This window comes from Polynucleobacter cosmopolitanus, assembly GCF_002224225.1.
GTDB classification, from domain to species: Bacteria; Pseudomonadota; Gammaproteobacteria; order Burkholderiales; family Burkholderiaceae; genus Polynucleobacter; species Polynucleobacter cosmopolitanus.
Window position 1 is genome coordinate 399,097 of the sequence record NZ_NJGG01000002.1, and the last position, 50,780, is coordinate 449,876.

The following is a 50,780-nucleotide window of genomic DNA, read 5'->3' on the forward strand; positions in this document are numbered from 1 at the left end:
CAATTGACTTCAATCAATCATGAAAAAGATTTTTTGTAGGTATTTTGTAGGTGTTTTTTAGTGATTGTGTTTTGAGGCGCAGCTTGGGCTCTCATTTGAAGAATGCAGCAACTTGAATGAAAAAGGGCCTAGCTTTACACTAGGCCCTTCTGTTTTGGTGCGGCTGGCAGGAATTGAACCCACGACCCCTTGGTTCGTAGCCAAGTACTCTATCCAACTGAGCTACAGCCGCATTAAGACCGACATTATGCCATGGAAATCAAAAACTACATAACTCCTGCTGGTCACCAGCGCATGAAAGATGAACTTTTACATCTTCTGGATGAAGAACGGCCAGAAATCGTCAAAATTGTTTCATGGGCCGCATCAAATGGTGATCGCTCTGAAAATGGTGATTATCAGTACGGTAAAAAGCGTTTACGTGAAATCGACCGTCGCATTTATTTTTTAACCAAGCGCTTAGAAGATGTCTTGGTGGTTGATCCTGAGGCAAGAGAACAAACCGATCAAATCTTCTTTGGGGCAACCATCTGTTATGCAGATGAGACTGGGCAGGAAACCACCATCGCGATTGTGGGTGTTGACGAAGTCGACATGGAGAAAAATCATGTCAGTTGGATTTCACCGATTGCCAAAGCATTCATCAAAGCAAGAGAAGGCGACACAGTTAATTTACAAACCCCTGAGGGTTTGAAAGAACTTGATATCTTGAAGGTTACTTACCAAAAACTCGGGTGATTTTTAGAACGTCTTGATTCTGCCTTAAGCGACGCATGACTTTGGCCAAGTGATAACGGCTCTCCACCTGAATCACAAAGCGAATACCCACAGCAGACTCACTGAAGCGATCATCCATCGCTACGTGAGCAATATTGGCATCAGCAGAGGTCAATGTGCCAGCAATGCGAGCTAAAACACCTTTGGCATTTTTGACATCCACACGGATGGACACATCAAAACTTCTTTGAATATCTTCTGCCCAAATCACATCGACCCAATGATCTGGATCACGATGATGCAATCTTTGAGCTTGGCGACATTCATGGGTGTGAATTTGCAGCCCCTCGCCCTTACCAAGGTAGCCCAAGATGTTGTCGCCAGGGATTGCATGACAGCAAGCTGGGAAAGACACTGACTCACCACCCTTGCCATCAATCATGATCGCTTGCTTGTGCTCAGGCATGTCATCGCGAGCAGTCTCCCACTCAGCCGTATCCAAACGCATTTGTTCAGAATGACCCTTGCTCTCTCGAATGAGCATTTCAACTCTTTTGGCCATCACTGCAGGAACACGATGACCCATGGCAATATCTGCGCACAATTCTTCACGACCCTTGCTGCCCGTCCAGTGCAATAGCTTTTCCCAAATATCATCTGTGACGAGGGCTGCATCACCACCGTGCTGACGCAACGCTTGAGACAACAAGCGCTCACCCAGTTGAATCGCTTCTGAGTAACGTCTGGTTTTGAGGTAATGACGAATAGCAGCACGAGCTTTGCCAGTTTTAACAAATGTGAGCCAAACAGGATTGGGTTGCGAATTAGGCGTTGAACTGATTTCAATGATGTCGCCGTTCTTTAGCTCTGTTCTTAATGGCAACTGAACGCCGTTCACTTTGGCGCCCACACACTCATTTCCCAAGTCACTGTGCACAGCGTAGGCGAAGTCCAAGGCTGTGGCACCCCTTGGCAAGGCTCTGATTTGTCCTTTGGGGGTGAACACGTAAACCGCATCAGGGAATAAGTCGATTTTGACGTGCTCTAGGAATTCTTGAGAATCGCCACTGTTGTCTTGAATATCAACCAATGATTGCAACCATTGATGAGCTCTGGTTTGCATCTCAGTGAGATGGTCATCGCCATCCTTATAAGCCCAATGTGCAGCAACGCCCTCTTCCGCTACGCGGTGCATGTCTTGCGTACGAATCTGAAACTCCACCGGCATACCAAATGGACCCACCAAGGTGGTGTGCAGTGACTGATAACCATTGAGCTTAGGGATGGCAATGTAATCTTTGAACTTGCCAGGCATTGGCTTATAAAGGGCGTGCAAGACGCCCAGCGCTCGGTAACACTCATCAATTGATTTGACGGTGACACGGAAAGCGTAAACATCCAAGACCTGAGAGAAGCTCAAGTGCTTTTGGCGCATCTTCATGTAGATGCTGTACAAAGTTTTTTCTCTGCCGCGCAAGTCAGCCTCAAGACCTGATTTGGTCAAAGTCATGCGAGCCGCATCCAAAATTTTGACCACCATCTCTTTGCGATTGCCGCGAGCTTTTTTGATCGCCTTATCCAAAGTGGCATATCTGAACGGTGATGAATGTCTAAAGCTTAAATCTTGTAATTCTCTGTAAACCAAATTCAAACCAAGACGGTGCGCAATCGGTGAGTATATTTCTGCGGTTTCAAGAGCGACTCTTTTGCGCTTGGCCAAAGTGGTTGCATCGAGGGTGCGCATATTGTGCAAACGATCTGCCAATTTCACCAAAATCACTCGAACGTCTCTGGCCATGGCCATGAACATTTTTCTAAAACTCTCAGCTTGCGCCTCTGCCTGACTTTGGAATTCTAGTTTGTCTAGCTTGGTTAAACCTTCTACCAATTCAGCCACTTTGCCACCAAAGATCTCTATCAACTCTTGGCGAGTGCTGCCCGTGTCCTCAATCACATCATGCAGCAAGGCAGCCATGATCGATGGAGCATCTAAGCGCCAACTGGCACAAAGCTCAGCAACAGCCAACGGGTGAGTGATGTAAGGTTCGCCGCTTTGGCGATATTGACCTAGATGAGCTGAATCAGCATATTGAAATGCTTTTTTGACCAAAGCAATTTCATCAGGTTTTAAATGAGAGATTTTTTCAATTAAGCCAGCAAGAGAAACAACTTGTGGCTTTGGGGGGTGAGCCGGCTGGGACGTGGGTCCGAATAAGTGCCGGCTTGATTGCTCCAGGATGGCGGCTAGGATGCCTTGGGCATCTGGGTTTGGCGCCACCGTGTCACCTCTTATAGAGGTACTTTAACCAACATGTCTCGATCTGTAACGCCAGCAGCCACTTCACGCAAAGCAATCACGGTTGGCTTGTCTTTAGCGTTCACTCTAGGAGCATGACCTTGCGCTAATTGACGAGCACGATAGGTGGCAGCTAGAACCAATTCAAATCGATTGGGGATGGTTTTCAAACAATCTTCTACAGTAATACGGGCCATGTGTTTAACTCAAAAAGTACTAGGAATACCCAAAGGATAACTCACTTGGGCAAAAGTGGCAGAAAGTTCACTTTTGCTTGTTTGAGGCGCCAAGTTCTTGGGCTAATTTTTGATGTCTGGCTAACTGAGAATTCTTGCGTAAACGACTCGCCAAAACCACATGATTTAACTCAGCCAAGGCTGTATCAAAATCATCATTGATCACCAAATAATTAGCTTCAGCCACATGGGTCAACTCTTCTCTGGCAGCAGCCACCCGTTTTTGAATGGTGGCCTCATCATCTTGAGCACGGTGTCTCAAGCGATCTTCTAAAGTCTGTATCGAGGGTGGCAAAATAAAGATCCAAATGGCTTCTGGAATGATGGCTTGCACTTGGCGAGCTCCTTGCCAATCAATTTCTAAAATGACATCTCTGCCATTTTTCATTTGAGACTCAATCCAAGACTTGGATGTACCGTAGTAGTTGCCGTGCACTTTGGCCCACTCTAAAAAATCACCCGCTGCTTTGCGCTCTAAAAATTCTGCTTCACTGAGGAAGTTGTATTCACGACCATTCACTTCACCAGGTCTTGGTGAGCGCGTGGTGAACGATACCGACAAACCAATGTCTTTATCTTGCTTAAGAAGTGCATTGACCAAAGAGGATTTACCTGCACCTGAAGGAGCAACCACCATCAACATGCTACCGGTATAAGTCATGAGACATCCTCTAAAACCTCAGTTAGAACATTACTCAAGATTCTGCACCTGCTCACGCATTTGCTCAATCAATAATTTGACTTCAATCGATGCATTGCTGCTTTCTTGAGACACTGACTTGGATCCCAGCGTATTCGCTTCACGATTCAATTCTTGCATCAAGAAGTCCAAACGCTTGCCAACTGGGCCGCCTTTTTTAAGAGCTGCCTCAACAGCATCCAAATGTGTCTTGAGACGCTCAAGCTCTTCAGCAACATCAATGCGAACACCATACAAAACAACTTCTTGCTTGATACGTTCTGAAACGTCGTTTTTTGCCACAGCTTGACCTTGTGCATCGATGCCCGTGAGTATTTCAGTCAAGCGCTCAGTGAGCTTGGCTTGATGAGCTGCGATGATTTGCGGAATCAAGGGCTTTAATTGTTCAACAATCGCCCGAATGCCATTCACGCGCTCCATCAAGATCTCAAGCAAAGCCTTACCTTCGCCCTGACGACTAGTCTTAAGAGCTGTCAGAGCCTCTGTGGCAGCATCCAAAGTCAGTTTGCGCCAGAGTTCGTCATCCACATTCTTTTCATTGATCACACCAGGCCAACGCAAGATTTCACCCATGCGCATATTTCCTGCATTGGGCATTTCTTTCAAAACAGCCGCTTCTAGCGCTTTGAGACTTTTCAGACTGTCTAAATTCAACAAATCTGTGGATTGAGTGGAGGCTTCTGTTTCACGGTGCACATTGATGCGAAACTCCACCTTGCCACGGCCCAACTGTTTGGTGACCAGTTCGCGCAATGACATTTCTGCAGAACGGCACTCTTCAGGTGAACGTATGTTCAAATCTAGGAAACGACTATTTACTGAACGGCATTCAACCGCTACAGTTGCATAGACTCCGCCACCCAGGTCTAATTGTCTGGAGGCACTACCAAAACCGGTCATACTTTCTATCATTCTTCCATTGTAAAGTCCTAACATGACAATATCCAAACGCCCTAGTCATCGCCAAGCCGAAAATCTTCGCCCAATCGCCATCATCCGAGGCTTTACCAAGCACGCAGAAGGCTCTGTATTGGTGAAATTTGGTGACACACACGTGCTTTGCACCGCTTCAATCCTTGAAAAAGTACCCCCACACCAAAAAGGCAGTGGCGAGGGTTGGGTCACCGCGGAATACGGGATGTTGCCTAGGGCCACCCATACCAGGGGCGATCGTGAGGCTGCCAAGGGCAAGCAAAGTGGTAGAACTCAAGAAATTCAGCGTCTGATTGGCCGCTCGATGCGCAGCGTGTTTGATCTCAAATTACTGGGTGAAAGAACCATTCATTTGGATTGCGATGTGCTTCAAGCCGATGGTGGCACCAGAACAGCAGCAATCACGGGGGCTTTTGTGGCCGCTCGTGATGCCGTCAATCAATTACTAGAAAAGAAGTTAATTGCCCAAGATCCAATCAAAGATCATGTGGCGGCTATTTCAGTGGGCATTTATCAAGGCACCCCAGTGCTTGATTTGGACTATGCCGAAGATTCAGCGTGTGACACAGACATGAACGTTGTGATGACTGCTCAAGGCGGCATCATTGAGGTTCAAGGAACTGCCGAAGGTGCTGCATTCTCCAGAAAAGAACTGGATCAACTCTTGAACTTGGCTGAGAGTGGCATCAAAGAATTGGTGAAACTTCAAAAAGAAGCTTTGGCAAAAAAATAATGTCTTCAAAGAAAATTGTCTTAGCTTCCAACAATTCTGGAAAAGTTAGAGAATTTAACGCTTTACTCAGCCCTCTTGGTATTGAAGTAACACCACAAGGTTTGCTGGGTATTCCATCGTGCGAAGAACCCTTTCCAAGCTTTGTTGAAAATGCCATCGCCAAAGCCAGACATGCCAGCAAGCTAAGTGGCTTACCCGCCCTTGCAGATGACTCTGGTGTTTGCGTCGATGCACTCGGTGGCCTGCCAGGAGTCTTATCAGCCAGATTCGCTCTGAGTGATCAAAAGAAAGATCCTTCAGATGCTGATAACAATGCGCTCCTGATTAAAAAATTAAGTGGCGTCCAGCAACGAAGTGCTCACTTCACTTGCACCTTGGTGTTCCTCAGTTCAGCCGATGATCCAGAACCACTGATTGCTTTTGGTCACTGGCATGGAGAAATCCTTGACGCCCCACAAGGCGAGCATGGCTTTGGCTACGATCCTTTGTTCTTCATTCCAGCGCTTGGTAAAACAGCCGCTGAATTAAGCGCTGAAGAAAAAAATCAAATCAGCCATCGCGGCCAAGCACTGAACATCTTGGTTCAAGAGTTGCATAAAAAGTTAAACAAGAAAATCGATTTGTCACTCTGACACTACAAGATGCTGACATCATTGCCCCCTTTATCTCTTTATGTTCACATCCCTTGGTGCATTAAAAAATGCCCTTACTGTGACTTCAATTCTCATCAAATCAAAGATGTCAAAGAAGCTAAAGATGGCAAAGATGCAAAGACCAATGTCATTGACATTCATCCTAGCAATCAAGCCAATGAAGCCAATCAAGGGTTTGATGAAAAAAGATACCTTGAGGCTCTGCGCTTAGATTTACAGAGCACGCTGCCCAAAGTTTGGGGTCGCAGAATACATTCGATTTTCATCGGTGGTGGCACACCCAGCCTTCTATCCTCAGCCGGATTAGATCAACTGTTGTCAGATATACGCGCACTTCTGCCAGTGAATGCTGATGCTGAAATCACGATGGAAGCAAACCCAGGCACTTTTGAAATCGAAAAATTCAAAAGCTATGCTCAAAGTGGTATTAATCGTATTTCACTCGGTATCCAAAGCTTCAACGATGAGAAGCTCAAAGCATTAGGCCGCATCCATGACTCAGCTCAAGCCAAGGCCGCCATCCATGCAGCCATGGAACTCTTTGATCAGGTTAATCTTGATTTGATGTATGCCCTACCGAATCAAACACTGGATGAGGCCATTCAAGATTTAGAGCAAGCATTGGCATTTAAAACCCAGCACTTGTCTCTTTATCACCTAACGCTTGAGCCCAACACATTGTTCGCGAAATACCCACCAGCTATTCCTGATGATGACAGCGCGTTTGAGATGCTCGATGCGCTAATGGACAAGCTGAATACTGCCGGGTATGAGAGATATGAAATTTCTGCATATGCCAAAAATAGCAATCGTTGCCAACATAATATGAATTACTGGAAGTTTGGAGATTACATTGGTATTGGTGCTGGCGCACACGGTAAGATTTCTGCTCACAATCAAATCGCCAGGCAAACCAATGAGCGCCACCCAGACACTTATATGCAAAAGATATTTAATCAGGGTCACGCACTGATTGAAGAGCGTATCTTGGATAAAGATGATTTGCCATTTGAATACATGCTCAATACCTTGAGATTGATCGATGGCGTACCCACCCATGAGTTCAAAGAAAGAACTGGTTTAGAAATCAGCGCCATCAATGGACCGATTCAACAGGCCTTGAAAAAAGGCTTGTTAGATGAAGACCCAAGCACTTTGAAAGCATCAGACTTAGGTATTCAGTACCTGAATGATTTGCAGATGTTGTTTTTGAAGTAAACCTAAGATCAGCGATTGGTGAAGTAAATAACAGCCCAAACAACAAGGGCTTGAATCAATGAAATTGCGACAGCGGCACTTCCGACATCTTTCACAAATCCTGAAATATGATTGATGTCCATTGAGATTCGGTCGATTGCTTTTTCAAGCCCGGTATTCAATAACTCCACGATCAATACAATGAAAAGGCTCATGATCAGGAGGCAGATTTCAACAGCTGACTTTCCGATGAAAAATGCTGCTGGAAGCAAGACTAAGAGCAAGATCACCTCAATACGAAAGGCCTCCTCCGACTTCCACGCAGACAATAAGCCCTGAAGTGAGTACTTGGATGTTTTTAATATGCGGCGCGAAATAATATTTTTCATTATGAGTAAATTTTTTACTTTTTAATTCCTAAGGACTGAAGGTCTTTTTCTTTCTTGTAGATGCCAGTTTCAATTTCCAGAACACCCAGAATGGTATGGAAGACTTCGTCGTGAGATATGGGTTTATTGCGATGTCGTTTAAGCAAATCCATATCCAAATTTTGAGTCCTGATTAACTCTTTACCGAACCATAAAACCAAAGGCACGTTTGTCACAGCTTTGGATGAGAGCGCATAAGGCATGCCATGCAAATAAACTCCTGACTCCCCTAATGACTCACCATGGTCACTCACGTAAAACATCGAGGTCTCAAAACGGTCGTCATACTTTTTTAGAAATTTAATGACTTCACTTAAGAAGTAGTCGGTATACAAAATTGTATTGTCATACGCATTGTTAATTTCTTCCTTGGTGCATTTATCCAGTTGATTAGTTTTGCATACTGGTTTGAATTTTTGAAAAGCCTCGGGAACTCTTTCATGGTAGGAAGGGCCATGGCTTCCCATTTGATGCAAAACAATGACAATGTCACCCTTCTTTTGCTTGCTGATGTATTCGTCTAAGCCTTTAAGCATGCCAATATCACGGCACTCTGGATCGCAAACAGGGTTATTTTTTGGAGTTGTAAAATCCTCGTAAGCAAATCGATCAGCAACCCCCTTAGAGCTAGAGTTATTGTCACGCCACAAAATGCTAGCTCCTGTTTTAGCAATAACATCCAAGAGGTTTTCCTTGTACTTGGCCTTAGAAAGATCAAACTTTTCCTTACCTTCTATTGAAAACATACAGGGAACTGATAAAGCTGTACTTGTACCGCAGGAAGCGACATTGGTAAAGCTAACGATGCTTTCTTTGCTGAGCAAAGGATTGGTATCCCTACTGTATCCATTAAGAGAAAACCTATCACTTCGAGCAGTTTCACCAACCACTAAAATAACGAGTTCCCGATCATCAGCGGGAGGATAGATAACAGCATCTTCCCCAACCTTGGTAAATACTTGGGTCCCATTAAAAAAAGTACGGTTCGCAATTTGATAAGTCGCATACAGCGCGCTCAAAGGGCTTGAATAAACACGTATTTGCTTTTGTTCACGAAAAAATGAGGCTGAAAAAGCACTGCTAGCCAAAAACGTCACCAGGATCGCCACCAAGGCAAACAAGGCAAGCCCCAAATGGTACAAAATACGTTTAACCGCTGTTTGCGGAGCGATTTCAATTTTGTAAAGGAAAAAGACTGGGACTGCGAATAGGGCAGCGAAGTAAATTAAAGCGCGCCAAGACATTAACCCTATAGCTTCAGTAACATTGGTTTCTGCCGCATTGATTAACATGTCTTTATCGATAATCACCCCATAGCTATCAGCAAAATAGGCAGAAATGACGGCTAACAAAAAGAAAACAACCAACACATGTTTGTACCATTTGTGCATTGTTAGCAAAGCCATCAAGAACAATAACAACAAAAATTGATACAGCACCAAGGCCACCAGATAAAGTTGGCTCGTGCTTGTGCTCACCAACCATTCATTGGCTTTGGTAAACATCGTGAAGTTAGCGAAGATGGTTATAAAAAGAGCTGACGCAATAACCAAAAATACGCTTTTTGACCATGAAAATTTAAGCATTTATGGACTTTTCCCCAGAATAGAATCTTTGACTCTATTCCGCTTAAATTAACTGAAGATTAAGCTTTTTATAGGGTTTGCTATAAAACAGTGATCCAGACTTTCCAGCCTTGATGAAAAAACAAAGAGCCCCATGGGTAGGGGCTCTTCTTTTGTATTTGGCGGAAGCTGTGAGATTCGAACTCACGGAGGACTCGCATCCTCGGCAGTTTTCAAGACTGCTGCATTCAACCACTCTGCCAAGCTTCCAAAACAGCCGAGATTATAAGGTATCTGAAACCAATCGACATTTTTTTTCATTTTACGACCCCCAAAACTTGTTAAAATTCATAAATGTCTAAATTAATTAGTGCTGTAGACCTTGCTCTAGATACCGCCTACCAACAAATCACTGATGCCGAGTGGCAGCAATTATTTGAGTTGGCAGAAGCCCGTGGTGTTTTTGAAAAACGCAACGCGATCTTTTCAGGTAGTGCTGTTAATCAATCAGAGGGTCGATCAGCCCTTCATCCAGCCCTTAGGAATTTGTCAGGCCAGCCAATGATGGTGGATGGCGAAGATGTCATGCCCCAAGTCAAAGCAGTATGGCAAAGGATGGAAGGGTTTTGCAATCAGCTGATTGGTATCACCGATGTGATTTGCTTAGGCATTGGCGGCTCAGATTGGGGGCCCCGCTTGGTGTGTGACGCCCTTTATCAAGTCAATCCAAATATGGGCAAAGCGATTCGTTTGCATTTTGTGGCAAACGTCGACAGCGCTGAATTAGCCACCACTTTGGCAAAAGCTCAACCACGCAGCACCAGAGTTCTGATCACATCCAAAACATTCACAACCCTTGAGACCATGAGAAACGCTCAAACGGTCATCAATTGGTTAAAGCTTCATCAAGTCACCCCATCACAACTCAAAAAGTGTTTGATTGGCATTACTGCCAATCCAGAAGCTGCTGAAGCTTTTGGCATTACCCCTGAGAATATTTACCCGTTTTGGGATTGGGTGGGAGGTCGCTTCTCAGTATGGTCAGCTGTTGGCTTTCCGATTGCCATTAAATTTGGTTTTGCCACCTACAAACAATTTTTAGCTGGCGCTCATGCGATGGACCAGCATTTTGTGAATGCTCCCGCAAAAGAAAATATGCCACTGACTTTGGCATTGACTTTGATTCACAATCAGCGCAAACATAGCATCACTGCCAAAGCAATCGTGCCGTATGCACACGCCCTCAGATTTTTACCCGAGTGGCTACAGCAATTAGAAATGGAAAGTCACGGCAAGAGCGTGACTGTCAACGGTGAATCATGTGACCCAACATCACCCGTGGTGTTTGGTAGTGCTGGCAGCAATTCTCAGCACAGCTATTTCCAGATGCTTCACCAAGGAACACAAATCATCCCTGTGGACTTCATCGCTATCAAACAAGCGATGAGTGATTTACCTGAAGCGAAAGAACATCATCAGTCCTTAATCGCTAACTGCTTGGCTCAAGCGCAAGCTTTGGCCAATGGATCTGAAGAAGAATTCGCTTATGACTCTTGTCCTGGTGGTCGCCCAAGCAACTTGATTTGGCTACCCAAGCTCGATGCTTATTATTTAGGTGCCCTACTAGCTCTTTACGAACATCGTGCACTTTGTTTAGGCGCCATTTGGGGTCTTAATAGTTTTGACCAGCCAGGGGTTGAGCTAGGTAAAAAATTAGCCAAGCCAATTCAAGCGGCGCTCAAAGGTGACAATCCATCATTGGATGGTATCGATGAAATCACGGCTGCTCGCATCAAGTGGCTTAACAGTTAACTCTTAACTCCTCAGAGATCTCATGGAACTATCTGCTTCAATTTTCAAAGCGTATGACATTCGTGGCGTCATCGATAAAACATTAGATCCAAGCATTGCCAAACTCATTGGTCAATCTTTTGGTAGTGCCATGCGCGAAATTGGTGAAACAGTTTGCGTGGTCGGTCGTGATGGTCGTTTATCTGGTCCAACCCTGATGGCAGGGCTCACAGAAGGTCTTTTATCTGTTGGCGTGGACGTGATTGATTTAGGCGTTGTGGCAACCCCCATGGTTTACTTTGGTACCAATATCAAAATCAATGGTCATCAAGCCAAGTCTGGAATCATGATCACAGGTAGTCACAATCCACCGGACTACAACGGCTTCAAAATGGTTTTAGGCAGTTCTGCTATTTATGGTGAACAGATACAGGCCTTGCGTGAGCGCATCATTGCCAAGCAATTTGCAACTGGCTCAGGCAAACGCTCTGAATACGATATTTTTCCTGAGTACTTGGCGCGCATTGTTGGTGATGTGAAGCTTCAGAGAAAAATTAAAATTGCTGTTGATTGCGGCAATGGTGTTGGTGGTGCATTCGCCGGAAAACTATTCAGAGCCCTTGGCTGTGAAGTTGAAGAATTATTTTGTGAAGTTGACGGCACCTTCCCAAATCACCACCCTGATCCAGCCCATTTGGAAAACCTGCAAGATTTGATTAAAAATCTGAAAAACACCGATAACGAAATTGGTCTTGCCTTCGATGGTGATGCAGATCGTTTAGGGGTTGTGACAAAAAGTGGTGAGGTGATATTCCCTGATCGTCAAATGATGTTGTTTGCCAAAGATGTACTTGGTCGCAATCCTGGCGCACAAATTATTTACGATGTGAAGTGCACACGTAATCTAGCTACTTATATCAAGCAAGCTGGTGGCGAACCATTGATGTGGAAAACAGGTCACTCGCTCGTCAAAGCAAAGCTAAAAGAAACCGGCGCTCCTCTTGCAGGCGAAATGAGTGGTCACATTTTCTTCAAAGACCGCTGGTATGGTTTTGATGATGGTCTCTACACAGGTGCGCGCCTTTTAGAAATCTTGAGTGGCGAAAAAGATCTCAATGCCACCTTAGAAGGACTACCCAATGCAATCTGCACACCTGAGCTACAAATGCCTTGTGCAGAAGGTGAGCCTTTTGTCTTGCTCGACAAGATCAAGGAAAAAGTAGCCGAAGGTAAATCCTTGGGCACGAATACATTGTTCCCAAGCTCCGAATCCATCAATACCATTGATGGCGTCCGCGTAGAATATGCTGATGGCTTTGGTTTGGCTCGCCCTTCTAACACCACACCGATTGTGGTGATGCGTTTTGAAGCTGATAGTCAGACAGCCATTGAAAGAATCCAAGCTGAATTCAAACAAGTGTTCTTGGGCATCAAGTCAGATGTAAAGATGCCTTTTTAAACAGTTTTCACGGTTTCAATAAGTCAAAAGGCAGCCTTGGCTGCCTTTTTTATTACCAAACTACTTTTTATCACCGAAATTATTAAATGGTGATTTTCTTGATTTCTTTGATTTTGTTCTTGTCATCAACCAAGATAACTTTGGGGATAAACGTTTTTGCATCTGACTCGGACATTGGGCCATAAGTACAGATGATCAATAAGTCACCCACATGAGCCTTGCGTGCAGCAGCACCATTCAAAGAGATAGCGCCAGAGCCACGAGCTGCTTTAATGATGTATGTTGAGAAGCGCTCACCATTATTGATGTTGTATAGCTCAATACGCTCGAACTCACGCATATCAGCCGCGTCCAACAGATCCTCATCAATACCGCATGAACCTTCGTACTCTAAATCGGCCTCAGTCACCGTTACACGGTGTAATTTGGCACGCAACATCACTCTTTGCATAATTTTCCCTCCGGGTGCGGATTCTACCTTGATGGATGGCTATTCGCTGTAAAATTTAACAGGTATGATGATTAAATCAAATTTTTAGGGGTTTTTATGGCTGATAACAATCAAAATGGCTGCTTAACTGTGGGCGAAGGCGTTAAATTAACTGGTAATTTTGTTGTGCCTGACATTGCTTCTATTTCAGGAACCATCGAAGGTGAACTCACTGCTCGCGAGATTTTGGTTGGCAGCACAGGCATTCTCAAAGGCAAAGTGACTGCGGACGTGGTCGATGTTCGTGGTGAAATCCATGACAACCTCACAGCTAATAAGTCTTTGTTCATCCGCTCTACTGGCAAAGTGATTGGCACGGTTCAATACACTGAAATTGAGATTGAAAAAGGTGGTGATTTACAAGGTAATCTCTTGAAATCAGCCAATGGCAATAGCGCCTCTTAAAAAGTTTCAAGGATATGAATATGTTTGGTAAAAAAACAGATAACGAAAACTCTGAATTTTCATCAGAAGAACCTGTTTCAAATGAGGTGGTTGAAGAGAATGAGAATTTTGAATCCGCAACTCAAAATACAAGTGTTTCTCTAAAGCCATCCATCATCAGTGAAGGTTTTGAATTCACGGGTGACATGAAGTCAGGTGGCTCGATCACTGTTGATGGCACATTCAAAGGCAACCTGACAGTTCAAAATTTATTGATTGGGACTGGTGGCTTTGTGGATGGCACAGTCACTGCTGACAGCATCAACGTCAAAGGCAATCTCTCTGGAACAGTGAGCTGTCGTGATTTAGTGATCGGCGGACGCGCCACGGTTGATGGCGCACTCAGTTACTCCAGCATCACCATTCAACGAGGCGGCACAATCAAGGGCGATTTAAAGCGCAAGTGATTAGCACTTCAATAAGTAAAAAAGCTCACATCAGTGAGCTTTTTTTATTGGAGCTTTTGATCTGTATTTTTATAATTTTTATATTTAAGTTTTTATTTTATTTTTATTGTTTAACGACGCTCTTGTACCGCACGAATCACATCCGAAGCTTGATTGGCTGATTTTTTATCAACACCTTGGATCACCAGACCAATCACACGCGCACCGTGCTCAATCCCGATGGAGCCATAAGTCACATCACCACGCACATGAGCAGTTTGATGAAACTCAACACGCTCAGTTGCATAGATATTACCTTCTACCTTGCCAGCAATCATGACGCGATAAGCAAAAATATCACCAATCACTTCGCCGTCTTCGCCGACAGCCACAGTGACTTTTGAATTTTCTTCACTTTCAATATTACCAACCACTTTGCCATCGATGCGCAGGCTCTCACCCACAACCATGCGGCCATAGATTTCTGACGTTTTACCAATCAAAGTATCAAAACGCTCATTGGTAGGAAGCAATATTGATGTTTTACGTTTGCCGAACATGTTTATCTCCGTTATGTACTCATTCTAAATGTTTTTATACCCACAGGATGATTTTGAAACCTCGAATCAATCACTTTCAGGTTCGCTTCAGAAAATTGCCTTAATATTCATATATGAACAAAGAATTATTTGATTATCCAAAGCAAGACGGCTCTGGTGCCACTTGTATCGCTCAAGCATGGGCCAAAGTTCCTAGAGCATTGCCCGAGGAAGAAAAAGCGCAAATTATTCAAAAGATTAAGTCTGAGCTGATCAAGCAAGACGCTGTTCTGATTGCACACTACTACATTGATGGTGCTATCCAAGACCTTGCTTGGGAAACCGGTGGCTTTGTTGCAGACTCTTTGGAAATGGCACGTTTTGGAAAAAACCACTCGGCAAAAAAGTTGGTCGTGGCGGGTGTGAAGTTCATGGGTGAAAGCGCAAAGATTTTGAGCCCTGAAAAAACAGTGTTGATGCCAGATTTAGATGCCACCTGCTCTCTTGATTTAGGTTGTCCCGCAGAAGACTTTAATCAGTTTTGCGATGCTCACCCTGATCGTGAAGTGGTGGTGTACGCCAACACGAGCGCTGCAGTGAAAGCCAGAGCTGATTGGATGGTGACCAGCTCTTGTGCCCTAGCGATTGTTCATGAACTGCACCAGCAGGGTAAAAAGATATTGTGGGCTCCCGATCGTCACTTGGGTCGCTACATACAAGATCAAACGGGTGCAGACATGTTGCTTTGGGAAGGCCATTGCATCGTGCATGATGAATTCAAAGCAATTGAACTTGAAACCCTCATCAAGAAACATCCGAATGCCATGGTGTTAGTACACCCAGAATCACCAGCCCATGTGGTTGATTTGGCCGATGTGGTTGGATCCACCTCCGCCATGATCAAAGCAGTGGTCGAAGGCAGCGCCAAAGAATACATTGTTGCCACAGACAAAGGCATCCTTCATCGCATGCGTCAGTTAGCCCCTGAAAAAATCTTGATTGAAGCTCCCACGGCCGGTAATAGCGCCACTTGTAAGAGCTGCGCACACTGCCCTTGGATGGCCATGAATGGTCTTGAGGGCATTCTGAATTGCTTAACAAATCAGTCTGGAGAAATCTTGGTTGATGAGACCATCCGATCTGATGCTCAAATTTGTATTGAAAGAATGTTGTCTTTTACAACAAACCATCCAGAGTTATTAGCAAAAGCCCAGCATGGTTTTGTTAAAAATATCGGCGCAGCTTAATTAGTTTTTTCTTTTTTTTCATTTAGAATTTTTTTGATTCATCTTTTTAAAGATATTTTTTATGTTTAATCACAACGAATCACTCGAACAAGCTCGCGAACGCAATATCAATGATGCTCTCTTGGAAGATATTGGTACGGGTGATTGGACAGCGATGCTAGTTCCCGAGTCTGGTCTTGTGCATGCCACATTGATTGTTCGTCAGGAAGCCGTTCTTTGCGGTAGCGCTTGGTTTGAAGGATGTTTTAAAAAACTCGATCACTCAGCCATCATCGCCTGGAAATACGCAGAAGGTGATTTAATGAAAGCTGACACGACTGTTTGCGAAATCACTGCCAAGCCACGCGCTCTTTTATCAGCAGAGCGCCCAGCCATTAACTTTTTACAAACCCTTTCTTGGACTGCCTCCATCACCAGGCAACATGTGAAGGCGATTGAAGGTGCAAGTCCTAACAGCCATGGTTGTGCTGTTTTGGACACCAGAAAAACAATTCCTGGATTACGCCAAGCTCAAAAATATGCAGTGACAGTGGGTGGTGGAAAAAATCAACGCTTGGCTTTATGGCATGGCATCTTGATCAAAGAAAATCACATCGCTGCAGCCGGCGGCATCAGCGCTGCTATGAAAGCAGCGCAAGCCCTGAACTCAGGAGTTGATATCCAAGTTGAAGTTGAAAATATGGCAGAACTGCAAGAAGCATTATCAGCAGGGGCTAAAAGTATTTTGATTGATAACTTCAGCCTTGATCAAATGCGTGAAGCTGTGGCTTTCACCAAGGGCGCTGCTTTACTGGAGGCATCTGGTGGTGTGAGCCTGGATCAATTGAAAGCAATCGCCGCAACGGGCGTGGATCGCATCTCTATTGGTAAATTAACCAAAGACGTGATCGCTGTCGACTTCTCTTTGAGAGTTCAGTAGCTTTAGCTGGCACCAATCAATCTTTAGTACTGGCGCCAACCAACGCTTATGACTGTCTATTGATGGGTGTGAGGATGGTTGGATAAGAAACAGTCCAACTTTGCGGGTAATCACGGCTGTAATGCAAACCACGACTCTCTTTGCGCATCAAGGCAGAACGCACGATCAGTTCAGCACAACTCAATAGATTTCTCAGTTCTAATAAATCTCGGGTCACTCTGAAGTTGGCGTAATACTCTTGCACCTCACTTTGAAGCAATTCAATGCGATGCAACGCTCTTTCTAGGCGACGGTTGGTTCTAACAATACCGACATAGTTCCACATCAAAAGACGCAACTCATCCCAGTTGTGGGCAATGACCACTGTTTCATCGGCATCTTCGACTCGACTCTCATCCCAATCAGGAACTTCAGGTATTTCTTTGAGAGGATGCCGTTTGATTTCTGCGGCCGCTGACTTGCCAATCACCACACACTCTAATAAAGAATTGCTCGCAAGACGATTGGCGCCATGCAAGCCTGTGTATGTGGCCTCACCCACCGCGTACAAGCCCGGCAAATCAGTTTTACCTTGTAAGTCAGTGACAACGCCACCACAGGTGTAATGAGCAGCAGGAACCACAGGAATGGCTTGCTTAGCAATATCAATGCCCAATGCAGCACAGCGAGCATAGATCGTTGGGAAATGCTCTTTCAGAAATGCTTCGCCCAAATGAGTGGCATCCAATAAAACATAATCCAAGCCCAAGCGTTTCATTTCAAAGTCAATCGCTCGAGCCACAATGTCTCTTGGTGCAAGTTCAGCACGCTCGTCATGATTAGGCATGAAACGAGTACCGTCCGGAAGTTTTAATTGAGCACCCTCACCTCGCAGAGCCTCAGTGATCAAAAAGGTCCTGTCTTGCGGGTGATACAAACAAGTTGGGTGGAACTGCACAAATTCCATATTGCCCACGCGACAACCTGCGCGCCAAGCCATGGCAATGCCATCACCCGTCGCTGTTTCTGGATTGCTGGTGTAACGATAAACTTTACCCACACCACCAGTGGCCAAAACCACAGCAGAAGCCGGAATTGCTTCAATTTTTCCAGTGGAGATATTCAGGGCATAAACACCGTAACAACGCTCAGATTTTTTTAATTGCTTATCTTTAAGATGGCGATTGGTGATCAAGTCCAAAGCCATCCAACGCTCTAACAATTGGATATTGGGATGTGCTCTCGCTTTATCCAACAAGACCTCGTGAATCGCTTTACCTGTGGCATCTGCAGCGTGAGCAATGCGACGATGACTATGGCCGCCCTCTCGGGTCAAATGAAGGCCTTTAGGACCCTGTGGATCGGTTGTAAAGGGAACGCCTTGATCTACCAGCCAATCAATTGCATCAGCACTTCTCTCAGCAATGTATCTCGCGGTGGATTCAACCACCAAACCAGCGCCGGCCTCGACTGTGTCTTTCACATGAGCATCCACGCTGTCTTGCTGATCTAAAACACCAACAATCCCACCCTGCGCCCAAGCAGTCGCTGATTCAGACAAACCTCGTTTGGCCATGATGATGACCTGATGCGTCTCAGCCAACTCAAGAGCCACCGTTAAGCCAGCCAATCCCGCGCCAATGATGACGACAGGCAAAGAATCAGTGGCAGGTGTTTTAGGCATGAGCAATGTTAACTTGAATAATTATTGTGTGCTGATGAAATAGTTTTCAGGGGCCATTAAGAAAGCTTACTGGCATGCTCCCTGGTTTCATGAAAAACAATTTGAGGCCAACGCTCTTGAGTGACCCTTAAATTAACTGCGGAGTTGGCCAAATAAGCCAAATTATCTGCAGCATCTAAAGCCAGTTGATGACCTGCTGATGAATTTTGAAAATCACTCATCATTTTTTTATCTTCACAAGTCACCCAACGTGCACAGTTAATGCTGGCCGTATCAAAAACAGCGTCCACGCCATATTCATTCATTAAACGACTGGCCACCACTTCAAACTGCAAGGCGCCCACAGCACCAAGAATCAGATCGCTGCTGTTCAATGGCTTGAATACCTGCACAGCACCTTCTTCACCCAATTGCTGAAGACCTTTTTGAAGCTGCTTGATCTTCATTGGATTACGAATGCGGGCAACCCTGAAAAAGTCAGGGGCAAAGTATGGAATACCGGTGTACTGCAAAACTTCACCTTCAGAAAAGCTGTCGCCAATTTGCATGTTGCCATGGTTGGGCAAGCCAATGATGTCACCAGCATAAGCTTCTTCCACCTGCTCACGACTGGAGGCCATGAAAGTCACCACATTCGAGACTTTCACCTCACGGTTGATGCGCAGATGATTGATTTTCATGCCGCGCTCAAACTTGCCTGAACAAACGCGTAAAAATGCGATGCGGTCTCGATGAGCAGGGTCCATATTGGCCTGAATCTTGAACACAAAGCCACTGAACTTGTCTTCTCTTGGATCAACAGATCGCACAGTTGCACTGCGTTCTCTAGGGCCTGGAGCCCAATCTAAAAGAGCATTGAGGATTTCTCGAACGCCAAAGTTGTTGATGGCTGAACCAAAGAATACGGGGGTCTGTAAACCACCCAAGAAACGCTCTAAATCAAATGGATGGGATGCACCTTGCACTAACTCCACTTCCATTTTGAGTTGTGCCATTTCATCAGGGAACATCTCATGAAGCTTTGGATTATCAATGCCCTTCATCACCTGGAATTCTTGATCAGCGCGATCATTGCCAGCAGCAAACAACAGAATTTCATCATTGATCAAGTGATACACACCGCGGAAATTTTTACCCATACCGATCGGCCATGTCACTGGTGCACACTCAATTTTCAAGACAGATTCAAGTTCATCCAGTAATTCCATAGGATCTCTGGTTTCGCGGTCCATCTTGTTCACAAACGTGATGATCGGAGTGTTTCTCATGCGGCAAACATTCAATAATTTGATCGTTTGCTCTTCAACACCCTTGGCCGCATCGATCACCATCAATGCAGAGTCCACAGCGGTTAAAACGCGATAAGTATCTTCAGAAAAATCTTGGTGACCTGGGGTATCCAAAAGATTGACCACATGGTCACGATATTCAAACTGCATCACCGAGCTGGCCACAGAAATACCGCGTTGCTTTTCAATCTCCATCCAGTCAGAAGTGGCGTGTCTGCCACTTTTACGAGCTTTAACAGTTCCTGCCAATTGGATAGCACCAGAGAACATCAAGAGTTTCTCTGTCAGGGTTGTTTTACCGGCATCAGGGTGAGAAATAATGCCAAAAGTCCTGCGCCTTGCGACTTCGCGGACAATATCGTTACTGTAATTCATAGGCTTTTCAATCAAATAGCCCTATAGTTTAGTTTACAGCGCCAAAACTGGCATTAATTGAATATCAACAAGGATTTACAACGGTTTAAAAACCGCCAAGACGCCATGATTGACCCATCATCAAAAAAAGATGTTTCTGCACAAAAACATGAGATCAGACCGACTCAATCTATTGAACTTCTTAAAGAATTGCACATCCTCACCCGTGATGGCAAGCTCAATCAAGATACCCGCAGAAAACTAAAGCAGGTATATCACTTGGTTCAATTCATTGAACCCTTGCTCCAAGAGGTCTTGAACCGAAAAGATCACTTGAGCATTGTTGATCACGGTGCTGGTAAGTCCTACCTGGGTTTTATTCTGAATGATCTCTTTTGCAAGTTACAAGAGAAACCATCAACGATCTACGGTATTGAAGTTCGTGAAGAATTGGTCAAGAAATCTCAAGACTTGGCCAGTCGCTTGAACTTCTCAAACATGCAGTTTCTGCACTTAAGCGCTGAAGAATCCCTGGACTCAGCACTTCTTCCTGATGAAATTGATGTGGTCACAGCTCTGCATGCCTGCAATACAGCCACTGATGATGCCATTCGCTTCGCCTTTGCCAAGAAGGCCAAGCACGTTGTCTTGGTACCCTGTTGCCAGGCTGAACTGGCAGCAGCCTTGAGAAAGACCAAAGCTCAATCGCTTAAAAATGAATTATCAGAAATGTGGCGCCACCCGATTCATACCCGTGAATTCGGCAGTCACATCACCAATGTTTTGCGCTGCCTGCAATTAGAGTCTCATGGCTATGATGTGACAGTAACTGAATTGGTGGGATGGGAACATTCCATGAAAAATGAGCTGATCATTGCCACTCAAAAGAACCTAGCTGGCCAAAAAGCCCAAGAAAGAAAGACAAAATTACTGGCTGAAATAGGCTTGAGCAGCCTTGAGGAGCGCTTTGCTTAGGGAGCCTTTAGTTCTATAAAGTGTGTGATTCTAAATTTCTTATAATTCTTGATGTTCGAGAAATAAAAAAGGCTGCCAAGGCAGCCTTTTTTAATCTCAAAAGAGAAATTACTTGCGCTTGTTTACAGCGTCTTTGAAAGCTTTACCAGCAGTGAACTTTACAGTCTTAGCAGCTGCAATCTTGATTGCTTCGCCAGTCTTTGGGTTACGGCCTACACGTGCAGCACGCTTACCTGAACCGAATGTACCAAAACCGATCAATTGAACCTTGTCACCTTTAGTAACAGCTTTGATGATTGTGTCGATTGATGTGTTCAAAACACGCTCAGCAGATGCTTTAGAAATATCTGCGTCTTTTGCAATTTTTTCTACTAATTCAGCTTTATTCATTTTTAACCTTTCAACTTAGAAACTGGGAGTATGTACATTCAGTTATATTTTTTTAATTAAAAACTTATTCCTGATGCACTGACGACATTAAATCACATAATCCTTGTGGGAGCTAGTATTTATAACCTTCTTTAGGGTTTCACCTATGTTTTATAGTGGTTGCAGCCTTATACCAGATTTATTCCCAATAAATTAAAGGCTTGCACCTTTTTAAAGCGTGAGCTTTTCTAAACCACCCATGTAGGATTGCAAGGCCTTGGGTATTTTGATGCTGCCATCAGCTTGTTGATAGTTCTCTAGAATCGCAACACCTGTGCGTCCCACAGCCAAACCAGAACCATTCAAGGTGTGTACCAACTCAGGTTTATCTTGCCCTGTTTTGAAGCGAGCCTGCATGCGTCTAGCCTGAAAATCGCCCATGTTGGAGCAAGAGCTGATTTCACGATAAGTGTTTTGCGCAGGCAGCCAAACCTCTAAGTCATAAGTTTTAACACTGCCAAAACCCATATCACCCGTGCACAAGAGAACCTTTCTGTAAGGTAGCTCTAGCTTTTGCAAGATGGCCTCTGCATGAGACGTTAATTCTTCCAAAGCTGCCATAGAGGCATCTGGCTTGGTGATTTGTACCAATTCAACTTTTTCAAATTGATGTTGGCGAATCATGCCGCGCGTATCACGCCCATAACTGCCCGCTTCAGATCTAAAGCAAGGTGTGTGAGCCACAAATTTCTTTGGTAATTGCTCAGCCGGCGTGATGGTGTCACGCATTAAATTGGTGACAGGAACTTCTGCTGTTGGAATAAGATAAAAATTCTCATAAGCAGCTTCAACTGATTCATCTTGATCATCGCCGCCCACTTTTCTTGGCACCTTGAATAAATCAGCTTCAAATTTTGGTAACTGGCCAGTGCCCTTCATTGATTCAGCGTTCACGATAAACGGTACAGCGACTTCGTGATAACCAATCTGAATATGGTTATCCAACATGAATTGAGCCAAAGCTCGGTGTAAACGAGCAATCTGGCCATGCATCACTGCAAAGCGTGAACCCGTCAGCTTTACTGCACTGTCAAAGTCCAAACCCAATGGGGTCGCCAAATCAACGTGATCTTTGACCGGAAAATCAAAACTTGGAATCTTGCCCCAACGCAACACTTCCTGATTAGCAGACTCATCCTTGCCAGATGGCACGGATTCGTGAGGAATATTAGGAATGTTCAATAAAAAGTGATTGAGTTGAGACTGAACAACGGTGAGCTTTTCTGTGAGCGCCTGTAATTCTTGGTTCACCGCAGTAGATTCAGCCATTTCAGCACTGGCATCCTCGCCCTTGCTTTTTTTCATGCCAACAGCTTTGGCCAGTTGATTGCGCTTGGCCTGTAATTCTTCCGAACGACTTTGTACTTGCTTACGATCAGACTCTAAAGAAACAAAAGTGTCTTTATCAAGAATAAATTTTCGCTCTACCAATCGTGCGGCAACGGTATCAAGGTCTTTGCGTAAAAGCTGAATATCGATCATGAGTTTCTCAATGCTGTTTTATATTTACTGCTCTGTTCTTGGTGCTTAGTTTGGTTCTTCTTTGGGTACTTCTTTGGGTACTTATTTTTTACTGAACATTTAGAACATCTGCGCCAGCAGGCGGTGAAAATTTAAATGTATTTGGCGACAAATTAATGTTTGTACGAATTTTACTCAGATTAATCAGAACAATCGTACCAAAGTTGTCATGCAACTCTAAGCCAGCCGGCAGACCATTGGACATACCAACACCAATTCGACTGTAAGGCATGTCTCCTGAACCACTCGTGGCTTTGGGCTTTAACTCTACCCAAAACATACCGCCCTTTTCGCCGCCAGGCATCAAGTCAAAATATTCTTCTGCCATGGCCCCGCCAAAGAGTATGGCCGCAGGACTAGCGCTCAACCCTTTGCTCGCAGGTCGCACAGTCAACTGATTCAAATCTTTATCCCAGAGCAATAGTTTCTGACCATCGGCAATGACTTTTTGCTCAAAAGGCTTAGTGGTCTCCCAGACAAACTTACCCGGTCTTTGAAAAACAAAACGACCTTGGCTTTTACGCAAAACTTTGGGTTGAGACTCTCCCTGTTTGGCAGCCCTGATCTGTTGCTGAGCGAACTCACCTTCAGCATTATTAACAGTTGAAATAAATTGTTTGAATTGCTTAATACCCTCATCCGCGAACACAGTTGGCGAAATCAAACATGCAAAGCCAAAGAAGGCTAAAAAAGCAAACTGTTTAAAGTGGATCAAACCAATCTTCATCTTAGATATTCAATGAGGTTTAACTTGCTTTGACTTAATTGTCGCTTGGCGCACGAACCAAGATGTCTCGATTACCATTGCTGCCCATTTTGGAAACAAGCCCTGCACGCTCCATGTCTTCGAGCAATCTGGCTGCGCGGTTGTAACCAATGCGCAAATGACGCTGCACCAAAGAAATAGAGGCTCGCTTGTTTTCTAGGATGATGGCTACTGCCTGATCGTAAAGAGGGTCCGCCTCTCCGCTGGCAGATGCTTCACCAGAACCAGAATCCATTTCGGATTGAGGCTCTAAGATTGAATCAATGTAATTAGATTCGCCATTTTTCTCTTTTAGCCAAGTCACCACGCGATGCACTTCATCATCGGTCACAAAAGCACCGTGAACGCGGATTGGTAAACCTGTGCCAGGTGCCATGTACAACATATCACCCATGCCCAATAAACTTTCAGCGCCCTGCTGGTCAAGAATGGTGCGGCTGTCAATGCGGCTGCTGACTTGGAATGAGATGCGCGTTGGCACGTTGGCCTTGATCAAACCAGTGATCACATCCACGCTTGGACGCTGTGTGGCCAAGACCAAATGAATACCTGCCGCACGAGCTTTTTGCGCGATACGAGCAATCAACTCTTCAATCTTCTTACCAACCACCATCATCAAGTCGGCCAACTCATCGATCACGATCACAATGACTGGTGCTTTGTGCAAAGGCTCAGGATCATCCGGAGTCAAACTGAATGGGTTGTAAAGGTATTCACCTTTTTCTTCAGCATCAGCGATTTTTTTATTAAAGCCAGCCAAATTTCGAACACCAAATTTACTCATCAACTTGTATCGGCGATCCATTTCGATCACAGCCCAATTGAGCGCGTTATAGGCTTGCTTCATGTCTGTGACTACTGGACACAATAAATGAGGGATGCCCTCATAAACTGCCATCTCAAGCATCTTTGGATCAATCATGATCAAACGAACTTCATCTGCTTTTGCTTTGTATAGCAAAGACAGAATCATCGAATTGATACCCACAGATTTACCAGAACCGGTGGTACCAGCAACCAAGCAATGTGGCATCTTTGCCAAATCAGCAATCACTGGAGCGCCGCCAATGTCTTTACCCAAAGACAAGGTCAGGAGCGAGGCACTGTCGTTATAAACGCGAGAGCTCAGAATTTCAGTGAGGTGCACTGCTTGGCGATTAGGATTCGGTAACTCCAAGCCCATGCAAGTTTTACCTGGGATCGTTTCAACCACACGAACACTCAACACACCCAAAGCGCGCGATAAATCTTTTTGCAGATTAACAATCTGACTACCCTTAACGCCCATCGCAGGCTCGATCTCGTAACGAGTGACCACTGGACCAGGGTGAGCTGAAATGACTTTGACTTCGATGTTGAATTCTTTTAGCTTGCGCTCAATCAAGCGTGATGTGAACTCAAGCGTATCGGCAGAGATGGTTTCTTTGACTGGTGGAACAGGATCCAACAATGACAGCGGTGGTAATTCAGAATCAGTGATTTCAGCAAACAAGGGTTGTTGCTTTTCACGCTCAACTCTTTCGCTCTTGACCACACTCAATGGCGCCCTATAAATAGGCACAGGAGGCAGCTCTTCAATTTTCACGCGCTCTTCTTCAACGATCTCTTCGCGCACCTCAGCAGCTTGCTCTCCAATGCGGCGATCTTCTTCAGACTCGCGACGCTCGCGAATGCGTCTCCATGAAACTTCCAAAAATCTGCCCACTTGCTCGGCGAGAGTCAACCAAGAAAATCTTAAGAACAATGAAACGCCAATCGCAAGAATCACCAAAAGAACCAAAGTGGCGCCCGTGAAACCAATCGCCATCTGCAAAGGATCGCCCAAGAGTTCACCCAACACACCACCCGGTGGCCTTGGCAAATCCATGGTCATGCTGTGCATACGGATTGATTCAAGCGCCATGCTTGAAATCATCGTCAAGCCAAAGCCTAAGAATCTTGGTAAGAATGGTTCAGGCTCTAACTGCTGGCCAGGTAATTTGGCGGCAGTTAACTCTTGCCAACCGCGAATCGCACGTCTGAGCAACAAAATGACCCACCAGTAGGCTGATGCGCCAAAAACGTAAAACAAGATATCTGCTAACCATGCACCTAAACGACCGCCAATATTCGCAATGTTGGCAACCTGGTTGGCGTGCGACCAAGCTGGATCACTTTTACTGTAACTGGCCAATACTGCAAATAAGGCCAAAGTCAGGGCCATGAAGGCAATCCATTTGACCTCACGCACAAGGCGGGTCAAACGGGTTTCAGGCCCGCTATTAGCTGGAGGTGGGTTTTGAGAGGATGCAATTCTAGCCATGTTCTCCCGATTGTAATCAACAAGAAACAATCAAAGTCTTATAATTGAGCTATGACGACAAAAAATCTTAAACACGCAAAAGTACTGATCCTGGGTTCTGGCCCTGCGGGCTACACAGCCGCCGTTTATGCGGCTCGCGCCAACCTAGACCCTGTTTTGATCACCGGCATTGCCCAAGGCGGTCAATTGATGACCACCACTGAGGTTGAAAACTGGCCAGCTGACCCTAATGGCGTCCAAGGACCCGAGCTCATGCAGCGCTTTTTAGAGCATGCTGAGCGCTTTAAGACCGAAATCATTTTTGACCATATTCACACGGCAGCTTTGACAGAAAAGCCAATTCGCCTAGAAGGTGACTCAGGAACTTACACCTGCGATTCTTTGATCATTTCTACTGGTGCCTCAGCCCAGTACCTGGGTATGCCTAGTGAAGAAGCTTTCATGGGTAAAGGCGTGTCTGCCTGCGCAACATGCGATGGTTTCTTCTACAGAAACCAAGACGTTTGCGTGATTGGTGGCGGTAATACGGCTGTTGAAGAAGCTCTCTATTTGGCAGGTATTGCCAATAAAGTGACGGTGATCCATCGTCGCGATAAATTCCGTGCCGAGCCTATTTTGATTGACCGCCTCATGGCCAAAGTGGCCGAAGGTAAAGTTGCGATTGAATGGAACAGTCATTTGGACGAAGTATTGGGTGACAACACTGGCGTGACAGCTGTTCGGGTTGCCAATGCGGAAGGTACTAAAAAAGAGATCCCATTAAAAGGCGTGTTTGTAGCCATCGGTCACAAACCAAATACTGATTTATTTGTCGGTCAGCTTGATATGGAAAACGGTTACTTAAAAACCAAGAGTGGTTTGACGGGTAATGCAACAGCCACCAATATTCCAGGTGTTTTTGCTGCTGGCGACGTACAAGATCATATCTACCGTCAAGCCATTACCAGCGCTGGAACGGGCTGTATGGCTGCATTAGATGCTCAACGTTATTTAGAGACTTTGTAAATAACAAAGAAATAAAAAAGCTAAAAGGCAATACCAAAAAATAAAGCCCAGAATTTCTGGGCTTTATTTATTTTAAGAAGGTATCTCAGTGAAGAGATTTTGCTTAAACAGCTGATTCGTTGGTTTCACCTGTACGGATACGGATCACTTGCTCAATTGGAGATACGAAGATTTTGCCATCGCCAATTTTGCCGGTGTGAGCTGCTTTAACAATGGCATCAATCACAGGTTCAACGCGATCATCGGCGACCACCACTTCAACCTTGATTTTTGGCAAGAAATCGACCACATACTCAGCGCCACGGTATAACTCAGTGTGACCTTTTTGACGGCCAAAGCCCTTGACTTCAGTCACAGTCAAACCTGTGACTCCTAATTCAGCCAAGCTCTCGCGGACCTCATCTAATTTAAACGGTTTAATGATTGCTGTAACTTGTTTCATATTCGTCTCCTAATAAATTTGATGATACCTAAATTTCTTTCAAGATAACAAAATATCAAGCTCGGAACTTATTGGTGATGGGGTAACGCCAATCCCGACCAAAAGCTCTTTGAGTGATCCTCACACCAATCGGCGCTTGGCGACGTTTGTATTCATTGATCTTGATTAAACGGGTGACCTTTTCCACATCTTCGGGTTTGAAGCCACGATCGATGATGGATTGAATTGATTCGTCTTGTTCCATATACAGCGCAAGAATAGCGTCCAATACTTCGTATTCCGGCAAGCTGTCCTGATCTTTCTGATCCGGTCTTAATTCAGCCGAAGGGGCTCTGGTCAAAATACGCTCAGGAATCACCGCTTTAATGCCATTTCGGTATTGGCAAAGACGGTAAACCAAGGTCTTGGCAACGTCCTTGATCACAGCAAAGCCGCCGGCCATGTCACCATACAGGGTGCAATAACCCACAGCCATTTCACTCTTATTACCAGTGGTCAAAACAATGCGACCCGACTTGTTCGACAGAGCCATCAGCAAAGTGCCACGCACCCGCGCCTGAATATTTTCTTCGGTCGCATCAATCGGCAAACCTTCAAACTCAGAGGCCAATGAAGCATCAAAAGCATCTACCATTGGTGCAATGTTGATTTCATCGTATTGCACCCCCAAGTTATCAGCCATTTGCTTGGCATCAATCCAAGAAATGTCAGCGGTATAACGAGACGGCATCATCACCGCACGAACCTTATCGGCGCCCAGCGCATCAACCGCAATCGCCAAGACCAAGGCTGAATCAACACCACCTGACAAACCAATGATGGCGCCCGGAAATCCGTTTTTACTCAAGTAATCTTTTACGCCCAACACCAAGGCGTCATAGACTTGCGCTTCAATTGAGGTTGCAGGGCTGATGGTGTTTTTCACCAAGTCATTGATGGCAGCGTCTCGATTAAATTCAATGAATGCCAAGCACTCTTTGAAGTGCGGCAGACTCAAAGTAACTTCACCTGACTTACTCAAGGCAAAAGAAGCACCATCAAACACCAATTCATCTTGTCCACCAACGGCATTCAAATAAACCAACGATAAACATGTTTCTAAAACAATCGACTTGATCACTTGTTGCCGAAGTTCTTGTTTTTCTAAGTGGTAAGGTGATGCGTTCGACACGATCAAGAGCTCAGCGCCTGCGTGCTTGGCTTGGGCTGCTGGGCCACTGTGCCATGCGTCTTCACAAATGAGAATACCTACTTTTGTGCCATCAATATCAATCACACAAGCGTCGTTGCCTGGCTCAAAATACCTCACCTCATCAAAGACTTCATGATTCGGTAATTTTTGTTTGGCATAAGAGGCAATCACTTTGCCGCCAAACAACATACTGGCCATGTTTTGCAAACCAGTGGATGTTCTTTGTGGGTGACCCACTAAAACTCTCAAATTTGGATAGATGGCCAAAGCCCCTGCCAATTGATTCAATTGCTGATCAACGGCTTGGATGAAGGCGTCTCTTAACAGTAAATCTTCAGGCGGATAACCCGTGAGAGATAACTCGGGTGTTACCAGTAATTTGGCGTCCTTGGCAGCAGCGTTTTTTGCTGCATCAAGGATCAACTGCGCGTTCTTGGCTAAATCACCAAGAACGGGGTTTGACTGAGAGAGGGCAATAAAAAACGGAGGCATGAGAAACATTATCCCATTGCCTCCGCTTGGCGTCAGAAGACTGCTTATTTGGTCTTGTTATAACGCTCTACGCTGCTCATGATTTCTTTCTTGGCAGCATCAATACCTTCCCAACCCTTCACTTTCACCCACTTACCTTTTTCAAGGTCTTTGTAGTGCTCAAAGAAGTGCTGAATCTGTTGAGTGACCAATGGGTTCAAATCTTCCATTTTTTGGATATCAGCGTACATTGGAAGGATCTTTTCAGTTGGTACAGCCAATAACTTGGCATCGCCACCTGATTCATCATCCATGTGCAACACGCCCAAAGCGCGGCAAGTGATCACAACACCTGGTGGAATTGGGAATGGTGTCAACACCAACACGTCCGCAGGATCTCCGTCTTCTGACAATGTTTGTGGGATATAGCCATAGTTGCATGGGTAATGCATGGCTGTGCCCATGAAACGATCCACAAATACCGCGCCAGACTCCTTGTCCACTTCATACTTCACTGGGTCTGAATTCATCGGAATTTCAATGATGACATTGAACTGATCTGGGATCTTTGATCCTGGTTGAACGTTGTTTAAGCTCATGTTTTCTCCATACAATACATTTAGTTGGGACGAATCTTAGCAAAGCAAACCATCACTAACCTGACGGCTCATTTATGCAGTGCAGCAATAAAAGCGAAAGTATGGCATAATCTTAGCTGTAGTATGAAACATCGCCCCCAGCCAGAGTTCTGAATCAGAGAACATCATGCCTTTTTGTTTGTCTGTTGGTCGATGCCTTAATTGACCAAACCACAGAAAGGACATCCCTCTTTAGGGATGTGCGCGACTATGACTATTAGTTTTAAAGAACTGGGCTTAGCCCAACCCCTCCTTCAAGCAACTGAAGCTCTTGGCTATACACAGGCTACCCCTGTACAAGAAAAAGTGATCCCTGCTGCCTTAATCGGTGGTGACTGGATGGTGAGTAGCCAAACAGGTAGCGGAAAAACAGCTGCTTTCTTATTACCTCTATTGAATCAATTGCTAGCGGCTAATCCAAACGGCAAACCTGTTCCAGGTCGTGCTGAGCCACAAGTATTGGTTTTATGCCCAACACGTGAACTTGCACAGCAAGTAACTGCAGACGCCATTAACTTGGTTAAGTTTGCCCGCGGTATCCGCATTGCAACCATCATGGGTGGTATGCCTTACGGTAAACAAATTTCTCAAATCAAAGGTGCCAACTTAGTGGTTGCCACACCTGGTCGTTTGTTGGACTTGAGCAACAGCCGTGCGATTCGCTTGGATAAAGTGAAATGCATGATTGTTGACGAAGCAGATCGCATGTTGGATCTTGGCTTCCAAGACGACATCGAAGCGATTCATCAATTGTGTTCAGACCGTGGTCAAACATTGATGTTCTCTGCAACGTTTGCGCCGCGCATCATGCAATTGGCCACAAGCCTCATGAACAACCCTGGTCGTATTGAATTGGCCAGCGCTCATGACAAGCATGAAAATATTTCTCAGACATTGCATTGGGCGGACAGCGTTGCTCACAAGCATAAGTTATTGAGCCACTGGTTATCAGATCCAACGATGGAACAAGCTGTTGTGTTCGCTAGCACCCAAGTAGACAGCGAATCAATTGCTGATTCATTGCGTGCGGATGGACATGAAGCAACTGCCCTTCACGGTGCAATGCCTCAAGCAGTTCGTAATCGTCGCTTGCAATCATTGCGCAAAGGTCAAACTCGTATCTTGGTAGCAACTGATGTGGCTGCCCGTGGCATCGACGTTCCAACCATCACGCACGTGATCAACTTTGGCTTACCAATGAAAGCTGAAGATTATGTTCACCGCATTGGTCGTACTGGCCGCGCTGGTCGCAGTGGTGTTGCCATCACGTTGGCTGAACATCGCGATCGTTCAAAGATCCGTGCCATTGAACAGTACACACAACAGCCTTTACAAGCTGAAGTGATTCCTGGATTAGAGCCACAAGAAAAATCACGCAAGCCATCACACCGTCCAGGTGCTGGTCGCCCAGGTCGATCTTTTGGTGGCAAAGGCGCAAGCAATGCCTCTAATCGTCAAGGACAAAGTTTTGGTCAAGGTGGTCAAGGTCAAGGCGAAGGTAAGACATTCAAGCAAAATCATTTTGCAAAGCCAGCCGGTCCTAAGTTTGCTGGTTCAGGCAAGCCTTCTTCAGGTCCTAAGTTTGGCGGCGGCAATAAACCATCAGGTCAAAAGCGCTCATTTGCGTAAATGAAAAAGCTTCGCCAGTCTTGGTTGAATCTTGATCACACGGTGCTGCATGCGGCACCGTTGATCTGGCAAGACTGGTTAAGCAACCCTCATTCCCTCACCCAACTCATCGCAGAGAAAACCCAATCAACCGTCACTGTTGAGGTTTTAAGCGATTGCAGGCAAGGCCTGCTAGCAGACGAAGCAGCCCTCTTTGGGAACTCTATTCATCGCTGTCGTATTCGAGAAGTTTATCTTTGCGTCAATGACGTTCCAGTTGTTTTTGCGCGCAGTGTATTACCCACCAGCAGCTCTACAGGCGTCAATCGTGATGTCTTGCAACTCGGTAGCAAACCATTGGGCGAAGTGCTGTTTAAAAAAGGCAAAGCACCGATTCTGTTGCGAGAAATCACTGAGATACCTGGTTTAGGCTGGGGAAGAAGAAGCCTCTATCAACTCAGAGGCCATCCTATTCTGATCAGTGAATTCTTCTTACCTGAATTACTGGATCAAATGAAATAATCAAACAATCAAATAAATAAAAAACAAATAAAAAAAGCTGCCAAGGTTTCCCAAGGCAGCTTTTTTAAAACTTGTTTTGATTACAGAACGTAACCGATGTGCGCAGCAGCTAGAGCGAACAAAATTGCTAAACATGTAGCAGCAGCCAACATCACGATCAAAGTGATGATTTTTTGGTTGATTTCTTCTTTACTTTCCTTGTGCCATTCGTTCATTTAAAGCTCCCTGATCAAAATATTCGCTATGGACCATATTATCCATGAAAAAGCCCTTTTATTTGATATTTATCAAATTTCTTATCTCTTTGATGACTTCTGTGGGCGTCAAACCGATCGGCCCAATACCCTGATTTAAAAGGCTATCAGCCGCAGCAGCATGAAGCTCTACCGCCACGCAACTGGCCTCAAACGGGTTGATATGATGCTTGATTCCCTGGCTCATGATGGCCGCAATCACCCCAGTCAACACATCCCCCATCCCAGCAACCCCCATCCCAGGGTGACCTTTTAGACACATCTGAGTTGGTTCATTCAACTGAGGTGATTTGATCAAAGTATGCTGGCCCTTGAGCACAACAATCGACCCTGTTAAAGCAAGCAATTGATCAATTGCCAATGGTCGATTGATTTGCACTTGCTCGGCTGTGGTATTAAGTAATTTAGCTGCCTCACCTGGGTGAGGCGTTATCACGGTGCTCAATGTTGGGCGACTCTTGAGTTGCTTCATTAGTTTGGCATCACCCGCGATTAAATTAAGGCCATCAGCATCAATGACCAATAAAGCAGATGACTGCAATGCATCACTCAATAAATCACGAGCTTGCTGACTCTGCCCCAAACCAGGGCCAATAGCCAACACATCGGCTTGTGCCTGCGCCATCATTTCTCTTGATGCATGACTCAACATCAATTCAGGTTGATCTGCAAGAACTGATATGGCACGCTCATCTAAAAAGCCAATCATCACCCATCCAGCACCTGCATGAAGCGCTGCTCGACCGGATAACAAAATAGATCCTGCCATGCCTGTGTCGCCGCCAATGATCAATACTTTGCCAGCATGGCCTTTATGCTCATGGGGCTGTCGAATCAGGCGACGAAGCAGATGCAGAGAATTGAGTTCTTGAGGATTCATGATTTTTTCATTAAGTCTATACTCAAGACTACAACAAAAAAAGGGGTCAACAATGAATTTGCATTTGTATTACTGCCCAGGAACCTGTTCTTTCGTCCCTCACGTGATGCTTGAATTAGTCAAAGAAAGTAAAGGTCAAGATTTTTCATCGACCATGATCACCTTGCGTACCGGTGAACATTTGAAACCTGAATACCAAGCAATCAATCCAAGAAGCCAAGTGCCTGCATTGATTGTTGATGGTCAATTGGTGACACAAGTCGTAGCGATCACCAACTTCTTGAACGAAACGTTCCCAGAAGCCAAGATATTGCCGACCGATCCAATGGAAAAGGCGCAAGCTTTATCCATGTTTGTTTGGATGAATAACACGGTTCACCCAACTTTCACCAGAATATTTAGATCTGAGCGCTTTGGTGACGAAGCAGGTAAAGACAGTGTTAAAGCAATGGCATTGGAAATGTTCAAAACGCAATTGATAGAAATTGATAAATTAGTAGCCAATGGTCGCAAATTCATTTCCGGCAATCAATTGAGCCCAGCAGATATTTATGCTGTTACCTTTATTCGTTGGGCAGGCATGGCTGGTATCAACCCAGCCAACTATCCACAGTACCAACGTTATGCTGCAGCAGTGGCCGCCTTACCAGCGGTGGCTCGCATCATGACCAAAGAAGGTATTAATTTAAATACTTACGTTGGCAATTAACTCAGTTAATCAGTCAGTTAGATAGTTCAATATGTTTAAGCAATAAATCTAGGCCCATTGCTCTGATTTTTCAGGGTTTGGGTCTAGACCATTTTCTGAGCAGCAAAGCATTTCCCACCACACTCACACTCGATGCTGCCATCGCGGCTCCTGCAATCATAGGAGTTAGATACCCTAGTGCAGCCAGTGGAATACCAATCAAGTTATAAACAAAAGCCCAAAATAAGTTTTGTTTGATTTTCTGCCAGGTTTTGCTTGATATCTGAATCGCATCCGGCACCAATGCAGGGTCCCCACGCATCAGAGTAATACTCGCTGCATGCATGGCAATGTCCGTTCCTGTTGATACGGCAATACCAACATCGGCAACCGCCAGCGCGGGCGCATCGTTCACCCCGTCACCCACCATGGCCACATAACTGCGCCCATTGATGGCTTTTAAAGATTCAATGATGGCTGCTTTTTCTGCAGGCAATACTTGTGCATAGACTTCATCAATACCAATGGTCTTAGCGAGTAAATTGGCCACCAATTCGTTATCCCCTGAAATCATCACCGTCTTAATGTTCATTGACTTGAGTCGTTGAATCGCTTCACTCACACCTGGCTTTAATTCATCTCCGAATGAATAAAGCGCCAAAATCAAATGATTTGATGCATCTGTCACATCCACCAAACAAGACACGCTGTGGCCAAGGCTTAATTCATTGACGGCAACCTTCTGCATTTGCTCAGAAGCATGCTCTTTGATTGCATGAAAACTCACGAAGGCGATGGTTTTACCTTGATAGGGGCCAGTCAAGCATTGACCCTCAATGCCTTTACCGACGTTGGCAAGAACTGCGCCATAGCCTTCTGCATTCACCTGATGCTGCTCACCAAACTGAATCATGGCTTTTGCCAAAGGATGTTCACTGCTCATTTGTAGACCCAATGCCAAAGCATGGATTTGCTGATCTTCTGCAGCACTGAAGTTAGTGAAATTTTTAACACTCGGTTTACCCAACGTCAATGTGCCAGTTTTATCAAATGCCACAACATTGATGCGGTGAGCCAATTCAAGTGCTTGCGCATCTTTGATCAAAATGCCAAACTTCGCCGCTACACCAGTGCCAGCCATGATGGCAACGGGCGTTGCTAAACCCAAAGCACATGGACAAGCAATCACCAGTATGGCTACTGAATACAGCAGAGCATTTTGAAAGTCGTGCAAGATAAATGCGTGAATTAAAAAATTGAGTGCCGCAATCAAAACCACGGTCGGCACAAACCAAGCGCTGACCTGATCGACCAATCTTTGGATGGGCGCTTTTTCGGCCTGCGCATTCTCGACCAAAGCAATTATCTTGGCTAAAACACTTGTTTCACCAACACCAGTTGCTTGAATGATCAAGCGCCCGGAGCCATTCAAAGAACCGCCAATCACGGTTGAACCTTTTTCTTTTTCGAGCAATTTTGATTCACCAGTCAACATCGATTCATCAATCTCACTGAGGCCCTCAATCACCAAGCCATCGACCGGAACACGTTCACCAGGTAGAACCAAGACCCAATCACCAGGCAGTATTTGTGCAATCGGTAAATGCTCATAATCCAATTGATTTAAATCTCGCTGGCGCAAGAGCTTGGCTTGATCTGGCCACAAAGATTGCAGCGCCGTGATGGCAGCCGTGGTTTCTTTTTTAGCCCTGGCCTCTAACCACTTACCCAACATCACCAAAGAAATCACCACTGCAGAACTTTCAAAATAAAGTTCATGTGGTTCATAGCTTTGCCCCCAGGCTGACAAGTACCAGGTGTAAATACTCAAACCATAAGCGGCCGTGGTACCAAGTGCGACCAATAAATCCATATTGCCTGAACCCATGCGCAATGCTTTGAAGCCAGCCACATAAAATCGAGAGCCCAAAATAAACTGCACAGGAGTGGCTAATAAAAACTGCACCCATGCTGGCAACATCCAATGAACCCCAAATGGCATCAGCAGCATAGGCGCAAGCAATGGCAGAGACAGTGCGATGGCCAACACAACCGCGCCTTTGCCATGTAAATCAATGATGTTGTTTAGCTTGGTGTTTGTTGATGATGAATTTATTGTTTGATGACTAAAGACACTTGCCTCAAATCCAGCTTTTTCAACAGCAGCGATCAAAAGACTGGTGATCACTTGAGGTTCTTGATTGACTCTGATTTGAGCTTTTTCAGTGGCCAAATTAACGCTGGCAGCATCAACTCCAGCAACTTTCGATAATGATTTTTCAAGCCTAGCCACACATGAGGCACACGTCATGCCGCGAATGTTTAAGGTGACTAATTGACTCATAAGCTCCATAATGGAATACGTTAAGATTTATATAGATTGTCCTCCTTATATTAGGAAACCACAAAAAATATGACATTCATTTTTACCGTCAAAGGCATGAACTGTGGTCATTGCACCCAGGCCATCACAAAAGCCATTACTGAACTTGACCCCCAAGCAAGGGTTGATACAGACATTCCGAAGCAAACAGTCACAGTGACAAGTGGTCTTGATCGCGAACAATTGAGCGAAGCCATTGTTGATGCTGGTTACGATATTGTGGCGGTCGCTTAATGGATATCGCAAACATCATCCAGACAGTCGCCATTTATGCGATACCCGTTATTTTTGCCATCACTTTGCATGAAGCTGCACACGGTTATGCCGCCAAGAAACTGGGTGACAACACGGCCTACGCTTTAGGCAGAGTAACTCTCAACCCCATCAAGCACATTGATCCAATGGGCACGATTGCAGTACCCCTATTGCTGTACTTTGCTACGGCAGGTACCTTCTTGTTTGGTTACGCCAAACCTGTACCAGTTCGCTTTGGTAATTTAAGACGTCCTAAAAAAGACATGATTTGGGTGGCTCTGGCTGGCCCAGGATCCAATTTAGTTCAGGCCATTTTTTGGGCCATCATGTACTTGCTCTTGGTCAAGGTATCGCTCACCGAGCGTTTCTTTTTAGAAATGTGTCAGGCGGGGGTATTGGTCAACGTGGTGATGTTTGCCTTCAATTTATTTCCTCTTCCACCCCTAGATGGTGGACGTATTTTGGTAGGCGTGTTACCTTGGAAACAAGCAGCCATGGTTTCAAGGGTTGAACCATGGGGTTTTTATATTGTTTTAGCCTTGGTTTTGACACAAACTATCAGTACTATTTGGATGCGTCCTGTGATGTCATTGACTTATTGGTTCTTAGACACACTGCTCATTCCATTTCGTTTAATTTTTTAGTCACTCAGGAGATATCCATGAAACAACCGATCTTAGTAGCAGGTGTATTACTCTCACTGTTAGTTCCCGGCATGGCTCATGCTCAATTTGCCAAAACTGAAGATGCCATCAAATATCGTGCAGCAACCTTTGTGGTGATGGGTAACCATTTCTCCAGAATTGGTGCTGTTGTTAAAGGCGAAAAGCCATTCGATAAAAATGAAGTTGCTGCAAACGCTGCAGTGGTTGCCAGCTTGGCTCACCTACCATGGCAAGCATTTGGCCCAGGCACAGAAGGCGGTAAGTCATTGCCTGAAATCTGGAAAGAAATGGACAAGTTCAAAGCTGGTAGCGAGAAAATGCAAAAGGCTGTTGCTGAACTGAATACGGCTGCTAAGTCTGGTAATTTAGAGACGATTAAAATAGCATTTGGTGAAGCAGGTAAATCTTGCAAAGCCTGTCACGATAACTATCGTAAGAAGTAATACATGATAAAAGCGATGGCGATCAATATGGCCATCGCTTTGAGTCTCACCTTTGAGTCGTCCTGAATCAAGGGAGCCGTAGAAGCAGCATCTCCCCAGTCTTTATCTCCAGTGATCATCGCAGAAGTCAGATTGATTCTCTTGGCATACTTGTAATACAGAATTGCCCCAACATGCACTACCACCAATGCAAGCAGCACCCATTCATTCCAACGATGGAATGAAGTCAAGAGCTCTACCCACGCAGAAGCTACGTATTTAGCGAGCGGCCCATCAAAGGCAATGTCATCCGTTGCAAATAACCCTGCCAAAGCTTGAGCCAAAAACAAACCAAGCAATACAAGCACTGAAACAGCACCCACTGGACTATGCCCGGGAGTTTCAGATGGATTTTTGAGATAGGCCAAGATGGCTTTGGGGGACTTGATAAATTGCGCAAAGCGGGCATGATGCGTGCCCACAAAACCCCAAACAATCCTGAAGGCAATCAAAGCTAAAACAAGATAGCCAAAACGGCCGTGCCAAATCATGGCATTACCACCTAATTTAACAGACACAAAACTACCAATCACTGCCATGACCAACAGCCAGTGAAATAATCTTAGAGGTAGATCCCAAATACGAATTTTCATATGTATCAATTTAGTTTACGATGTGATGATGCGTAAATACATTTATATTATCTTTGCCTCAATTGCTACTGCTTTCATTTTAAGCGCTTGCGCCAATCAAGCGGTATACCGCCAATCAAGCAGCCCTTTAACAAGCGTCAGCTCCGTTGACTTGAATCGCTACCTTGGCACCTGGTATGAAATCTACCGCCTACCCAATTGGTTCGAGGGTACTGACTGCGTGACTGTCTCTGCTCAATACGGCCTCAGAGATGACGGCAATATCAGTGTGCTCAACACTTGCCTTAAAAAAGACGGTCCCAAAGTGGCTAATGGCATTGCCAAAGTGGTTTCAGGCTCGAATAACTCACAACTCAAAGTGTCTTTTTTCAGACCCTTTTATGGGGATTACTGGGTGATTGATTTGGCAGAAGATTACTCTTGGGTTTTGGTCGGTGAACCAGCAGGTAAGTATTTTTGGATTTTGGCCAGACAAAAACAACTGGATCCAAAGCTAGAAGAAGCGCTTTTGGTCAAAGCTGAAAAGCTAGGCTATCAACGCAAAGATTTGATAAAGCCTAGCAATAGCCTTTAAAAACTCTTCATCGAGTCTTTAATCAGTCTTTAATGTTTTGATAAAACATCATTGCTGGTGCGCTCTTGGCCATCAGCAAATAACTTGTAACAAAGACCGCCGCCGGTTTGATTGCGAACCTTCTTGGCCTCTTCTTGCATTCTGTACATGGTGTTAAAGCAATCCATGCGCGACTCAAATTGATATGTTTTGATTTCGGTCGGCTTGTTGTTTTTGAGCAATGTGAATTCTAAGGTCCAATGAGTGTCACCCATCACTTGAGGCGCTTCTTCCTTATGACCTAATTGACAGGCTGTTAAGAAGATTGCACTCAGTAGTAATAGTTTTTTCATTCAGTGCTTTACTGCCCCATTTTTACTTGATCGAAGTCATGCTTATTTGGTACCAAATAAGCACCAATCAACATACCGAACGCACTGGCTATCAAACCCAATAAATGCGGCTCTACCAGCAATTCAGCGTTCGTGAACTCTAATAGTAACCATACACCCAAATCAAAGGTGATAGCAAGAGAAGCCCCTAAATTACTGGCCCTTTTCCAGAACAGCCCAGCTGCCAAAGGCACAAAAGCACCGGCCAAAGTGATGCGGTAGGCGTGCTCGACCATGGTGTGAATCGATGCATCTGTGTAAATCGCGTAAAACGTCACAATGCACGCAAAACAAGCCACGGTGAGTTTGGTGGCCCATAAAAATTGTTTATCGCTCATGTGCGGCACTACTGATTTTAAAATGTTTTCTGAAAAAGTCACGGAAGGAGCCAACAAAGTTCCTGATGCTGTACTCATGATCACGGATAGCAGAGCGCCAAAGAAAACCACCTGCATGAAGAATGGCATTTTTTCCAAAATGAACATCGGTAAAATCAACTGAGAATCTTTACCAAGGTATCTTGCGACCAAATCAGGATCAATCATCGTGGCTGAGTAAGCCAAGAACAATGGCACGGCAGCGAAGAAGAAATAGGAGATACCACCCAATGTGGTTCCCCATATAGCCACTCGCTCATTTTGGGATGAGTTCACTCTAGCAAATACATCTTGTTGGGGTATTGAGCCCAGAGCCATGGTCACCAATGCAGCAATCCAAGCAATCATGTCGACCCACTCTAATCTTGGCAAGAACTCAAACTTACCTGCGGCTGAAGCACTGCTGATCACTTTATCAAAGCCACCCGCCATGTCTCCAGCCATCCAAGAGACCGCCAGCAAGCCAATCACGATCACAATCATTTGCACAAAGGTGGTGATGGCTACAGACCACATGCCACCGAATAAGGTGTACAACAAAACCACGGCCGCACCAATCAACATGCCTTGGGTTTGAGTCAATACATCATAAGAGAGGACATTGAACACAAGGCCTAAAGCAGTGACCTGCGCCGCAACCCAACCCAAGTAAGAAATAACAATGCAAAGAGACAGAATCATTTCTGTTTGTTTGTTGTATCTGATTCTGAAAAAGTCGCCCAGGGTGAGTAAGTTCATGCGATATAGGGGTCTGGCAAAAATCAAACCAAAAATAACCAAGCAGATAGATGCCCCTAAAGGATCAGAAATCAATCCGCGAAAACCGCCTTCTAAAAATGTGGCAGAAATACCTAGAACAGTTTCAGCACCAAACCAAGTGGCAAAGACCATGGCAAGCACCATGGGCAAAGGCAAGTTACGTCCAGCCGTGATGTAGTCCTTGGCACTGTGAACTTTTCTGGCACTTAAGAGACCAATCACAATTGATGCCAATAAATAAATTGCAACCAACCCAAGCAACATAACTAACCTTTGTATTGAAACTGATTAATTGGCAAATTATAGAGGAGCATTCCTTGAATTTAACAAATAAAAAGCCATGCATTTGCATGGCTTTTTAAGATCTTAAACACTGGCAGATCAGGATGTTGATGACTTTCTTGCAGGCTTTCTAACCACCTTCTTAGCAGCTGGTTTAGCCACCTTCCTGGCCACCTTCTTAGCAGCTGGTTTTTTGCTCGCAGGAGGCGTTAATTTTTTACCAGCGTCATGAGCCATTTTTTCCAAATTAGCGAAGCCATGCTCTGCCGCTTCTGCTGCCTGCTTGGCCATCTTCCGACCTTCTTTTAAGACCTTATGGCCAGCATCCGACACATCGCGCACAATATCCGTGAACTTGTCTGATCCTGCTGGCAAGTTCTTGCTAGCAGTTTTTAGCCAATCCTCCATGGCTGAGCGAGCTTTATTGAGGTGTTTTTCTACTTCATCGGCCGCTTCATCTTCCATCGTTTTCAGAAGACCTTTGATCTTCTTTTGATAAATCTTCATCCGAGCCATGGCATCTTCAGAAAACTGCTCCTGCAAAGCCTTTAGCTTGGCCACATCATTAGTAGCAGCTTGCTTGGCATAAGACTTGGCATGCTCCATGCTGGCCTTGATTTCAGTGACCTGATGCTCGCCAAGCTCCTTGGCGGTCTCTAACAGTCGATGAGATAGAGAGAAAAGTTCTTTGGCACGCTCTTGTTGCCACTTCATGAATTCATGTTGTCCTGACATCACGACCTCCTATGGATAGTTGATCTTTCATCCTATACCTAATTAAGGGTTTTGCCAACAATGTCACTTATTGAGAGATGTCCTTGAACCATCGACTCAATCTCAGTTTTTCAATCAGTTCCTCTGAGCGCCTACCCAATGTTCTTCTAAAGTAAGCCTGTGATTGTTTGCGATAAACAAAGACCACGGCCACGGCTGCAATACCAGCTGCCAGAAACAGCAAATAAACCAAATCCCCAAACTGTGGCTTGAGGACATAACCAATCAAGGCTGGGATCGCAAAAGCAATCGCCATCAAACCAACATCCAGAATGACGACCGTTAATTCAAAGAATGTGAAGATCAAAAGACAAAGCCCTGTCAGCAAAGTCTTTTTGCTCATGAGACTGATAAACCAGCACCTGCCGTGAAAGTACCGATGGTTTTAGAATTTGAAAATCCTGCTGTTTGCAAAACTGATAAAACTTCCTGTTCCGCCTCAGGAGCGCAGGAGATAAGCAAGCCACCACTGGTTTGTGGATCTGTGAGCAGATTTTTTTGCCAAGCAGTGATATCACTCCCCAACTCAACCTCATGACCATAAGCAGCCCAATTGCGGGTCGATGCTCCTGTGAAGATATCTTTTTGCGCAAGTGTGGCGGCTTCTTCAATCACCGGAATGTCATTCCAGTTGATTTGAGCTTTTAAGTTAGATCCGCGTGACATTTCTAAAAGATGTCCCGCCAAACCAAAGCCAGTCACATCGGTCAATGCATGAACACCTGCAGCTTCTGCCAAAATAGCACCAGGTTTATTCAACTGCGTGGTCAGTTCAATCATCTGCTGATAGCCAGCATCAGACAAAACTTCTTTTTTAAGTGCAGCCGATAAGATTCCAACACCCAACGGTTTACTTAAAATAATCTTGTCGCCTGCTTTGGCAGCATTATTTCTTTTGAGCTTCTTAGGATCAACAATGCCAACCACCACCAAGCCATAAATAGGCTCAATCGTATCAATTGAGTGACCACCCGCGATCATGATGCCAGCCTCTTTACAGACAGACTCACCGCCGGATGTGATTTTCTGAATCACATCCATGGGCAACACATTGATAGGCATACCAAGCAAAGCAAGCGCAAAGATCGGCTGTGCTCCCATGGCATAAATATCTGAAATGGCATTTGTGGCAGCAATTCTGCCAAATTGATAGGGATCATCAACGATGGGCATGAAGAAATCAGTGGTTGCCACAATCGCTTGATGCTCATTGATTTGATAAACAGCAGCATCTTCATTGTTATCTGAACCAACCAATAACTCTGCGGGAATACTTCCAACTGGTGACGCCTTCAAGATCTCTTTCAAAATACCAGGGGCTATTTTGCAGCCACAACCCCCACCATGAGACAGTGAAGTGAGGCGTCCGTTATAAGTCGTATTCATGTGTGAAGAAGATTCTAATTAAAGATAAATGGATGCTGGTGAAGTTTAGAAATGATTTTCAACGATCATTTCTGACTGAGGAATGAATCCAGGCTTTGGCCAGGCAGGTTTAGTGGCCTTACCAATTGGCAACATCGCAGCCAATGCAAAGTCTTTTGGCAAATGAACCAATTCAGCAACTTTCTTAAAATCAAAACCAACCATTGGGCAAGAGTCATATCCCATCCCTTTAGCGGCCAACATCATGGTTTGCAGCAAAATTCCTGCAGATCTCATGGCTTCATCACGCTGCAACTGCTCATCACTTGAGTAGAAAGGAGTGATCCATGGCACCAAGATATCTTGTGCTTCTTTAGGGGCATTGACCCAATATCTGGCAGGATCTTTACTCCATGCCTTGATATCCACAGCAATCACAAATAACAATGATGCATCTGTGACTTGAGCTTGATCATGAGCAGCAGCGCGTAGCTGAACTCTTAGAGCCTTATCAGTGACATTCACCAAACGCCAGTGTTGAATATTGAATGAAGATGGGGATTGCATCGCCAATTCAATCAATTGTTGCGTTTCTTCTTTGCTGAATTGATGAGCTGGGTCGAAGTGTTTGATCGCTCTTCTTTGGCGGATAGCATCTAGTGTATTCATATGTGTCTCTGATTAGGGATTGATTAAAAGTACTATTGGGTCAATTATGTCTTATATTGAAGATCAGCTATAAATCAACGATATTAAAAGCTTTTGGATTCAAAATGTAGCCTAGAATCTAAAACTTATTTCTTCACTAAAAAGTGACAAATGCAAGATAAAAATCATCCTAAATATCACGGCCAGAGTGAGTTAATCAATTCAGACAAATATCTGCCTCTTTACAATAAATATATTGCCAAGAAGATGGTTTGCGACGCTGGCATTGGTGGTGAAATTTTAGACTTCGGCGCCGGCATTGGAAGCCTCAGTATTGAGTGGATAAATTTGACAGGAATTACTCCAGATTGTATTGAAATTGATCCGGAGTTAAGGGAAGTATTATCGCAAAAAGGTTTGCCAAATTACTCGGGATTGGAGTCGCTCAACAAAACCTACGATGTAATTTTCACCTCTAATGTTCTAGAGCATATTCAGGACGATACTTCTATCTTGAAACAGCTAAATGCATATCTAAAGGTTGGGGGATCATTACTAATCTACGTTCCAGCATTCCAGATAATTTATTCAGATTTTGATTTGAAAGTTGGTCATTACCGTCGATATAACAAGACAAATCTAGCCAAAAAGCTTATTGATGCAGGATTCCAACTAAAAAGTTGTGAATTTATTGACTGTATAGGTTTTTTTGCTTGGCTTTGGCTAAAAGTCACAGGAGATAGATCTACCCCTGGTATTTCTGCAAAGAAAATGATGATTTACGATAAGTATATTTTTCCACTAAGCAATATTTTTGATCGGTGCTTATTTAAATATCTTTTTGGAAAAAATATTTATTTTGTCGCCATTAAAAAATAATTTTAATATCCTATTGTGTGACATCATATTGCAATGAAAATATTAGTGGTTGGCGGCGCAGGCTATATTGGTTCTCACATGGTTCGCTTATTAGGCGAGCATTCCTGCGAGGTTATTACTCTCGATGACTTATCAACCGGCAATAGAGAATCTGTCACTTTCGGAGAATTTATTCAAGGTAACTGTGGTGATCGGATGATCTTGGACAAAATCCTGTCCAGGGGAATTGATGCAGTGATGCATTTTGCCTCTTCTATTCAGGTGGATGAGTCACTTCAGAATCCCAGCAAGTATTATCAAAATAATGTGGGAAACACATTAGCATTACTAGATGCAATGAGTTTTTATGGTGTAAAAAATTTCATCTTTTCCTCGACTGCCGCAACCTTTGGCGAGCCAAAATATATACCCATTGATGAAAAACATCCTCAAGAGCCAATTAGCCCATATGGGCGATCAAAATTGATGGTGGAACAACTGTTATCGGATTACGATAATGCTTATGGTATTAAGTCAGTTTGCTTGAGATACTTTAATGCTGCCGGGGCACATCCTCATGGCGATTTAGGTGAGCAACACCACCCTGAAACACATTTAATACCTTTGCTACTTCAAGTTGCATCAGGGGAAAAAACTTCACTATCTATCTACGGAGATGACTACAACACTCCTGACGGCACATGCGTTCGAGATTATGTTCATGTCCAAGATATTTGCCTAGCTCATTGGCTAGCCCTAATGTACATAATGAATGATGGGAGAAGTCAATCCTACAACCTGGGAAATGGGCAAGGTTACTCCATACAGGAAGTGATCAATATGGTGGAAAAAGTAACTAAACAAAAAATTAAAACAAATCTTGCTTCAAGGCGCTCGGCCGACCCATCTAAATTAATTGCAGACGCCAGGCTTATTAAAAAAGATTTGGGGTGGAGTCCAGTTTATGATTTAAAAGACATCGTTAATCACGCTTGGGAATGGGTAAACAACCCCATAAAAAAATACTAGGGCTGGTTTGCTACAGATCATGAACGCTTACGAAAAAATATTAAAAAACACTAGAGCATTAAATGGGCTCAAGAATAACTTTAAAAAATCGTTTTGCAATTTTCAAAATCTTATAGCCAATAACAAAAGATGGGTTACGTCCGTTTTATTTATTTCTGTAGCTCTTTTTTATCTTTTTTTTATGGCACATTTGCCAATATCCCTTTACACCACAAGCAACCATGATGATGCTCTTTTTATAAAGAATGCGATGTCAATAGCTCATGGTGAATGGCTTGGGGCTTATAACAATTTAACTTTAGCAAAAGGAGTGGCTTTTCCTTTTTTCTTATCGCTGAGCTCTTTTACAGGGCTGCCAATTACTTTTATGTTGGGTCTTTTAAACCTAGCAGCAATTTATTTGTTGATATTTGAATTACGACGACTAATCTCAAACAAAACCCTGTTGCTTTTTTTGGCATTAATTTTGATTTTCCACCCTGCATTAATGCCAACCAGAATTACACGCGACTTCATCTACCCAGCATTTGCTCTATTCTTAATCGCTGGCTTAATTCGAGCAAGCCACCATGATTCTGAAAAAGATTCCTTATTAAGTATTTGCGCTTATGGTTTTTTGGGTGGATGGTTTTTCTTAATCAGAGAAGAGGGCATTTGGATTACTCCACTTCTCATAGCCATAATTGTGTACAGATACTTAATTTTGCGGCCAAGTGGAAAAATTTATCACCCAACAATTAAATCTGGATGCATTTTTATTCTGTGTTTGCTGATCCCAACCGCAATAGTTTCATCTGTAAATTACGTGCAATACGGAAGATTTGTCACACAAGAGTTTACTAACGGTCACTTTATCAAGGTCCTTGGGCAACTTAACTCAGTGGTTGATAAACAAGATACTCCATACATCCCGGTTTCCGAAAAAAAAAGGGCCCTGATATACAAGGTCAGTCCTAGTTTTCGAGAACTTAAGCCTTTCTTAGAGGGTGATTTAAAAGTTTGGCAAGAAAGTGGTTGCGCCATCTACCCTCATACTTGCGGGGATTATGCAGGCGGTTGGTTTATGTGGGCGTTTAGAGATGCCGTCGCACGCAAAGGCTACTATCAATCCACAAAAACAGCTGAAGACTTTTATCGCCAACTAGGGAATGAAATTACTAAAGCATGCAGGGAAGGTTTGCTTTCTTGTCAATCCAACCTACTTCCAGTCATACCATCCATACCAAAAGAAAATTTCTCTTTAATTATTCCAAAATTAAATCAGGCAATTAAAAATCTTCTAGTAATAAATCCCACCGACTTAACTGCTGGTCCAAGTTTGGAACCCCGCTTTTTACTTGAACAATATCGAGATTTCCTCGGATATCCTAGAATTACGCCAACCGAGTCTGAGTCTGACTTTCAAATCAAAGGATGGTTTTATGGGCCAACAGCAGCAAATCAAGGTGCCTGGTTGGAATTGATATGCACAGATGGATATCGCAATCTTAGATTAGCAATAGCACGCGAGCAAAGCCCCGATTTAATCAAATTCTTTAAAGATAGTAGAGCCAGTATGCAACGCTTTACAGTTCAAATATCAGGCGATCTTAAGTGCTCATTTGCAAGCACTGATTCTCGTAGCTTACTACCTCAAAATCTTATTTCAAACAAAGGTGGAGCATACCCACTGGGGCTTAACACCCTATTTATTGATCAAAAAATACCATCACCAACAATTAGGGATCATCACAACACACTAAGTATTAAGGAAAGAATCACCTCTAATTACAGGTGGGTTGTGATACCGTTGATCATCATTGGGCTCATTTCATTTTTTATAGCAACAATTATCTGTTTATTTATAAAGAAAAAATGGCCTAGTTTTTTATATGTACTTTCACTCGCCTTGTGGGGGGTTATAGCCTTAAGAATGTTGATTTTAATGATCATAGAATTAAGCTCTTTCCCAGGCATCACAATTCTATACATGCTACCAATCTACCCCATGATAATTATCGTTTCCTGTTTATCAATGTGGCTTTTATTTACTCGTGACTTTTGCATTACTCCAGCATTCAAGAAACCCCAATGAATACACCTGAACAGTTTCTCGTTACCATTCTGATGCCATGTCTTAATGAGTCAGCCACATTGCCCATCTGCATCAGTAAAGCCAAATCTTGGGCAAGCAAACATCCAAATATTCGAGTTGAAATTTTAGTTGCCGACAATGGAAGTAATGATGGCTCTCAGGAGCTAGCAAAATCATGCGGCGCGAGAGTCATTAATGTTGCAGAACGTGGCTATGGCTCTGCTTTGTATGCGGGTTGCCATCAGGCTTTGGGGGAATTCATCATCATGGGTGATGCCGATGCCTCATATGACTTTGAACACCTTGATCAATTTCTTCATGGCCTAAGAATTGGGAATGATCTTGTTATTGGCAATCGGTTCACTGGTGTAATTACAGAAAATGCAATGCCTTGGAAAAATAGATACATAGGCAATCCAATACTAAGTTTTATTGGGCGTTCTTTATTTCCAGTCAAAGTTGGTGATTTCCACTGTGGATTAAGAGCTATCTCTAAATCTGCCTTTTTAGCATTAGATCTGAGAACCACTGGAATGGAATTTGCATCTGAAATGTTAATTAAAGCCGGAATTATGGGCTTGAAGATTCATGAAATTCCCACGAACCTATATCCAGATGGCCGCTCTAGACCACCACATTTAAAACCTTGGCGTGATGGATGGAGGCACTTAAGATTTATGCTTTTACTTAGTCCTCGCTGGTTATTCATTTATCCAGGACTATTTTTAGCAATTCTTTTTTTGATGGCATACATCTATCTTTTGTTAGGCCCTCAAAAAATTGGCTCAATAGTATTTGATACGCACACCCTTTTTTATGTTCAAACCGGTCTTATTCTATCTGTTCTCATGCTTTACACCGGAAGCCTATTACGTGCATTCGCCTTTAGAGAAGGCTTGCTGCCATCACGTAACTGGCTGACTAAAATAAGGCAATATCCCGTATTTGAGATTGGCGCAATATTTGGCTTAACAGCCATGTGCGCAGGCATCGCATGGGCACTTAGTGCATTTATGCATTGGAGCTATCTGGGATTCGGATCCCTAGAAGGACAGAATCTAATACGCACCATAAGTATGTCAACGACGCTAATGATGCTCGCAGGGTTAACATTTTTATGGTCACTAGTCATGGGCTTTATAAGCTTACCCCTTCGCAAATATCAATGAATTTACGGAGCGATATCGCAAAGACTATAGTTCAAACTCATGGCTGAACATTTTTTACAAAATTCATTTTTATATTTTTTAGTCTCAAGTTCTTGGTGACTAATCTTGAGAAAATCAGGGGCAATTTGATTGGCATTCGAATACGTGGAACAACACAGCCCAACAGAACCATCATGATTTATGCTTGTCATGTTAAATCTCAACTCACAATCATAGTTGCCTGATCTTTTATCAGCAATATTTTGAGTAAGCACTTTTGGATGCACAAGTAACTTTTTAACCAGGTTTTCATTGAGTGGGTTAGGCTCATCTTCCAAAATAGCCATCATTTTCTCAACTGGCTGGATGATGGCTGGATTCGCTGCAAACCCAAACCCAAGCTCCTCTGCCATTTTTTCTGCTACTTTTTGTTCATCTAGATTGTCTTTATACTGATGGTATCCAATATAGACCCTAGTTCTCTTATCAACACTCAAATGAGATTGATACTTGTCGAGACAATCTCTAAGCAATCTAAGATTGTTTTTAACAAGATCAATATTGCCTCTTTCGTGAGTGATTGAATAAGTCTTATCAGTCACCCCTGAAATAGATATTTTGATCGACGTTGGAATGCTTTGAGCTAACTGGTCGATCCCTTTTTTTACATTTAAATTTGTTGAAATCATGACAGGCCATCCGAGCTCATGAATAGCCTCCACAATTTCTTTAATATTTGGGTGAAGAAGCGGCTCCCCCCAGTTAAATAACCATATTTCAGGATTTTCTACAGGCGTTTCTTTTTTGATTTTTTGCAGAATCTCTCGAAACAACTCCACAGACATAAAGCCCTTTGGCCGCGGATCATTGGGCATGTTTCCCACAGGGCAACTTGGACAACGTAAATTACATGTGCCAACCACGTCAACGGCATAAATGTAATTATTTTTTTCATAAGGAGCGTATCTTTTGAGCCATTTAGCCTGATTAAAATCATAAGCAAATGGATTTAAATACTTGGGTACTTCAATCTCCTCAACGATTCTTCTAACTTCAGCATCATTAGGTTTTAGAGACAAAGCAAATTTTAACCACTCCAATGCATGTTTTTTATAACCATGCAAACAAAGATTCACTCCAAGCTCCCGATAAATTTCAAAAAAATTCCCAGGGGATGGATGCGAGAATTTCAATCTTAAAACTAATCTAATAGCTGCTGAAAAATGACCTTTTTTTGCTAACAACACCCCTAAATTGCTGATTGCAATCCAATTATCTGGGTCAACGGCCAACACTCGGTTGTACAGATTGATAGCACCATCCAACTCTTTCCCTAACTGAAGCTTAATTGCATCAGAAATTAATAGGTGATGGTGGTGATTTATGGTCATTTAAAAATAAAAATTTCTTATAGAAATTATCGAGTTAGCATCAATTATTGAGTTATGATTAATCGCAATTATTACTGCAAATAACTCAAAAAGCTCCAATTGACCCCTTTAAATGTAAAAAAAATAAAAATTAGCTCACTTTTGGTGGGTTTAATGTCTATGATTTTTCCATTAAAAGCCGAGGCAATCACCTGTGGCCCGGGCTCTTATGATAATTCAGGCATCTGTGTGGCTGATCTTGGGTACTACATTGATCAAATTGCAGCAACCACTGGCACTCCAGCAAATTTTGGCTATTACGTCGATGTAACAGGAGCATCAGTATCAGCATCCGCAAGTCTTGGTTATTACGTTGCGGTAACAGCTGCTTCTTCACAAACCGCTGCAAGCCTTGGCTATTACGTTGCAGTCACTGCTGCCTCATCACAAACTGCTGCCAGCCTTGGTCATTATGTTGCAGTAACAGCAGCATCAACTCAGACGGCAGCAAGCTTGGGATATTTTGTTCCGAATACAGGATCGTCTGCACAGATTGCTGCGAACGCAGGACGATATGTCGGCGTTACTGGAGCATCAGCAACAACAGCAGCAGAACTTGGTCGTTACGTCTCAAACACAGGAGCATCAGCAGCAACAGCCGCTGACTATGGATACTACGTTTCGACCACCGGTGCATCTACAGCAACAGCAGCAGAGTTAGGTCGATATGTCGGCGTGACTGGTGCATCAGCAGCAACAGCGGCAGAGTTAGGTCGGTATGTTTCAACGACTGGCGCAACAGCAGCAACAGCCGCTGACTACGGATACTACGTTGGTGTTACAGGAGCATCAGCAGCAACAGCTGCAGAGTTAGGTCGGTATGTTTCGACCACAGGTGCATCAATAGCATTCAATGCAACACCTGGATTCTATGTTGGTGTCACAGCAGCTTCAACTCAAACGGCAGCAGAACTCGGTCGTTTTGTTTCTACCACAGGCGCTACAGCATCAACCCCAGCAGATTATGGCTACTTTGTCGGC

General features: G+C 44.1%; 51 protein-coding genes, 2 tRNA genes and 1 pseudogene. 24 read left to right on the forward strand and 30 right to left on the reverse strand.

Features of this window, described 5'->3' with window-relative positions:
- Nucleotides 1-155 precede the first annotated feature (155 nt).
- A tRNA-Arg gene (locus tag AOC33_RS07560) sits at nucleotides 156-232 on the reverse strand.
- Between the two features lie 20 nt (nucleotides 233-252).
- Between AOC33_RS07560 and greB the strand changes: the two genes are divergently transcribed.
- Nucleotides 253-738, forward strand: coding sequence for a transcription elongation factor GreB (gene greB / locus AOC33_RS07565; protein WP_089516380.1), 486 nt, complete (start codon nucleotides 253-255; stop codon nucleotides 736-738).
- Here greB and AOC33_RS07570 read toward each other — a convergent pair.
- From AOC33_RS07570 to AOC33_RS07585, 4 genes are all read right to left on the reverse strand, one after another.
- The gene (locus tag AOC33_RS07570; RefSeq protein WP_089516381.1) at nucleotides 716-3,010 is read right to left on the reverse strand and encodes a RelA/SpoT family protein; all 2,295 of its coding nucleotides are present in this window, start codon (nucleotides 3,008-3,010) and stop codon (nucleotides 716-718) included. The genes greB and AOC33_RS07570 overlap by 23 nt on opposite strands.
- Nucleotides 3,007-3,210, reverse strand: coding sequence for a DNA-directed RNA polymerase subunit omega (rpoZ, locus tag AOC33_RS07575; RefSeq protein WP_088813555.1), 204 nt, complete (start codon nucleotides 3,208-3,210; stop codon nucleotides 3,007-3,009). Before rpoZ ends, AOC33_RS07570 begins: the two co-directional genes overlap by 4 nt.
- Nucleotides 3,211-3,277: 67 nt before the next feature.
- Nucleotides 3,278-3,910, reverse strand: a complete 633-nt coding sequence (gene gmk / locus AOC33_RS07580; RefSeq protein ID WP_089516382.1) for a guanylate kinase — start codon at nucleotides 3,908-3,910, stop codon at nucleotides 3,278-3,280.
- 30 nt (nucleotides 3,911-3,940) lie between these two features.
- Nucleotides 3,941-4,861 carry a YicC/YloC family endoribonuclease gene (locus tag AOC33_RS07585; RefSeq protein WP_089516467.1) on the reverse strand — a complete coding sequence of 307 codons (921 nt, stop codon included), beginning with the start codon at nucleotides 4,859-4,861 and terminating at the stop codon, nucleotides 3,941-3,943.
- Nucleotides 4,862-4,883: 22 nt separating this feature from the next.
- On the opposite strand from AOC33_RS07585, the gene rph reads away from it, so the two are divergent.
- From rph to hemW, 3 genes are read left to right on the forward strand one after another with little or no spacing between them, the layout of a single operon-like run.
- Nucleotides 4,884-5,615 (forward strand): ribonuclease PH, encoded by a 732-nt coding sequence (rph, locus tag AOC33_RS07590; protein ID WP_089516383.1) that lies wholly within the window; start codon nucleotides 4,884-4,886, stop codon nucleotides 5,613-5,615.
- Nucleotides 5,615-6,247: an RdgB/HAM1 family non-canonical purine NTP pyrophosphatase gene (gene rdgB, locus AOC33_RS07595; protein WP_089516384.1), complete on the forward strand. Its 633-nt coding sequence runs from the start codon at nucleotides 5,615-5,617 to the stop codon at nucleotides 6,245-6,247. The genes rph and rdgB overlap by 1 nt, the downstream gene beginning before the upstream one ends.
- Nucleotides 6,248-6,256: 9 nt before the next feature.
- Nucleotides 6,257-7,486 (forward strand): radical SAM family heme chaperone HemW, encoded by a 1,230-nt coding sequence (gene hemW, locus AOC33_RS07600; protein ID WP_089516385.1) that lies wholly within the window; start codon nucleotides 6,257-6,259, stop codon nucleotides 7,484-7,486.
- An 8-nt stretch (nucleotides 7,487-7,494) separates the two neighbouring features.
- Here the strand turns inward: hemW and AOC33_RS07605 are convergent, their stop codons facing one another.
- The 3 genes from AOC33_RS07605 to AOC33_RS07615 form a co-directional block, all read right to left on the reverse strand.
- Nucleotides 7,495-7,854, reverse strand: a complete 360-nt coding sequence (locus tag AOC33_RS07605; protein WP_089516386.1) for a diacylglycerol kinase — start codon at nucleotides 7,852-7,854, stop codon at nucleotides 7,495-7,497.
- Between the two features lie 14 nt (nucleotides 7,855-7,868).
- Nucleotides 7,869-9,479 carry a phosphoethanolamine transferase gene (locus AOC33_RS07610; protein WP_089516387.1) on the reverse strand — a complete coding sequence of 537 codons (1,611 nt, stop codon included), beginning with the start codon at nucleotides 9,477-9,479 and terminating at the stop codon, nucleotides 7,869-7,871.
- A gap of 159 nt (nucleotides 9,480-9,638) precedes the next feature.
- Nucleotides 9,639-9,728 (reverse strand) — tRNA-Ser (locus AOC33_RS07615).
- An 84-nt stretch (nucleotides 9,729-9,812) separates the two neighbouring features.
- Between AOC33_RS07615 and pgi the strand changes: the two genes are divergently transcribed.
- Both pgi and AOC33_RS07625 read left to right on the forward strand, forming a co-directional pair.
- Nucleotides 9,813-11,270 (forward strand): glucose-6-phosphate isomerase, encoded by a 1,458-nt coding sequence (pgi, locus tag AOC33_RS07620; RefSeq protein ID WP_089516388.1) that lies wholly within the window; start codon nucleotides 9,813-9,815, stop codon nucleotides 11,268-11,270.
- Nucleotides 11,271-11,292: 22 nt separating this feature from the next.
- A complete protein-coding gene (locus AOC33_RS07625) occupies nucleotides 11,293-12,708 on the forward strand; it encodes a phosphomannomutase/phosphoglucomutase (RefSeq protein WP_089516389.1) in 1,416 nt (471 codons plus the stop codon).
- An 82-nt stretch (nucleotides 12,709-12,790) separates the two neighbouring features.
- Here AOC33_RS07625 and panD read toward each other — a convergent pair whose 3' ends face one another.
- Nucleotides 12,791-13,159: an aspartate 1-decarboxylase gene (panD, locus tag AOC33_RS07630; RefSeq protein WP_089516390.1), complete on the reverse strand. Its 369-nt coding sequence runs from the start codon at nucleotides 13,157-13,159 to the stop codon at nucleotides 12,791-12,793.
- A gap of 96 nt (nucleotides 13,160-13,255) precedes the next feature.
- On the opposite strand from panD, the gene AOC33_RS07635 reads away from it, so the two are divergent.
- Together AOC33_RS07635 and AOC33_RS07640 are read left to right on the forward strand one after the other, a co-directional pair.
- The gene (locus AOC33_RS07635; RefSeq protein WP_089516391.1) at nucleotides 13,256-13,603 is read left to right on the forward strand and encodes a bactofilin family protein; all 348 of its coding nucleotides are present in this window, start codon (nucleotides 13,256-13,258) and stop codon (nucleotides 13,601-13,603) included.
- 20 nt (nucleotides 13,604-13,623) lie between these two features.
- Entirely contained in the window at nucleotides 13,624-14,049 is a 426-nt protein-coding gene (locus AOC33_RS07640; RefSeq protein ID WP_180738122.1) for a bactofilin family protein, read from the forward strand.
- A 110-nt stretch (nucleotides 14,050-14,159) separates the two neighbouring features.
- Here the strand turns inward: AOC33_RS07640 and AOC33_RS07645 are convergent, their stop codons facing one another.
- Nucleotides 14,160-14,588: a bactofilin family protein gene (locus AOC33_RS07645; RefSeq protein ID WP_089516393.1), complete on the reverse strand. Its 429-nt coding sequence runs from the start codon at nucleotides 14,586-14,588 to the stop codon at nucleotides 14,160-14,162.
- Between the two features lie 113 nt (nucleotides 14,589-14,701).
- Here AOC33_RS07645 and nadA point away from each other — a divergent pair, with 113 nt between their 5' ends.
- A complete protein-coding gene (gene nadA, locus AOC33_RS07650; protein ID WP_089516394.1) occupies nucleotides 14,702-15,814 on the forward strand; it encodes a quinolinate synthase NadA in 1,113 nt (370 codons plus the stop codon).
- A gap of 61 nt (nucleotides 15,815-15,875) precedes the next feature.
- The gene (nadC, locus tag AOC33_RS07655; protein WP_089516395.1) at nucleotides 15,876-16,733 is read left to right on the forward strand and encodes a carboxylating nicotinate-nucleotide diphosphorylase; all 858 of its coding nucleotides are present in this window, start codon (nucleotides 15,876-15,878) and stop codon (nucleotides 16,731-16,733) included.
- A gap of 46 nt (nucleotides 16,734-16,779) precedes the next feature.
- On the opposite strand, the gene nadB is transcribed toward nadC, so the two are convergent.
- Together nadB and AOC33_RS07665 are read right to left on the reverse strand one after the other, a co-directional pair.
- Nucleotides 16,780-18,396, reverse strand: a complete 1,617-nt coding sequence (gene nadB, locus AOC33_RS07660; RefSeq protein ID WP_089516396.1) for an L-aspartate oxidase — start codon at nucleotides 18,394-18,396, stop codon at nucleotides 16,780-16,782.
- A gap of 56 nt (nucleotides 18,397-18,452) precedes the next feature.
- Nucleotides 18,453-20,060 (reverse strand): peptide chain release factor 3, encoded by a 1,608-nt coding sequence (locus AOC33_RS07665; RefSeq protein ID WP_089516397.1) that lies wholly within the window; start codon nucleotides 20,058-20,060, stop codon nucleotides 18,453-18,455.
- Between the two features lie 105 nt (nucleotides 20,061-20,165).
- Between AOC33_RS07665 and AOC33_RS07670 the strand changes: the two genes are divergently transcribed.
- On the forward strand, nucleotides 20,166-21,014 hold the full coding sequence (locus AOC33_RS07670) for a class I SAM-dependent methyltransferase (protein ID WP_089516398.1): 849 nt from the start codon (nucleotides 20,166-20,168) through the stop codon (nucleotides 21,012-21,014).
- A gap of 108 nt (nucleotides 21,015-21,122) precedes the next feature.
- On the opposite strand, the gene AOC33_RS07675 is transcribed toward AOC33_RS07670, so the two are convergent.
- The 4 genes from AOC33_RS07675 to AOC33_RS07690 form a co-directional block, all read right to left on the reverse strand.
- On the reverse strand, nucleotides 21,123-21,404 hold the full coding sequence (locus AOC33_RS07675) for an HU family DNA-binding protein (RefSeq protein ID WP_089516399.1): 282 nt from the start codon (nucleotides 21,402-21,404) through the stop codon (nucleotides 21,123-21,125).
- Nucleotides 21,405-21,614: 210 nt separating this feature from the next.
- Complete coding sequence (gene serS, locus AOC33_RS07680; protein WP_089516400.1) at nucleotides 21,615-22,925, reverse strand: serine--tRNA ligase; 1,311 nt, start codon at nucleotides 22,923-22,925, stop codon at nucleotides 21,615-21,617.
- A gap of 88 nt (nucleotides 22,926-23,013) precedes the next feature.
- Nucleotides 23,014-23,691 (reverse strand): outer membrane lipoprotein periplasmic chaperone LolA, encoded by a 678-nt coding sequence (gene lolA, locus AOC33_RS07685; protein ID WP_089516401.1) that lies wholly within the window; start codon nucleotides 23,689-23,691, stop codon nucleotides 23,014-23,016.
- Between the two features lie 34 nt (nucleotides 23,692-23,725).
- Complete coding sequence (locus AOC33_RS07690; RefSeq protein ID WP_089516402.1) at nucleotides 23,726-26,032, reverse strand: DNA translocase FtsK; 2,307 nt, start codon at nucleotides 26,030-26,032, stop codon at nucleotides 23,726-23,728.
- A gap of 51 nt (nucleotides 26,033-26,083) precedes the next feature.
- Between AOC33_RS07690 and trxB the strand changes: the two genes are divergently transcribed.
- The gene (gene trxB, locus AOC33_RS07695) at nucleotides 26,084-27,037 is read left to right on the forward strand and encodes a thioredoxin-disulfide reductase (RefSeq protein WP_089516403.1); all 954 of its coding nucleotides are present in this window, start codon (nucleotides 26,084-26,086) and stop codon (nucleotides 27,035-27,037) included.
- Between the two features lie 103 nt (nucleotides 27,038-27,140).
- Here trxB and glnK read toward each other — a convergent pair whose 3' ends face one another.
- From glnK to ppa, 3 genes are read right to left on the reverse strand one after another with little or no spacing between them, the layout of a single operon-like run.
- The gene (gene glnK / locus AOC33_RS07700; RefSeq protein ID WP_089516404.1) at nucleotides 27,141-27,479 is read right to left on the reverse strand and encodes a P-II family nitrogen regulator; all 339 of its coding nucleotides are present in this window, start codon (nucleotides 27,477-27,479) and stop codon (nucleotides 27,141-27,143) included.
- Between the two features lie 55 nt (nucleotides 27,480-27,534).
- On the reverse strand, nucleotides 27,535-29,172 hold the full coding sequence (locus AOC33_RS07705) for an NAD+ synthase (RefSeq protein ID WP_245835639.1): 1,638 nt from the start codon (nucleotides 29,170-29,172) through the stop codon (nucleotides 27,535-27,537).
- 35 nt (nucleotides 29,173-29,207) lie between these two features.
- Nucleotides 29,208-29,741, reverse strand: a complete 534-nt coding sequence (gene ppa / locus AOC33_RS07710; protein WP_089516405.1) for an inorganic diphosphatase — start codon at nucleotides 29,739-29,741, stop codon at nucleotides 29,208-29,210.
- Nucleotides 29,742-29,990: 249 nt separating this feature from the next.
- Here ppa and AOC33_RS07715 point away from each other — a divergent pair, with 249 nt between their 5' ends.
- Together AOC33_RS07715 and AOC33_RS07720 are read left to right on the forward strand one after the other, a co-directional pair.
- A complete protein-coding gene (locus tag AOC33_RS07715) occupies nucleotides 29,991-31,409 on the forward strand; it encodes a DEAD/DEAH box helicase (RefSeq protein WP_089516406.1) in 1,419 nt (472 codons plus the stop codon).
- Nucleotides 31,410-31,910: a chorismate--pyruvate lyase family protein gene (locus AOC33_RS07720; protein WP_089516407.1), complete on the forward strand. Its 501-nt coding sequence runs from the start codon at nucleotides 31,410-31,412 to the stop codon at nucleotides 31,908-31,910.
- Nucleotides 31,911-31,990: 80 nt separating this feature from the next.
- Here the strand turns inward: AOC33_RS07720 and AOC33_RS09240 are convergent, their stop codons facing one another.
- Both AOC33_RS09240 and AOC33_RS07725 read right to left on the reverse strand, forming a co-directional pair.
- Nucleotides 31,991-32,125 (reverse strand): hypothetical protein, encoded by a 135-nt coding sequence (locus AOC33_RS09240; RefSeq protein WP_281252764.1) that lies wholly within the window; start codon nucleotides 32,123-32,125, stop codon nucleotides 31,991-31,993.
- A 58-nt stretch (nucleotides 32,126-32,183) separates the two neighbouring features.
- Entirely contained in the window at nucleotides 32,184-33,044 is an 861-nt protein-coding gene (locus AOC33_RS07725) for an NAD(P)H-hydrate dehydratase (RefSeq protein WP_089516408.1), read from the reverse strand.
- 52 nt (nucleotides 33,045-33,096) lie between these two features.
- On the opposite strand from AOC33_RS07725, the gene AOC33_RS07730 reads away from it, so the two are divergent.
- Nucleotides 33,097-33,753 (forward strand): glutathione S-transferase family protein, encoded by a 657-nt coding sequence (locus tag AOC33_RS07730; protein WP_180738123.1) that lies wholly within the window; start codon nucleotides 33,097-33,099, stop codon nucleotides 33,751-33,753.
- Nucleotides 33,754-33,823: 70 nt separating this feature from the next.
- Here AOC33_RS07730 and AOC33_RS07735 read toward each other — a convergent pair whose 3' ends face one another.
- On the reverse strand, nucleotides 33,824-36,076 hold the full coding sequence (locus AOC33_RS07735; RefSeq protein WP_089516469.1) for a heavy metal translocating P-type ATPase: 2,253 nt from the start codon (nucleotides 36,074-36,076) through the stop codon (nucleotides 33,824-33,826).
- 69 nt (nucleotides 36,077-36,145) lie between these two features.
- On the opposite strand from AOC33_RS07735, the gene AOC33_RS07740 reads away from it, so the two are divergent.
- Genes AOC33_RS07740 through AOC33_RS07750 form a run of 3 tightly spaced genes read left to right on the forward strand, consistent with a single transcriptional unit; the run spans nucleotide 36,146 to nucleotide 37,478 of the window.
- On the forward strand, nucleotides 36,146-36,349 hold the full coding sequence (locus AOC33_RS07740; RefSeq protein ID WP_089516410.1) for a heavy-metal-associated domain-containing protein: 204 nt from the start codon (nucleotides 36,146-36,148) through the stop codon (nucleotides 36,347-36,349).
- Nucleotides 36,349-37,014, forward strand: coding sequence for a site-2 protease family protein (locus AOC33_RS07745; RefSeq protein ID WP_089516411.1), 666 nt, complete (start codon nucleotides 36,349-36,351; stop codon nucleotides 37,012-37,014). The genes AOC33_RS07740 and AOC33_RS07745 overlap by 1 nt, the downstream gene beginning before the upstream one ends.
- A gap of 17 nt (nucleotides 37,015-37,031) precedes the next feature.
- On the forward strand, nucleotides 37,032-37,478 hold the full coding sequence (locus AOC33_RS07750; protein WP_089516412.1) for a c-type cytochrome: 447 nt from the start codon (nucleotides 37,032-37,034) through the stop codon (nucleotides 37,476-37,478).
- On the opposite strand, the gene AOC33_RS07755 is transcribed toward AOC33_RS07750, so the two are convergent.
- The gene (locus AOC33_RS07755) at nucleotides 37,463-38,110 is read right to left on the reverse strand and encodes a cytochrome b/b6 domain-containing protein (protein ID WP_089516413.1); all 648 of its coding nucleotides are present in this window, start codon (nucleotides 38,108-38,110) and stop codon (nucleotides 37,463-37,465) included. The genes AOC33_RS07750 and AOC33_RS07755 overlap by 16 nt on opposite strands.
- A 25-nt stretch (nucleotides 38,111-38,135) precedes the next feature.
- On the opposite strand from AOC33_RS07755, the gene AOC33_RS07760 reads away from it, so the two are divergent.
- Nucleotides 38,136-38,684 carry a lipocalin family protein gene (locus AOC33_RS07760; protein ID WP_089516414.1) on the forward strand — a complete coding sequence of 183 codons (549 nt, stop codon included), beginning with the start codon at nucleotides 38,136-38,138 and terminating at the stop codon, nucleotides 38,682-38,684.
- 29 nt (nucleotides 38,685-38,713) lie between these two features.
- On the opposite strand, the gene AOC33_RS07765 is transcribed toward AOC33_RS07760, so the two are convergent.
- From AOC33_RS07765 to AOC33_RS07790, 6 genes are all read right to left on the reverse strand, one after another.
- Entirely contained in the window at nucleotides 38,714-39,016 is a 303-nt protein-coding gene (locus AOC33_RS07765; protein WP_089516415.1) for a hypothetical protein, read from the reverse strand.
- A gap of 8 nt (nucleotides 39,017-39,024) precedes the next feature.
- Nucleotides 39,025-40,455 carry a high affinity choline transporter 1 gene (locus tag AOC33_RS07770; RefSeq protein ID WP_089516416.1) on the reverse strand — a complete coding sequence of 477 codons (1,431 nt, stop codon included), beginning with the start codon at nucleotides 40,453-40,455 and terminating at the stop codon, nucleotides 39,025-39,027.
- 117 nt (nucleotides 40,456-40,572) lie between these two features.
- Nucleotides 40,573-41,208: a phasin family protein gene (locus tag AOC33_RS07775; RefSeq protein ID WP_089516417.1), complete on the reverse strand. Its 636-nt coding sequence runs from the start codon at nucleotides 41,206-41,208 to the stop codon at nucleotides 40,573-40,575.
- Between the two features lie 67 nt (nucleotides 41,209-41,275).
- The gene (locus tag AOC33_RS07780) at nucleotides 41,276-41,590 is read right to left on the reverse strand and encodes a hypothetical protein (RefSeq protein ID WP_089516418.1); all 315 of its coding nucleotides are present in this window, start codon (nucleotides 41,588-41,590) and stop codon (nucleotides 41,276-41,278) included.
- Nucleotides 41,587-42,633, reverse strand: a complete 1,047-nt coding sequence (selD, locus tag AOC33_RS07785) for a selenide, water dikinase SelD (protein ID WP_089516419.1) — start codon at nucleotides 42,631-42,633, stop codon at nucleotides 41,587-41,589. The genes AOC33_RS07780 and selD overlap by 4 nt, the downstream gene beginning before the upstream one ends.
- A 45-nt stretch (nucleotides 42,634-42,678) precedes the next feature.
- A complete protein-coding gene (locus tag AOC33_RS07790; protein ID WP_089516420.1) occupies nucleotides 42,679-43,281 on the reverse strand; it encodes a nitroreductase family protein in 603 nt (200 codons plus the stop codon).
- A gap of 150 nt (nucleotides 43,282-43,431) precedes the next feature.
- On the opposite strand from AOC33_RS07790, the gene AOC33_RS07795 reads away from it, so the two are divergent.
- Genes AOC33_RS07795 through AOC33_RS07810 form a run of 4 tightly spaced genes read left to right on the forward strand, consistent with a single transcriptional unit; the run spans nucleotide 43,432 to nucleotide 48,390 of the window.
- Nucleotides 43,432-44,139 (forward strand): class I SAM-dependent methyltransferase, encoded by a 708-nt coding sequence (locus tag AOC33_RS07795; protein ID WP_089516421.1) that lies wholly within the window; start codon nucleotides 43,432-43,434, stop codon nucleotides 44,137-44,139.
- Nucleotides 44,140-44,172: 33 nt separating this feature from the next.
- Nucleotides 44,173-45,147, forward strand: a complete 975-nt coding sequence (gene galE / locus AOC33_RS07800) for a UDP-glucose 4-epimerase GalE (RefSeq protein ID WP_089516422.1) — start codon at nucleotides 44,173-44,175, stop codon at nucleotides 45,145-45,147.
- Between the two features lie 19 nt (nucleotides 45,148-45,166).
- A complete protein-coding gene (locus AOC33_RS07805; RefSeq protein ID WP_089516423.1) occupies nucleotides 45,167-47,221 on the forward strand; it encodes a hypothetical protein in 2,055 nt (684 codons plus the stop codon).
- Nucleotides 47,218-48,390 (forward strand): glycosyltransferase family 2 protein, encoded by a 1,173-nt coding sequence (locus AOC33_RS07810; RefSeq protein WP_089516424.1) that lies wholly within the window; start codon nucleotides 47,218-47,220, stop codon nucleotides 48,388-48,390. Before AOC33_RS07805 ends, AOC33_RS07810 begins: the two co-directional genes overlap by 4 nt.
- Before the next feature lie 2 nt (nucleotides 48,391-48,392).
- On the opposite strand, the gene AOC33_RS07815 is transcribed toward AOC33_RS07810, so the two are convergent.
- Nucleotides 48,393-49,760 (reverse strand): radical SAM protein, encoded by a 1,368-nt coding sequence (locus AOC33_RS07815; protein ID WP_089516425.1) that lies wholly within the window; start codon nucleotides 49,758-49,760, stop codon nucleotides 48,393-48,395.
- A 153-nt stretch (nucleotides 49,761-49,913) separates the two neighbouring features.
- On the opposite strand from AOC33_RS07815, the pseudogene AOC33_RS07820 reads away from it, so the two are divergent.
- A pseudogene (locus AOC33_RS07820) lies at nucleotides 49,914-50,780 on the forward strand (hypothetical protein); the annotation flags it as partial.

Bases quoted from the DNA above. Each gene is read 5' to 3' on its own strand.
- greB (WP_089516380.1), top strand. From the start codon at position 253: ATGGAAATCAAAAACTACATAACTCCTGCTGGTCACCAGCGCATGAAA.
- rpoZ (WP_088813555.1), bottom strand. From the start codon at position 3,210: ATGGCCCGTATTACTGTAGAAGATTGTTTGAAAACCATCCCCAATCGA.
- gmk (WP_089516382.1), bottom strand. From the start codon at position 3,910: ATGACTTATACCGGTAGCATGTTGATGGTGGTTGCTCCTTCAGGTGCA.
- AOC33_RS07585 (WP_089516467.1), bottom strand. From the start codon at position 4,861: ATGATAGAAAGTATGACCGGTTTTGGTAGTGCCTCCAGACAATTAGAC.
- rph (WP_089516383.1), top strand. From the start codon at position 4,884: ATGACAATATCCAAACGCCCTAGTCATCGCCAAGCCGAAAATCTTCGC.
- rdgB (WP_089516384.1), top strand. From the start codon at position 5,615: ATGTCTTCAAAGAAAATTGTCTTAGCTTCCAACAATTCTGGAAAAGTT.
- hemW (WP_089516385.1), top strand. From the start codon at position 6,257: ATGCTGACATCATTGCCCCCTTTATCTCTTTATGTTCACATCCCTTGG.
- AOC33_RS07605 (WP_089516386.1), bottom strand. From the start codon at position 7,854: ATGAAAAATATTATTTCGCGCCGCATATTAAAAACATCCAAGTACTCA.
- AOC33_RS07610 (WP_089516387.1), bottom strand. From the start codon at position 9,479: ATGCTTAAATTTTCATGGTCAAAAAGCGTATTTTTGGTTATTGCGTCA.
- pgi (WP_089516388.1), top strand. From the start codon at position 9,813: ATGTCTAAATTAATTAGTGCTGTAGACCTTGCTCTAGATACCGCCTAC.
- AOC33_RS07625 (WP_089516389.1), top strand. From the start codon at position 11,293: ATGGAACTATCTGCTTCAATTTTCAAAGCGTATGACATTCGTGGCGTC.
- panD (WP_089516390.1), bottom strand. From the start codon at position 13,159: ATGCAAAGAGTGATGTTGCGTGCCAAATTACACCGTGTAACGGTGACT.
- AOC33_RS07635 (WP_089516391.1), top strand. From the start codon at position 13,256: ATGGCTGATAACAATCAAAATGGCTGCTTAACTGTGGGCGAAGGCGTT.
- AOC33_RS07640 (WP_180738122.1), top strand. From the start codon at position 13,624: ATGTTTGGTAAAAAAACAGATAACGAAAACTCTGAATTTTCATCAGAA.
- AOC33_RS07645 (WP_089516393.1), bottom strand. From the start codon at position 14,588: ATGTTCGGCAAACGTAAAACATCAATATTGCTTCCTACCAATGAGCGT.
- nadA (WP_089516394.1), top strand. From the start codon at position 14,702: ATGAACAAAGAATTATTTGATTATCCAAAGCAAGACGGCTCTGGTGCC.
- nadC (WP_089516395.1), top strand. From the start codon at position 15,876: ATGTTTAATCACAACGAATCACTCGAACAAGCTCGCGAACGCAATATC.
- nadB (WP_089516396.1), bottom strand. From the start codon at position 18,396: ATGCCTAAAACACCTGCCACTGATTCTTTGCCTGTCGTCATCATTGGC.
- AOC33_RS07665 (WP_089516397.1), bottom strand. From the start codon at position 20,060: ATGAATTACAGTAACGATATTGTCCGCGAAGTCGCAAGGCGCAGGACT.
- AOC33_RS07670 (WP_089516398.1), top strand. From the start codon at position 20,166: ATGATTGACCCATCATCAAAAAAAGATGTTTCTGCACAAAAACATGAG.
- AOC33_RS07675 (WP_089516399.1), bottom strand. From the start codon at position 21,404: ATGAATAAAGCTGAATTAGTAGAAAAAATTGCAAAAGACGCAGATATT.
- serS (WP_089516400.1), bottom strand. From the start codon at position 22,925: ATGATCGATATTCAGCTTTTACGCAAAGACCTTGATACCGTTGCCGCA.
- lolA (WP_089516401.1), bottom strand. From the start codon at position 23,691: ATGAAGATTGGTTTGATCCACTTTAAACAGTTTGCTTTTTTAGCCTTC.
- AOC33_RS07690 (WP_089516402.1), bottom strand. From the start codon at position 26,032: ATGGCTAGAATTGCATCCTCTCAAAACCCACCTCCAGCTAATAGCGGG.
- trxB (WP_089516403.1), top strand. From the start codon at position 26,084: ATGACGACAAAAAATCTTAAACACGCAAAAGTACTGATCCTGGGTTCT.
- glnK (WP_089516404.1), bottom strand. From the start codon at position 27,479: ATGAAACAAGTTACAGCAATCATTAAACCGTTTAAATTAGATGAGGTC.
- AOC33_RS07705 (WP_245835639.1), bottom strand. From the start codon at position 29,172: ATGTTTCTCATGCCTCCGTTTTTTATTGCCCTCTCTCAGTCAAACCCC.
- ppa (WP_089516405.1), bottom strand. From the start codon at position 29,741: ATGAGCTTAAACAACGTTCAACCAGGATCAAAGATCCCAGATCAGTTC.
- AOC33_RS07715 (WP_089516406.1), top strand. From the start codon at position 29,991: ATGACTATTAGTTTTAAAGAACTGGGCTTAGCCCAACCCCTCCTTCAA.
- AOC33_RS07720 (WP_089516407.1), top strand. From the start codon at position 31,410: ATGAAAAAGCTTCGCCAGTCTTGGTTGAATCTTGATCACACGGTGCTG.
- AOC33_RS09240 (WP_281252764.1), bottom strand. From the start codon at position 32,125: ATGAACGAATGGCACAAGGAAAGTAAAGAAGAAATCAACCAAAAAATC.
- AOC33_RS07725 (WP_089516408.1), bottom strand. From the start codon at position 33,044: ATGAATCCTCAAGAACTCAATTCTCTGCATCTGCTTCGTCGCCTGATT.
- AOC33_RS07730 (WP_180738123.1), top strand. From the start codon at position 33,097: ATGAATTTGCATTTGTATTACTGCCCAGGAACCTGTTCTTTCGTCCCT.
- AOC33_RS07735 (WP_089516469.1), bottom strand. From the start codon at position 36,076: ATGAGTCAATTAGTCACCTTAAACATTCGCGGCATGACGTGTGCCTCA.
- AOC33_RS07740 (WP_089516410.1), top strand. From the start codon at position 36,146: ATGACATTCATTTTTACCGTCAAAGGCATGAACTGTGGTCATTGCACC.
- AOC33_RS07745 (WP_089516411.1), top strand. From the start codon at position 36,349: ATGGATATCGCAAACATCATCCAGACAGTCGCCATTTATGCGATACCC.
- AOC33_RS07750 (WP_089516412.1), top strand. From the start codon at position 37,032: ATGAAACAACCGATCTTAGTAGCAGGTGTATTACTCTCACTGTTAGTT.
- AOC33_RS07755 (WP_089516413.1), bottom strand. From the start codon at position 38,110: ATGAAAATTCGTATTTGGGATCTACCTCTAAGATTATTTCACTGGCTG.
- AOC33_RS07760 (WP_089516414.1), top strand. From the start codon at position 38,136: ATGATGCGTAAATACATTTATATTATCTTTGCCTCAATTGCTACTGCT.
- AOC33_RS07765 (WP_089516415.1), bottom strand. From the start codon at position 39,016: ATGAAAAAACTATTACTACTGAGTGCAATCTTCTTAACAGCCTGTCAA.
- AOC33_RS07770 (WP_089516416.1), bottom strand. From the start codon at position 40,455: ATGTTGCTTGGGTTGGTTGCAATTTATTTATTGGCATCAATTGTGATT.
- AOC33_RS07775 (WP_089516417.1), bottom strand. From the start codon at position 41,208: ATGTCAGGACAACATGAATTCATGAAGTGGCAACAAGAGCGTGCCAAA.
- AOC33_RS07780 (WP_089516418.1), bottom strand. From the start codon at position 41,590: ATGAGCAAAAAGACTTTGCTGACAGGGCTTTGTCTTTTGATCTTCACA.
- selD (WP_089516419.1), bottom strand. From the start codon at position 42,633: ATGAATACGACTTATAACGGACGCCTCACTTCACTGTCTCATGGTGGG.
- AOC33_RS07790 (WP_089516420.1), bottom strand. From the start codon at position 43,281: ATGAATACACTAGATGCTATCCGCCAAAGAAGAGCGATCAAACACTTC.
- AOC33_RS07795 (WP_089516421.1), top strand. From the start codon at position 43,432: ATGCAAGATAAAAATCATCCTAAATATCACGGCCAGAGTGAGTTAATC.
- galE (WP_089516422.1), top strand. From the start codon at position 44,173: ATGAAAATATTAGTGGTTGGCGGCGCAGGCTATATTGGTTCTCACATG.
- AOC33_RS07805 (WP_089516423.1), top strand. From the start codon at position 45,167: ATGAACGCTTACGAAAAAATATTAAAAAACACTAGAGCATTAAATGGG.
- AOC33_RS07810 (WP_089516424.1), top strand. From the start codon at position 47,218: ATGAATACACCTGAACAGTTTCTCGTTACCATTCTGATGCCATGTCTT.
- AOC33_RS07815 (WP_089516425.1), bottom strand. From the start codon at position 49,760: ATGACCATAAATCACCACCATCACCTATTAATTTCTGATGCAATTAAG.